We start from the raw sequence: 56,596 nt of genomic DNA, 5'->3' as shown, positions 1-56,596 counted from the left end.
GCGTCACGGCAATGTCCTGATTGCGCTTCTGATCACGATTTTATGGGCGCTCGGTGCCTTCACCGTGTTCACCTATTTCGCGGTCCCGTTGCGCGGCCTTGGCTTCGACGCTTCACAAATCAGCCTCGCCTTGCTGGTGTTCGGCGCCGCCGCCGCGATCGGCAACATGCTCGGCGGCCTTTTGGCCGACAGGCTGGGCACCATCGCCACGGCGGCGCTGGGCCTGACCGGCATGGCCAGCGCGCTTTTCCTGCATTCGCTGGTGCTGAAGTTTCTCCCCGACCAGGCACATTATGCGATCCTGGGCCCGATCTTCCTTCAAGGCATCGCGGGCTGGGCGTTCTATCCGGCCCAGGTCGCGAGCATCATCCGGATCGACCCGCAGGCCTCGATGGTTGCGCTCTCCATCAATGCCTCGGCCATGTATCTCGGCTTTGCCATCGGTGGCGCCTTGGGCGGCGCCGTGCTTGCGGGCTGGAGCCCGGCAGATCTCGGCTGGGTCGGCGGCTTGAGCGTTTCGGCAGCCCTTCTGCTGCACCTCGCCCGTGGCTGGCAGGCCCGGCCAAAACCGGTCAAAATTGCCGGTTGATGGGTGTGTTTCGGGGTTTCGCCGCTCCAAAAACTGGTCTAAGACCCACCCGCGCGCAAGGGAGACCACCGCGCTCTCGGCCAAAGGGACGCGCAGCAGCGCGCCCTTTTTTTGTGCCCAAATTCCAGTCCGGCGAGAGTTGATGCCCAAACGTACAGACATCACCACCATCCTGATCATCGGCGCCGGTCCCATCGTGATCGGCCAGGCCTGCGAGTTCGATTATTCGGGCACCCAGGCGGTGAAGACGCTGAAGGAAGAGGGCTATCGCATCGTCCTCGTCAATTCCAACCCGGCCACCATCATGACCGACCCGGAATTGGCCGATGCGACCTATATCGAGCCGATCACGCCCGAGATCGTCGCCAAGATCATCGAGAAGGAACGTCACGTCATTCCCGGTGGCTTCGCGCTGCTGCCGACGATGGGCGGGCAGACCGCGCTGAACTGCGCGCTGTCGCTGCGCCTGCAGGGCACGCTCGACAAGTTTGACGTCGAGATGATCGGCGCCACCGCGGACGCGATCGACAAGGCGGAGGACCGCCAGCTGTTCCGCGAGGCCATGACCAAGATCGGGCTTGAGACGCCGAAGTCGCGGCTCGCCAACGCCTCCGCCCTGAAGAAGGCCTTCCGCGACAAACGCCAGGCCGAACGCGAGAAGCTCTCGGGTGCGGCCCTCGAAGAACACGACCGGCAGTGGACGCTGGGCGAGAGCGACCGCCGCAAGCGCTATCAGGAATACGCTCTCGGCCAGGCGCTGATGGCGCTGTCCGAGATCGGCCTGCCCGCGATCATCCGCCCCTCCTTCACGATGGGCGGCACCGGCGGCGGCATCGCCTACAACAAGGAAGAGTTCCTCGACATCATCGAGCGCGGCCTCGATGCGTCTCCGACCAACGAAGTGCTGATCGAAGAATCGGTGCTCGGCTGGAAGGAGTACGAGATGGAGGTGGTGCGCGACAAGAACGACAATTGCATCATCGTCTGCTCGATCGAGAACCTCGATCCGATGGGGGTGCATACCGGCGATTCCATCACCGTGGCGCCGGCGCTGACGCTGACTGACAAGGAATATCAGATCATGCGCGACGCCTCGCTGGCGGTGCTGCGCGAGATCGGGGTGGAGACCGGCGGCTCCAACGTGCAGTTCGGCGTCAACCCGGAGGACGGCCGCATGGTCGTCATCGAGATGAATCCGCGCGTGTCGCGTTCCTCCGCGCTGGCGTCCAAGGCCACCGGCTTTCCGATCGCCAAGGTCGCCGCCAAGCTCGCGGTCGGCTACACCCTGGACGAGATCGCCAACGACATCACCGGCGGCGCCACGCCGGCCTCGTTCGAGCCGACGATCGACTACGTCGTCACCAAGGTGCCGCGCTTCGCCTTCGAGAAATTCCCGGGCGCCTCGACCACGCTGACGACCTCGATGAAGTCGGTCGGCGAAGTCATGGCGATCGGCCGCACCTTCCAGGAGAGCCTGCAGAAGGCGCTGCGCGGACTCGAGACCGGACTGACCGGCCTCGACGAGATCGAGATCGAGGGCCTCGGCCGCGACGACGACAAGAACGCGATCCGTGCCGCGCTCGGCACGCCGACGCCGAACCGGCTGCTCCAGGTCGCCCAGGCCATGCGGCTCGGCTGGTCGAACGAGGACATCTTCAACTCCTGCAAGATCGACCCCTGGTTCCTCGGCGAGATGCGCGGCATCGTCGACATGGAGGAGAAGGTCAGGAAGAACGGCCTGCCCGGCAACGCCTTCGGCATGCGCACGCTCAAGGCCATGGGCTTCTCCGATGCACGGCTCGCGGTGCTTGCCCAGACGACGGAGGCCGAAGTGACGGCGAAGCGCCACGCACTCGGCGTTCGCCCGGTGTACAAGCGCATCGACACCTGCGCGGCCGAGTTCGCCTCGCCGACCGCCTACATGTACTCGACCTACGAGTCGCTGTTTGCGGGCGCACCGGCGGACGAGAGCAGCCCGTCCGACAAGAAGAAGGTCATCATTCTCGGCGGCGGGCCCAATCGTATCGGCCAGGGCATCGAGTTCGACTATTGCTGCTGCCACGCCTGCTTCGCGCTGCACGACGCCGGCTACGAATCCATCATGGTCAACTGCAATCCGGAGACGGTGTCGACCGACTACGACACTGCCGACCGGCTCTATTTCGAGCCGCTCACCGGCGAGGACGTGCTGGAGATCATCGCCAAGGAACGCAGCAAGGGCACGCTGCACGGCGTGATCGTGCAGTTCGGCGGCCAGACTCCGCTGAAGCTGGCACGGGCGCTGGAGGCTGCCGAAGTGCCGATCCTCGGCACCTCGCCCGATGCCATCGACCTTGCCGAGGATCGCGACCGCTTCAAGCGCGTGCTCGACAAGCTGCGGCTGAAGCAGCCGAAGAACGGCATCGCCTATTCGGTCGAGCAGGCGCGCCTGGTCGCGACCGATCTCGGCCTGCCGCTGGTGGTGCGCCCCTCCTACGTGCTCGGCGGCCGCGCGATGCAGATCATCCGCGAGGAGAACCAGCTCAGCGATTATCTACTCGGCACGCTGCCGGAGCTGGTGCCGGCGGACGTCAAGGCGCGCTACCCGAACGACAAGACCGGGCAGATCAACACCGTGCTCGGCAAGAACCCGCTGCTGTTCGACCGTTATCTGTCTGATGCCACCGAGATCGACGTCGACTGCCTCTGCGACGGCAAGGACACCTTCATCGTCGGCATCATGGAGCACATCGAGGAAGCCGGCATCCATTCCGGCGATAGCGCCTGCTCACTGCCGCCGCACTCGCTTGAGCCTGAGATGATCGGGGAGCTGGAGCGGCAGACCCGCGAGCTCGCGCTCGGCCTCGACGTGGTCGGCCTGATGAACGTGCAATATGCCATCAAGGACGGCGAGATCTACGTGCTCGAGGTCAATCCGCGCGCCTCGCGCACGGTACCCTTCGTCGCCAAGGTGGTCGGCACGCCGGTCGCGAAGATCGCCGCGCGCGTCATGGCCGGCGAGAAGCTCGCCGACTTCAAATTGATGAAGGCGGAGCTCAAGCACGTCGGCGTCAAGGAATCGGTCTTCCCGTTCGCGCGCTTCCCCGGCGTCGACACGGTGCTCGGCCCCGAGATGCGCTCGACCGGCGAGGTCATGGGCATAGACCGCTCGTTCGCGGTGGCGTTTGCCAAGAGCCAGCTCGGTGGCGGCACGCGGGTGCCGCGCAAGGGCACAGTGTTCGTCTCGGTGCGCGAAAGCGACAAGACGCGTATCGCCGAAGCAGTTCGCGAACTGCATGCGCTCGGCTTCAAGGTGCTGGCGACGTCGGGCACCCAGCGCTTCCTGACCGATCAGGGCATCCCGACCGAGAAGGTGAACAAGGTGCTGGAGGGCCGGCCGCACATCGTCGACGCCATCACCAATGGCGACGTCCAGCTTGTCTTCAACACCACCGAAGGCCCGCAGGCGCTGGCCGACAGCCGATCGCTGCGGCGCGCGGCCCTCTTGCATAAAGTGCCATATTACACCACTCTTTCCGGGGCCGTGGCGGCCGCGCAGGGCATCCGCGCCTATTTGGGTGGGGACCTTGAGGTTCGTACCCTGCAGAGCTACTTTTCGGATACCTGATCGCTAGCGGCGGCGACGCTTCCGGTAAGTGATTGGCAATGAAGCCACAATGGCCGGAGGAACTGATCCGGCCAGGTGGTGGTTCTGTTCCGGCGCCAGACCCACATTAACATCCCGGTGGGCCCATGTTCAGCCCCGGGGACTACCGACGAATCAAGGTTGTTGCGCCCTCCGTCTTGGTGGGGCGCGCAGCTGAAGGACGAGAGAAGAGATGGAAAAGGTTCCGATGACCCAAGCCGGCTTTGTCGCGCTCGGGGAAGAATTGAAGAAGCGCCAGTCGGAAGATCGTCCGCGGATCATCGAGCATATCGCCGAGGCGCGCTCGCACGGAGACCTGTCGGAGAACGCGGAATATCATGCCGCGAAGGAAGAGCAGTCCCACAATGAAGGCCGCATCGCCGAGCTCGAGGACAAGCTCGCGCGCGCCGACATCATCGACATCTCGAAACTGTCCGGCGACACCATCAAGTTCGGCGCCACCGTGACCTTGGTCGACGAGGACACTGAGAAGAAGACGGTGTGGCAGATCGTCGGCGAGGTCGAGGCCGACGCCAAGAAGGGCCGCATCTCCATCACCTCGCCGCTCGCCCGCGCGCTGATCGGCAAGAAGAAGGGCTCGACCGTCGAGGTCAATGCACCCGGCGGCGCCAAGGCCTATGAGATCACCAAGGTGGAGTGGCGGTAAGGATTTGCTACTGCACGCACTGACGTTGAAAGGCCGCGCAACGCGCGGCCTTTCTGTTTTTGGGTGTTGCTCGGTGCCCAGAATGAATCGCACTCTCACCACTCGCAAATGCGGAGTTGATGCCGCGAGCACCCGCGCAGTCTCGTGTCCCGGACGCTGCAACGCGGGGCGCTGCGCAGCATCCGAGCACGAGAGAGCGAATCTACCGCCGCCCCTTCACATCCAGCGGCACGGCGGCTTCATACTTCGAGTTATGCAGCACCAGCGATGTCCGCACGTTGCGCACATGGGGCGCGGCGGTGAGGTGGGTGACGAAATCCTGGAAGGTCGCCATATCGGGGGCGACGCATTTGAGGATGAAATCGACCTCGCCCGAGAGCATCCAGCATTCCCGCACCAAAGGCTCGGCGCGGACGAACTCCTCGAACGCGCGTAAATCCGCCTCGGCCTGGCTGGACAGGTGCACCGCGGCGAACACGGTGACGTCGAAGCCGAGCTTGCGCGCGTCCAACAGACCCCGATAGCCATGGATGTAGCCCTCTTCCTCCAGCGCCCGAACGCGGCGCAGGCAGGGCGGCGGCGAGATGCCGACGCGCTTGGCCAGCTCGACATTCGTGATTCGACCGTCGGCCTGGATCTCGGTGAGAATTTTCAGGTCGATCTCGTCTAGGTTCCGCGACACGTGATTGGAACTCCTGGCCTTTGCGGCGGTATTGGTTGGGCTTTCGCAATGCTCATAGCCAGTCCGCAACGTTAGCGCAATTTTATTGCGCGCACCGCAACCAAGTTTTGTTCCCTGTTGGAAAATCCGCCGAGAGGGAATGCAATTCTTGCATAGCTCACCAGAAGGCTTAGATTGGCTCTGATATTTCAGCGCCTGCGCGAGGCCTCCCGGCACGTTCCGCGCCCGCGCTGCAGATCCCCCGTGAAAGGCGTCCGTCGAAATGTCCGCTCCTGTTCATGCAAAGGTCGTCATTGTCGGCTCCGGCCCGGCCGGCTACACCGCGGCGATCTACGCCGCGCGGGCCATGTTGGAGCCGATCCTGATCCAGGGCATCCAGGCCGGCGGCCAGCTCACCATCACCACCGACGTCGAGAACTATCCGGGCTTCGCCGACGTGATCCAGGGCCCCTGGCTGATGGAGCAGATGGAGAAGCAGGCGGTCCATGTCGGCACCAAGATCGTCTCCGACCTCGTCACCAAACTGGAGACTTCGCAGCGGCCGTTCCGCCTCACCTGCGACTCCGGCGATGTCTATCTCGCCGACACCGTGATCCTCGCGACTGGCGCGCAAGCGCGCTGGCTCGGGTTGCCGTCCGAGGCGAAGTTCCAGGGCGGCGGCGTGTCGGCCTGCGCCACCTGCGACGGCTTCTTTTACCGCAACAAGGAGGTCGTTGTGGTCGGCGGCGGCAATACCGCGGTCGAGGAAGCCTTGTACCTCACCAACCATGCCTCGCAGGTCACCATCGTGCATCGCCGCGATCACTTGCGCGCCGAGCGCATCCTGCAGGAGCGGCTGTTCAAGCACCCGAAGATCAAGGTGATCTGGGACTCGGCGGTCGACGAGATCTGCGGCACCGAGAACCCGAACAAGGTCACCCATATCCGCCTTAAGAACGTCAAGACCGGCGCACTTACGGACGTGAAGACCGACGGCGTCTTCATCGCCATCGGCCATGCGCCGGCGACCGAACTCGTCAAAGACCAGATCAAGCTGAAACCCTCGGGCTATGTCGAGGTCGCCCCGAACTCGACCGCCACCTCGGTGCCCGGCCTGTTTGCCGCCGGCGACGTCGCCGACGAGATCTATCGCCAGGCCGTGACGGCCGCAGGCCTCGGCTGCATGGCAGCGCTCGAGGCCGAACGTTTCTTGGCCCTGCGCGCCAGCGAGCGCGCGGCAGCGGAATAAAGATCATGCCTCGAACACGCGACGGATTCACGGATATGGACTGGGACAAGCTGAAGGTGTTTCACGCAGCGGCGGAAGCTGGCAGCTTCACGCATGCGGGCGAGCAGCTCGGCCTGTCGCAATCGGCGGTATCGCGCCAGGTCTCGGCGCTGGAGCAGGAGCTTTCGGTCTCGCTGTTCCACCGCCACGCCCGCGGCCTGATCCTCACCGAACAGGGCGACCTGTTGTTCCGCACCGCGCATGATGTGTTCATGCAGCTCCAGGCGGCGCGCGCGAAACTCACCGACAGCCGCGAGCGGCCGAGCGGCGACCTCAAGATCACCACCACGCCCGGCGTCGGCATCAACTGGCTGATCCCGCGGCTCGGCGAGTTCACCGCGCTCTATCCGGAGATCCGCATCTCGCTGATCGTCACCGACGAGGAGCTCGATCTGTCGATGCGCGAGGCGGACGTCGCGATCCGCACCCGCAAGCCGACGCAGCCGGATCTCATCCAGCGCAAGCTGTTCGCGATGGGATTCCACGCCTATTGCTCGCCGGAATACATCAAGCGCTTCGGCACGCCTCGCACGCTGGAGGAGCTCGACTCCCATCGCATCATCACGCTCGCCGACGGCAACTTCGCGCCGCATCTGCAGAACCGCAACTGGCTGGTGGAAGCCGGGCGCAACGGCTCCGGTCCGCGCGAAGCCTATTTCAGGGTGAACAACATCCTCGGTCTCGTGCGCGCCTGTCAGCAGGGCCTCGGCATCGCCGCGCTGCCCGACTACCTCGTCGAGGAACAAAGCAAACTCGTGCAGTTGTTCGGCGAGTCGGATTCGATCCAGCTCGATACGTATTTTGTCTATCCCGAGGAGTTGAAGACGGTCGCGCGCGTGCAGGTGTTCCGCGACTTCGTCGTCAGCAAGGCGCAGCGCTGGCCGTCCTGATTTCCGCATGACTGACATGCGGCCTCGGCGGTTGCTGCAAGACGCTGGTCAAGCTCATACTGATTGCACGCTGAGCCTTCGCGTTGCGCATTTGTCCCCCTCCTCCAGTGGCGCGGGAGTTCAGTAATCCCTCTTGGAAGGTGATTGTGTCGGCCTCACGTGGCCAATACCTTAAGCCGGGCTCTTTGGGCCCGGCTTTTTTTTGGTTCAGATCGCCCCTCGCCTTCCGCGTGTATTGACAGTTTCAGGCCTACCCGGCATCATTTGCAAATGATCACGAAGTCGTGCGCAATCTCGTTCGAGGCCATCGCCTCGAAAAAAGGCTCCGATCCCGGGGCCTCGGATTTTTGCGCGCGCTAGCTAAGTTTCGCCATCGCTGCAAATCCCGAAAACCCCGCCGCCTGGACGGGGTTTTTTCATGTGCCCTCCGTCTCAGGTTTTTCCCGAGGAGATGGAAAACATGACCGGACTGCGAGAACAACTGCACGGGCTTTGGCTGCCGCTGGTGACGCCGTTTCAGGGCGGCGCGCTCGACGAGAGGTCGCTACGGCGGCTGACGCGGCACTACAGCGCGCAAGGCATCGACGGCTTCATCCTGGGGGCAACCTCCGGCGAAGGCATGACGCTGCGCGAGGCCGAACTCGAACGCCTCGTCGCCATCGTGCGCGACGAGATGGCGGCCGGCCGCCGCAATGTTCCGGTCTGCCTCGGGCTGTCGGGCGCCGACACCTCTCGGCTGAAGGAACGTCTCGACGAGACCGCGGACTGGCCGATTGATGGTTATCTGATCGCGAGCCCTTATTATGTTCGGCCCTCTCAGCGCGGGCTGCTGGCGCATTTCGAGACGCTCGCCGATCACGCCGCCTGGCCGCTCGCGCTCTACAACATTCCCTATCGCAGCGCGGTGAACATCACCAACCAGACCATGCTGCGGCTGGCCGAGCACAAGAACATCGTCGGCTTGAAGGATTGCGGCGCGAGCCGCGAGCAATCGATCGCGCTGCTGCGCGACAGGCCGAGGGAATTTCGCGTGCTCACCGGCGAGGACGCGAACTATTTCGAGGCGCTCAGTGACGGCGCCGACGGCGGCATCGTGCTGTCCGCCCATGTCGAGACCGCAATTTTTGCGGCCGTGTATGCGGAAGCCAAGCGCGGCAACCACGACGCGGCGCTGGCGCGCTGGCACGAGGTCGCGGATCTGACGCGGCTGTTGTTCACCGAGCCGAGCCCGGCGCCGGCGAAGTACTGGCTGTGGCGATGCGGCCTGATCGATAGCCCCGAAGTACGCCTGCCGATGGTGGAAGTCAGCAGCGAGCTCGCGGCCACGATCGATCGCGAGATCGAGCGACGGACGAAGGTGGCGGCGTAGCGGCGCTCGTCACTCCACCCGCATGTCATTCCGGGGCGCGACGAAGTCGCGAGCCCGGAATGACAGTGATGGAGTTGGTCCTTGGTTAACCGCACCCCAACGGCCTTCGCTGCCGCCGCATTCCGCATCCACGCCTCGTTTACGCTCTGATGCCTATCGTTGCCCTTGAAAGCCTTTCAAAGGGGGAATGACCATGGGGCATCGCACCCGGCCTACGGCCGCGAGCCAGTTCGCGCCGACCGATCTCTTGCAGGAATTATCGTCATATCGTCGTTCGGGTTCTGGGCAGTGATGCTCGGCCTGATGCCGGTGCTGCTGTTTCGGGTCTGGCTCGCCTGAGGCGGCTCTTTCGCGCGGATGGTTAAGCGGGGATCACAAATGCGCTCAAAATGCGAGCGGGATTGCAAGCCGGAATTTTAAAACATCCCGCGTATCGTTCAGCCCATAAGCGAAGAAATCGCGGGGGCGTTTGTGAATAGTCATAATGAAATGGTGTCGCATTTCGGCGCCGGACACGAGAAGCTGTCCACCGAACAGAGCTTTACCACCGAGGACATTCTCTGGGCCGTCGGCATCTGGTCGGTGATCCTGACCTTGTCGCCGGTCATCGTGTTCTACATGCTGATGGTGGCGTAACTCATTTCGTCATTCCGGAGCGCCCGAGGGGCGAATCCGGAATCTCCGGGTTCTCGCTTCGCGAGGCCCCGGAATGACGCACGAAGGCCACAAACGCAAAACGCGCGGACATCCGCGCGTTTTTCGTCCGGGGAATGATTTAAAAAATTAAGCAGCCTGTTTGTGCATTGCGCCGGACGCCGACGCCGTGCCGCGAATAGCCTTCACTGAACGCTCGATCGCCGCCCATAGCCTTGCGATTTCCTGAGCCGCCCGGCTCTCGGCCTGGTACTCCCGCGCGCCTTCGCCATGGCTCAGCGCCATCAGCAGATCCGAACGGTTGGTGATCTGGCCGCCCCACACCGGAGCACGGAATTTGGCCAGCGCTTCGCGGGCAATGGTCACGATCGGGCTTTCGGACTCGTCACGGCGCGCCGGCGCACCGTTGAGCACGACCGCGTAGGGCTTGCGCGCCGCGCGGCACATCTGGATCGTCTCCTGCACCGCGTTGACGTCGAACACGCCGGGGCGCGCGGGAATCACGACCATGGTGGCGTTGCGGATCGCGTCGTCGACGACGGCTGAGAGGTTCGGCGGCGTGTCGATCAACACCCATTCATAACCGTCGCGCTTGGCAGCGGAGACGATGCCGCTGACGGAGTTCACGGCCGCCTTGATCGGCGGTTCGTTGGTGCCACGCAGCTTATGCCACAGCGTGAGCGAGCCTTGCGGGTCCGCGTCCACGAGCATGACCTGCTTGCTCGCCTTAATCTGCGCGGCGAGATGTGCGGCTAGGGTACTCTTGCCCGAGCCGCCCTTACGCGATGCAAAAACAATAACGTTCATACCTTCCGCCTCCAGATTGACCCCAGGCCGCGAAAATGAATCACCGCGCTGATTCGTGAAAGATAAATTTATCGAGAGTTGTGCTGCGGTCACGAAATAACAAGGCGTGCTGGCTTTTGAGTCACACTGCGATGTCCGAGTTGCGACAACAACTGCGATGAAACGCCGTGTGCGCGAGCGTGCGTGCGTTTTTGGCGCAGTCCTTCGGGACAAAGCGGAACGCAACCTCGCCGCGCAATCCCCTGTCCGACTCTTTTCCGTCGAGCTTGCCTGGCGTTCGTCGCAAGCGTCACGTCAACTGCGCGAACAAAAGGAGTCCGTTACCTTACCAGGTTGCGCAGGGGAACGCATGTAGCCGGCGCTCAGCTGCCGCTGGTCTTTTTCTTCTTGGCCGCCGGCCTGGTGCTCTTCTTCGCGGTTTTGGGCGCGATGTTGGTCGGCCTGCCGGCACGGGCCTCGCCCGGCTCCGGTCCGCGGCGGAAGAACGCCGCGCATTGTGGCGAGAGCTGCGCCTTCTTCTTGATCATGCAGACGGTGATGGCATCGACATTCGGCACGAACTCGCCGCACAGCCGCATCGCATCCGGCGTGCAGGCCTGCTGCTCTTCCGGGGTGTAGGCGAAGCCGGCGCCGGGCTGGATCAGCACGGCCAGGGCCATCCCGAGGGTGGCAGCAGCCAAGGATGTCTTGAAGCGAAGCGCCGGCATCTAATCCCCCACATGTCGAACAGGAGGGAATAGTGGGTGAACGGCGGTTGGTTGGCAACCGAGGGGTATGCGAAAGCCGGGAGCTGTGCGGTCTCGGCAACAGGGCGGGCGGGCCTCGTCCTGGCTGTCCACGACGTCATGGCCGGGCTTGTCCCGGCCATCCACGCCTTGCCACGCAGCACTAAGAACGTGGGACAAGCCCGGGCATGACGACCGCATGGGATCGCGGGGGATGACAGCTGTGAGCGGGCAAAGAGTGCAGCCAAACCTTTCTCGTTTGCCAGCCAACAAAACTGCGAAAACAACCCCATGCACAGTAGCCAAGCCATGGCAATCGCTCAGTATTTCATTCCTTAGGATTTGGCGAAACCGGGTTTGACTTGTCGGGCAAAACAGGGGCATCATGGCATCATCAAAAAGATGCGCGTGGGTGGTCGGCTTGTCTCCTGCGCTGGTCGAAAAGCGCACGGAGGACGGTCGCATGGACGGGAATGAGGCGGAGCTGCCGCTGTCGGGCGTCACGGTGGTCTCGCTGGAGCAGGCGATCGCAGCGCCGCTGGCCAGCCGGCACCTGGCGGACTGGGGCGCGCGGGTCATCAAGATCGAGCGGCCGGGCACTGGGGATTTCTGCCGGGACTACGACCATGTGATGAACGGGATGTCGAGCCAGTTCGTCTGGACCAACCGCTCCAAGGAAAGTCTCGCCATCGACATCAAGAGCGAGGGCGGCCGCAAGGTGCTCGACGCCCTGCTGCCGCACGCCGACGTGTTCATCCAGAATCTCGCGCCGGGCGCTGCGGAGCGGCTCGGCCTCGATGCCGCATCTCTCTTGCGCAAATATCCTGGCATCATCGCCTGCGACGTCTCGGGCTATGGCGACGGCGGCCCCTACAGCAGCAAGAAAGCCTATGATCTGCTGGTCCAGTGCGAGGCCGGCGTTCTCGCCGTCAACGGCACCGAGGCGGAACCGGCCAAGGTCGGGCTGTCCGTGGTCGATATCGCCACCGGCATGTACATCCTCAACGGCGTGCTGATGGCGCTGTACCGCCGGGAGCGGACCGGCAAGGGCACCGCCTTCCAGGCCTCGCTGTTCGATTCCATCACGGACTGGATGAGCTATCCCGCCTTCTACACTGAGAGTACCGGCCGGCCGCTGCCGCGAACCGGCGCCAAGCACGCGACGATCGCGCCCTACGGCCCGTTCCGGGTCGGCGACGGCAACACCATCTTCTTCGGCGTCCAGAACGACCGGGAATGGCGATCGCTGTGCAGCATTGTCCTTGGCGATGCCGGCTTCGCCGACGACCTGCGCTTCCGCACCAATCCGCTGCGCATGCAGAACCGCGACGAGTTGCAGGCGCATATCGAGCAGCGCTTTGCCTCCATGACCAGCGAGGAGGCCTTGCGGCTGCTCGACGAGGCCTCGATCGCCAACGCGCATCTGAATTCGGTCGAGGCTTTCCTGGCGCATGAGCAACTCCGCGCGCGCTCGCGCGTGCAGAGCGTCGGCTCGCCGTGCGGGCCGGTGATGAGCTTCCTGCCCGCGCTGACCATTCCCGGCCTGACGCCGCGGATGGACCCGGTGCCCGAATTGGGGCAGCACAATCAGGCCATCCTCAGCGAACTCGGTCTTTCGAAGGAGCCGTGACGATGGCACAGCTGCGGCCAACGCGGGCTTATCTGGCCGTCCCCGCCCATCGCGCCCGCCTCGTCGCCAAGGCCGCGGCCTCGGCTGCCGATGCGGTGTTCATGGATCTCGAGGACGCGGTGCCGCCGTCCGAGAAGGGCCTTGCACTGAACGAGGCCGTCCAATCCCTCTCCGCGCTCGACTGGGGCAACAAGCGCGTCACGGTGAGGATCAATGCCGTCGACAGCCCCTTCATCCCGCAGGAGATCCGCGCGCTGGCGGCGCTTCCGAGACTGGATGCGGTGATGGTGCCGAAGGCCGAGCGCCCCAGCGATATCGCTCGCATAGCCGAGCAGCTGCGGGCCGCCGACCCCGATCGCCCCACGCCGGTCGCCCTGGAATTGCTGATCGAGACGGCGCTCGGCCTCGTCAATGTCGACGCGCTCGCCGCGTGTCACGACAGCGTCGCCGCGCTTCATCTCGGCGTCGGCGATTTCGCGGCCTCGATCGGCGCCCGCTCCTCCGACATCGGCGTGTCGCCGGACGGCTACCGCCACGTCGGATCGGCGCAAACCGGCTATGCCTCCGCGCCGCTCGACCTGTTCGCCTATCCGATGATGCGCCTGCTCGTGGCCGCGCGCGCATTTGGCCTCCGCGCCATCGACGGCCCCTGCGGCGCGTTCCGCGATGCCATGCTGACCGAAAGCAGCGCGCAGAAGGCCGCCGCGATGGGCTTTGACGGCAAGCAGGTCATTCATCCCGACCAGATCGAACCGACGCTGCGCGCGTTCGCGCCGTCAACCGAAGAGCTGGCCCAGGCGCGGCGGATCGTCGAGGCCATGGAGCAGGCTGAGGCGAAAGGACAGGGCGCGGTAACGCTGGACGGCAAGATGATCGATTATGCCAATGTGCGGATGGCACGCAGGATCATCGAGCTGGGATCGTAGGCGCGCATGGCCACGTTGCTGATCGTCGCGCCGGTGTTTGCGCTGATCGCGGCCGGCTATGCCGCGGTGCTGTTTCGCTTCGTTTCGGAGAGCGCGCACAAGGGCATCAGCGAATTCGCCTTCAGCATCGCGATTCCTGCCCTCCTGTTCCGCACCATCGTCGTCTCGGAATTCCCAGATGTCAGCCCTTTCAGAATGTGGGGCGCCTATTACGGCGCGCTCGCCATCGTCTGGATCGCGGCGCTGGCGATCTCGGCGCTGCTGCGCGCGCGGCGCGAGGACCGCGAGGACGGCGTCGTGTTCGCGATCGGCTCTGTCTACGGCAACATCGTGATGCTCGGCATTCCGCTCGTGCTGTCAGCGCTCGGCAACGAGGCCGCCGGACCAATGGCGCTGATCCTGTCGGTGAACACGCCACTGCTCTGGCTCTGCGGCATCCTGCAGATGGAGCTGGTCAGCCGCAAGCGGACCGGCTCGGCGCTGTCGGTGATCTGGCCCGTGCTGACGGATCTCGCCCGCAACCCGCTGATGCTGGCGATCGGTTTTGGCGTGATCTGGCGTTTCACCGGCCTCGGCCTCACGCCCGTCATCGACCGCACCATCGAGCTGCTGGCGCAGGCGGGATCGCCGACGGCGCTGATAGCACTCGGTATCAACCTGTTCCGCTTCGAGGTGAAGGGCGAGAAGCTGAGCATCCTGGTGATGTGCGCGCTCAAGCTTGCGGCAATGCCGGCGGCAGCGTTCGCGCTGGCAAAGCTGCTCGGCCTGCCGCCGCTGGCTGCCAGCGTGATCGTGCTGTTCGCGGCGATGCCGACCGGCGCCAACGCCTATATCTTTGCAGTGCAATATCAGCGGCTGGTGAACCCGGTGTCGGGCGCGGTGGCGCTGGGGACGCTGCTGGCGGCGGTGACGTTGCCGCTGGTGGTGTGGATGGTGAAGGGGTGAGGCGTCAGAGGCTTGGAGAGTGCGCCGCACCACCTCCCCAATATCCAATCAGCGCAGGCCCAGGAACGACAGCACCACACCAATCACGACGACGAGTCCGACCAGATAGATAATTCCGTTCATGTCTCAGCTCCTCAGCGCTATCAGTCCTGCCGCAACTCAAACACCGCAGGTCATGAAAAGGTTCGGCGTTGCCCGCGCCGTTTTCTCCTGAAGTCGGGGAACGAAAGCGAACGATCCTGCTTCGGGTCGGGCTGAGCCCCCCGTCAGCTCGATGATTTTGCATCTGCACGCAAAGGTGGCTAGTCTGTCCTGATACGTCCTGCAGGGAGGGTGACATGGGGCAGCGTGAAGAGATGCTGGCATTAATCAGAAGCGCTTACGCCGCACGCGACGGCGGTGATGCCGAGAGCTTGGTGACAGCTTTTCATCCCGAGGGCGCGTTCACCTTGATGGGTGACAAAAGCGCGCTCGAACTGACAGGGACTATGCAGGGACACGCGACCCTGCGTGGAGCCTTCAGTAAATTGATCGATGAATTCGGCTTCGAAGGTCGCGAAATCCTGGCTGAGCTGGTCGACGGAGATCGCGTTGCTGTCCATTCCCGCGTCGACGTTCGATACCGTCCGACCGGACAGGCATCCAGCACGGAGATCCTGGACCTGTTCAGATTTCAGGACGGCAAGATCGTCGAGCTCATTGAGTTCGCGGACACTGCGCAGATCAAGGCGATGATCTCCTGACGCGCGATGAGGTTCTGTCAGTGTCGCCTGACGTTGGTGAGTTTGGCGCACTGTCACAGTAATTCGTAATTGTATGACCTTCAGGTCATGAACCTGACTGCCGAAAGGGCTATTGTACGCGCTGGCCCTCGCGCCAAGCCATCTCCCAGAAGTCCGCCTCGAGTCGGGTGGCTTCCTTGAAGATCGCAATCAGCTCTGCCTCGCGGGCCGGCGTGGCGTAGAGATCGGCGAGATGCTCCATGTGCGCCCGCGCTTTGGCAGCGACCTCCTGGTACGGCGCGCCAGCGTACTCGGCGATCCAAACGCGGTAGGCGTTCGTCGTAGCGTCCGCGAGGGGGAGCGAGGCGAGCCGCGTTGCGATCTCCGCGTACCCGATCACGCAGGGGGCAAGCGCCACCTTGAGGGCCAGCAGGTCGCCGCGCATTCCCGCGTCGAGCACGTAGCGTGTATAGGCCAGGATCTCGGCCGCCGGAGGGGCCTGTTCAAGGTCGGCCGGGGACAGACCCCAATCGGCACAGAGCTTCACATGCAGGTTCATCTCGACATCGAGGATGGCCGACAGGCCGGCCGCCGCTTCACGCATGTCGGCAAGTCTGGGCGACTTGTAGACCGCGAGCGCGTAGGCGCGAGCAAACTCGATGAGAAACAAATAGTCCTGAACGAGGTAATGACGAAACGCCGCTTCGGGGAGCGAGCCGTCTGCCAGTCCGTTCGTGAAGGGATGCTCGGTGTAGGCCCGCCACTCAACGGATGCTGCTGTCTTGAGACGCTCTAAGAAACTCACGATGTTTTTTGCCTGGGTTGCTTGTCCATGAACGTGTTTGGCTCGGTATCGATAGCGCATTGCGAACCTAGGAGCTACGGCGACCGCGGACAAAACTGGCTTTGAGCAGCGTTGCGGACAGGGCACTCTCCGCCTTGAGAGTTTTGTGCACTGTCACCGTAACCCCCGCGTTCGTGCTCGCAACCTGTTGGACCTGCCGCCGGTCGCGGCCGGCGTGATCGTGCTGTTCGCGGCAATGCCGACCGGTGCGAACGCGTGTATCTTTGCGGTTCAGTATCAGCGGCTGGTGAACCCGGTGTCGGGCGCGGTGGCGCTGGGGACGCTGCTGGCGGCGGTGACGTTGCCGGTGGTGGTTGGGTGGTGGCGGGAGGGAGGTAGCGCTGGCCTTTTCTTGCTACGCTGGGAGCGTTAATGTTCGCCCGGGCTGAGGGGCCGACATGAAGCGACGAGATTTCCTGGCCGGGGCGGCGTCGCTTGCCGCCGCAACGCGTGTGACGGCAGCCTCTGGTGCTGGCGGCTCGCGCCTTGCCATTGCCAACATATCTACCCCGACGGCGATGATGCGTGAAGACAGCCCTAACTATTACCCGGCGTTTTTCGGCGAGCTGCGGCGGCTGGGGCGGATCGAAGGACAGAACCTGACGATCGAGCGCTATGGAAAGGAGCAGTACCGCGGCGACAGAGCCGAGCTGGCTGAAGAGATCGTCCGCGGCAATCCGGATGTGATTCTCGTCTTCGATCCCCCGGCCATCATCTTCAAGCAGAAGACCACGACCATCCCGATCGTCACGATTTCGTACGATCCTGTGGCGATCGGCCTGGCGCAGACGCTCGCCCGTCCCGGCGGAAATGTCACCGGCGTCGTCGTCAATCCCGGCCCAACAATCCACGGCAAGCGCATCGCGCTGCTGCGCGAGATGTTTCCGGCGATGTCGCGATTGGGTTGCATCACGCCGGCCGGGGCCTGGGAAAGCTCGGTGGGCGAACCGGTGCGCGTCGCTGCGCAAGCAGCGGGAATTGCGGTCGCCAACTTTACCATCGACCTTCCCGGCAACCCGACGACCTATCGCAACGCGATCCTGCAGGCCGCGCGCGAAGGATCGGACGCGATCATGATGATCGACAGCCCGGACGCATTTGCCAATCGCGTCGCGATCACCGAAGCCATTGCAGAGGTCCGCATCCCCGCCATCCACTGCTTCACCGAAGCCGTCGAGCTCGGCTGCCTGATGGCGTACGCCTTCGACTTGAAGGAGTTGATCAAGCGGATGGCCGGCAACGTCGATGCGATCTGGCGCGGCGCCAATCCTGCCGAAATCCCGTTTTACCAGGTCTCGAAGTTCGATCTGTCGATCAACCTCAATGCGGCCAGGTCTCTCGGACTCAAGGTGCCACCGACGCTGCTGGCGACGGCGGCCAAGGTGGTGGAGTGAAGCTGACGGCTCCAATCATTTTTGCCTTTGCACGCAAAGGTCGCTAAGTTGCCCTGATACACATTAAAGTAGGGGCACATGGCGAATCGCGAAGACATGCTCGCGTGATCAGGGGCAGCTACGCCGCGCGCGACGGCGGTGACACCGAGGGCCTCGTGACGGCTTTTCATCCCGAGGGCGCGTTCACCTTGATGGGCAACAAGGGCGCGCTGGGATTGACAGGAACAATGCAGGGCCACCCGACGCTGCGCGAAGCTTTCGGCCAATTCATCGCCGGCTTCGGCTTCGAAGGCCGCGAAATCCTGGCTGAGTTGGTTGACGGAGATCGCATTGCTGTCCATTCCCGCGTCGACGTTCGATACCGTCCGACCGGGCACGCCTCCAGTACCGAGATCCTGGACCTGTTCAGATTTCGGGATGGCAAGATCGTCGAGCTGATCGAATTTGCGGACACTGCGCAGATCAAGGCCATGATTGCGTGACGCGCGATGATGGGTTGAAGCGTCCTTGCGCCTAAGGGGGCGAGAACTCCATCCGACTAAGGACGGCGCACCTCGAAATACGTCTTGCCGCCCCGAAGAAAGCCCGCCCCTTCATAGAAGCGGAGGGTCGTCTCCCGTTTCGAACCTGTCGCCAACAGAACCTTGTAGCAGTCGGCCTGCCAGGCAAGATCGAGCGCGTGCGCGAGAACCCGCCGGCCAAGGCCGCGCCTGCGGTAGTCCGCATGGGTGACGACATTCTCAATCACCCCGTATGATCGAGCGCCGCGAGACAGATTGGGTACGATCGCGAGCGTGCACGAAGATACGAGCGCTTCGGCTGCCTGCGCCACGATCACGTTCATGAAACTGGAGGACAGCAAGGTCGCCCAGACGCGCTCGGCAGCAGCGGTCTCCAGCGGAGGATCGTGCGGGTGAAGGTGCCGGTAAAGGTTCAACACGTCGAGCAGGTCGCGATCCGTCGCGGAGCGGACAACGGCTTCGGTCATGGGCGGACACCCGGGGTCATAGCCTTCTCTGTGGCAGGCTATCAGATGCCGCGACTGGATACACTCAGACGCCCGTCCTTTGCCCGAACAGCCTGAGGTCATGGGGATAGCGCGCGACATGCGCGACGCGGATGCGCGATGCGTCCTCGTGCCTGGGGTTGATGAGGTAGTTTTGCGCGAATGGCACGATAACCGACGGCACCGAGACCACAGCTGTGTGTGCCTCGTCGAACCAGGGCCGCAACAAACCACGTGTCGCCCTGGGATCATCGGCCCAATCCCGCGATGTCTTTTCGATGTCGGCGACACTCACGGTTTCAACGGCGAGGTCATCGGGAACGTCGATGCCAAGCAGCTGGTAGCTCGTCGGCAGGTCCTCGACATCGATTTCCAGGTGCACCATTACTTCAAGCAGCGCCGAAGCCGGATGATCCGCAGCGTAGACGGCATGCCGGCCGCGATCATGCCAGCGGCCAGCGGCCTTCAGGCCGCCAATGCCCGACAGATCGTCGAAATTGGAGATCCGCCAGATCCTCACGCCGAGCCCTTAGGCAAGGATGCCGTGGTCGATCCGGTGCAACATCTCCTCAACAACGCGCGCGCCCGCCTCCGTCGCGAGGTATGCGAGCGGCGTCTCGCCGCTCAGCGCCTTCTTGGGCTTGCGCAGCCAGCGGTGCGCCTTGACGGCATTGCCGAACACGGTTGCAGCCAGCCGGTCGATGCGCGCCAGCCGCACGGCCTTGTCGGTCTCCTCGACGGTCAACGGTTCACCCTCCGACAGCCGCCGCGCCAGAGTGCGCTTGGGCACGATCAGCGCGTGGATTTCGTCGTCGCTGTAGTTCACAAGGCGCTTGAGCGCCGCGGGCTCGATGCGAAACAGGCTGTTGGCATCGATAACGACATTGAACAACTCGGTTGAGGCGAACAATTCATCCGCCACACTCTTCCCAAGCCCGAGAGTGGGCGCATCTGTGACGGTGGAGAGACCGGTGACCGCATCGAAATGTCCCTGGACAACGATAGCGCCGGGTTGCGGGTGATAGGCCTGGTCGGGCTCGGCGGCGGCCGCGCGTTCATTTGTTGTCCCGCGCAATGCTTCGGGTGGAGATTTGTGCGTCGACTTCGACGGGGGCGTGCGGGCAGGACGCTGCGTCAGGGCTTCCGCCGCGGTCGTCTTGGTCTGCTTCCCGGTCAACGGGCCGGATGCGCGAAGCCCGCGCGAAGCGGCTGAACCAACGCCTTTGCCGGTCCGCTCATTCTTTGCCATGGGGTCCGCCGTGTGCCAAATGCCTCAGAAGCTCCGCCAACTGGCATCTAAGCACACGGGCTGGCGGATTCAAGCGCAGTGCGCGACGACGCTCATCGTCAAGGAATGCCCATGCCTCAAGGCGCTCGCAACACGAGTCGGCCAAGCAGCGCCGCGAGTTCGCTTTGCCTGGATATGCCGAGCTTCTGAAATACGCGCTTCAGCACGTTGCGCGCGGTGTCTTCGGCGATCCCGAGCCGGCCCGCAGCTTGTTTCGGCGGAACGCCCGAGCCCACCAGGGAGGCGATCCTGGCCTCCCCGAGCGTCAACCCCAGGATGTCCCGCACGATGGCGGGATCCGGCGGCTCGGCGGATTTCTGCTCGATCGCGAGCACGATTGCTCGCGTGCGGGTCAGAAAATGGTCGTCTGAAAGTGCGCCGGCGGTGATCGGGAGCAGGTAGATGACGAAACGCCGGCCTGTTGCACTCGACTCCACGAGGATGGGTCTCGGCTCGGCCAGCAGGTCGCGCGCCTCGGCGCGAAGCATGTGCGTCATTGCGGTCTCGAATGAAGCCCGGCTCGCCACCATGCGAACCCGCAGACGATCGTTCGCGAGGTCGAACACCTCGCCGACCAGACTCTTGCCGACCGGATTGGCGAACAGCAACCGCGCCGACGAGTCCAGCGCGAACACGCCGATGCCGATCCGCGCGAGGGCGTCGCCAAGGCCGAGATTGGCCAGCTCGGTATCGAGCAGCCTGATCGACAGGCGCAGCGATTTCTCTGCGTGGCGCCCGAGCGTCGCGATGAGACCCAGTTCGGCGTCGGAGAATTGGGGCTTGGCGAAAGCGCGCTGCACGCTGGGCGCCACCAGGATCCGCGGGTCGGGTGACACTCCGATCGATCCGAACCAGCCGAGGCCGTGTCTTGCAAGGAAGTCCCTGCTGAAGGGATGGTTGAGGTAGGCGTCGTCGATCGGGCCGATGTGCCGGTCGGTGAAGGGCTCGCCGCTGACGTAAAGGCCGGCCGAGATGCAACGCTCAGCCTTGAAATCGTGCTGCGCCCAACGCTCTCCGTAGTCGCCGAGCGCCGGTGCGAGGCTTTCGGAGGCGATGGCTCCGAACGCCCCGTCGTCCCTCCGCCATTGCAGGATCGCGCCGGCGTCTTCGAAGCAGTCGGCGATCTTGCCAAGTGCGGATGGCCACAATGACGGGCTCGCCGCCGTATCGTAGACCGCTTCGACGGCGGCGAGGAGACGCTCGGTGACTGCGGGCATGGGGTCCGATCGATCAGAGAACTCGTTCAGGTTACACGAGATTCCCTTCCAGCAAGCCGGGCCGCGCTCGTTTTACCGGGGCTTCTGCCCCCGCATTTCTACGGATAGCCGGCTGTGGAGGTTGGTTGCGGCAGGAGCGAAGCGGCCGGGCGCGGCCCGGGATTTCGGGGCGGACGCCGCCAACCAGACCCGTTTGGGTCATGCGGCCGGTCCGGCGAGGTCTATTGGATAAAAGCCCGTTGGCTGGAAGACCTTTCATGACATCGCTGTTCGTATTGCCTCATGCCGTGATCTGGTCGCCAGGCAGAGGCGGACAGGCTGTGTCCAGCCTGCACTCGGCCGCGCCATGACAAACGACCGAGAAAAAGACGTGCGGTGCTTCTGCTGCGGGGAGACATCGGAGCAGTCGGCGCTTCCGCCCACCAGCCGGAGCCGCGCCGGGGATCTCGACCAGCGTCCCGGAAGGATGCCCTCCACCATCGGCAGCTCGCTGCAGGAATGTCCGCACTGCGGCTACGTGGCGGCCGACCTGGCCGAAGGAGACGAGCGCGACCGCCTGTTTGCTCAGTCGGAGCGGTATGCGGCGCTATGCGAGCTTCCGCAGTTCTCGCGGCGATCGTCCCGCTTCCTGCTCCGCGCCGCGATCGAACTCGCGCGCGGGGATTTCGAGCGAGCATTCGACTCCACGCTGTGCGCAGCGGCGGATGCGGATGACTGCGATCTTTCGGATATTGCGCGCGGGTTGCGGACGATTGCGGGCCGCTATCTTGCCGGCCGTGCCCTGACCGTCGACTTGCGCCTGCGCTTGCTGGACGTGCTCCGCCGCGCCTCCGATTGGACCGCTGCAACCGTGCTCGCGGGGAAGATGATGGCGGAGAACCTGGCGCATCCGCATGCCGCAATCATCCGCTTTCAGCTCGGCAGGATCGAAGCACGGGATGACCGCTGCTACACGCTCAGCCAGGCCTTGCGTTCGGATCACGATCCGGAGGCTTCCAACGATGACGCCGAACATCTGGACCACGTCGTGCACGTGTTGGGCCGGCTGAAGCGTCGATGATCGTCAGTGATCTAACCAGAGGTGGTACAGTTGGGTGGGCTCGAACCACCGACCTCCTGTTCCACAGACAGGCGCTCTAACCAACTGAGCTACAACTGCATCCTTGCGAGCCGCGCCTCTGGGCGCCCTGAAAGGGCCGATACCTAAGGGGGGCTGGACGGGGCGGAAACTAGGTGCAACGGGCGTTTTTGGCAAGGCCGCAAGACGCCCAAATCGCTCCCCGATCAACGTTATTTCCATAACAAAACCCGGGCCTTTCAGCCCGGGTTTCTGATCGACAACCGGCCGGCCAGATCAGGCGGCGGGCGTGTAGAGCTTCGCGGCGCTGGCCTTGATCGGCTCGGCGGTCGCGGCGGCGACGCGCTGGGTCAGCTCGACCAGCTCCTTGGCCTGGGACTGGAAGGTCTCGAGCTGGGTGCGGGCGTGGCCGGTCCACAGCTGCATGGCTTCCGTCGGCGACTTGAGGCTGAACAGCTGCTGGGCGAAGTCGAGCTGGGCGTTGCTGTTGGCCTTCATGAACTCGACCAGCTTGGCGGTGTACTCGCTCGCGCCCTTGCTGGCAGAGGTGAACACGGCCTCGACGGTGCCGTTGTGGGTTTCGGCCGCGTCCTTAAACTTGGCGTAGCTTTCGCGGGCCTGCGCCGCGCCCTTTTCGGCGAACGCACGCATCTGCTCGGGAACCTCGAACGGAATGATCGAGGCAGAAAACGGATCAGTCGTACCTGTCATGGGTATCCCTCACACTAAATGAAAAAACGGAGTGAGCCGTCAGGCCGCGCCCGCCGGCCAACCGGGTGGCGGGAGCAAAGACTGGAAACACAAAACGAATGATGGCTCGCCCAGCGCCCAGACCATGCCTGCCTAAAATGTCAACATTGTGCAACGCAACGGGTTGGGAGGGTGCATTGCGAAAATAATCTCGGGGAGGATGAGGTTCCCATGGTGGGGAACCGGTGGTTGAGGTGTTTGGGTGCGCCGAGCACCACTCTTTCCGTTCCTCCCCCTTACGGGGGAGGGTCACGGAGGGGGGTGCCACACGGGGATTCTGTCCGTCGCGCTCCGCCCCTCGTGCAACGAACCGACACCTTTGCTGGGCTACCCTCTCCCTAGCCCTCCCCCGCAAGGGGGGAGGGAACGCACCGCGGACTCGGCGCGAGTTCAGTTGCGTGAGAGGCACGATCGCCTCCGCGCGAATCCTGCGGATGCGACCGGGCTGCGGCTTGCGGGGTCGGCACCATTAGGGTTATCGCGGCTTAGGCCTTCGCCCGTAGGCTGGGGCCGTGGACCTGCCTGCGGCTGCGGGCGATACTAACTCTTTCTTAAGGCTGCCATTCCGGCAGTCCTGGTGCTGACAAACGGGACGCGAAGCCGGTCGGATGACGAGTTCGGATTTCCAGTTGCGAGGTGTGGGCGATCCCCGGCTGGCCGTGCATGCGACCTCTCAGCTGCCCGCCTGGCTGTGGTCGATCGACGGCGCCCGCGTGCTGTGGGCCAATCCGGTCGGCGCAAAACTGTTCGGCGCGGCAAACAGCGCGGCGCTCGCGGACAGGATTTTTGGCCCGGCGGACAGCCATCGCCGCCAGGTCGCCCGCCTCGCCCGGCAACTGCCGGCGAACGGCTCCATGCGGCTCGAACGTCTGCGCGGCTTCGGCGCCCGGCTCGGCGCGCTGATGACCTGCGCCTGCGCCCGGCTGGACTTTGCCGATGGCGGTCATGGCGTGCTGGTCACCGCGATGGACCCGAGCTTGCGCTCCATGCCGCTGATCGAGCGGCTGCTTCGTCTGGTCGACGGCGCAAAGGTGCCGATGGCGGCGTTCGCGCCCGACGGCCTGTTCGTGGGCGCCAGCGAGGCTGCGCGCCACCTGCTCGGCTTCCGCGATCTCGGCGAGGCCGGCCTCGACCGGGCGCGCAGCGATGCGCTGCGCGAAGGCCGCGCCGAGACCCCGATCGGGATCGGCCAGATGGTGCTGCAACGGGTCGGCACGGGCGCCGATGTCGGCCTGGTCGCGCTGATCGAGCCGGCCGCTGCGCAAGGTGCGCCTGCCGAGCACGTGCCCCCCGCGTCCGTGCTCGCGCGTGCACCAAGCGAGGCGCCGGTCGGCTTCGCACAAGCCACCGAGACGACGCCGAGCGAGCCGCCGTCATCGCACGAGGTGCCTGAAGGCATCGCCATGTTCGACGCCTTCGCGGAGCCGGTGGAGGCGCCCGCGAGCAGTGCGACGATCGCGAGCGAACCGCCGCAAGCTGCAACGGTTCGGGATGCAGCCGAAGAGACCGTTCGAGAGCCGGCGCAAGAGGCGGCCGACCAGACGGACGAAGCCGCGGCCAAAACTCCGGTTGAAAACCCGCCAGCAGCCATTGTGTCGCCGCAGGCTGCGCCGATCACTACCGGCATGGTCGAGCCGCCGTCGGGCCAAGAGTCGTTTGGCCGGGAGTCGTCGGGCCAAGAGCCGCCCGCACCGCGTCAGCATCCGCTGCGCTTCCTCTGGCAGATGGATGCAGACGGCCGCTTTGCGCTTCTCTCCGACGAATTCATCCGCCTGATCGGCGCGCGCACCGCCTCAGGCTTCGGCCGCCCCTGGCGCGAGATCGCCGAAACATTCTCGCTCGATCCTGAGGGGCGCGTCGCACAGGCGCTGGCGAGCCACGACACCTGGGCCGGGATCACGGTGAACTGGCCGACTGACAGCGGCGCAGCTCTTCCGGTCGAGCTCGCGGGCCTGCCGGTCTACGATCACGAGCGTAACTTTGCCGGCTTCAAAGGCTTTGGCGTCTGCCGCGACCTCGACGCCCTGAATCGGCTCGATTCGCTCAGGCGTTTCGAGCTGCTGGCCAAAGCGCCGGCGCAGCACGGCCCGTCCACCGATGTGGCCGTGCCGGACACGGAGCCTGATGCCGAGCCGGTGGCCGAAGCGCCGCCCGCGCCGATCGAGCCGCCCGAGTTCGAGCCCGAGCCTGAGCCTGAGCCTGAGCCAATAGCCGAACCCGAACTGCCCGAACCCACAAGCGACGCGAATTCACATCCAACCGATCCGGACACGCCAGTGGAAACGCCCGTTGAGACTCCCTTGGAAACGCCTCCCAATGTCGTGCCGTTCCGCCCGCACGGCGACGTCAGGTCACAAGGTGACCAGAGAGCGCCGAGCCTGACCCCGGTCGAGAACAGCGCGTTCAACGAGCTCGCGCGGCAATTGTCCGAACGGCTCGAACGCGAGCGCGAGACGATCGCGGCAGATGCGGCAGAGCCCGCAGCGGAGATCCCTGCCGAACCAGCGGCGCCGGAGCCCGAGCCGCCGCACACGCCGGCGCAATGGCTGACCGAGCCCGCGCCGCCGCCACGCGGCGCCAGTGCGCGCGACCGCACGCTGCTCGACCTCTTGCCGACCGGCATCCTGATCTACCGGCTCGACCGCCTGCTCTACGCCAACACGGCGTTTCTCGCGCGCATGGGCTATGCCGACATCCATGCGCTGGAGGATGCCGGCGGGCTGGATGCGCTCTATGTCGAGCCGGGCGTCTCCGCGGCCAGCAGCACCTCGCAAGCCGGCACGCCTGTCACGATCAGCGCGAGCGTTGCGAACGGCGAAGCGCCGCTTGCGGCCACCGAAGCGCATCTGCACGCGATCGACTGGGATGGCGAGAGCGCGCATGCGCTGATCTGCGCGCTGCCCAATCCTGCACCTGTTGCGGCTGCACCTGTCGTCACCGGGCCCGGCATTGCCGAGCCTGTCATCCCCGAGGCGGTTGTCGCGGAGACAATGGTCCCGGAATCCTTCCCTTTCGACATCGAGCCGGCGGCCGGCGAGGCCGAAGCCGAAGATCTCGCCGCCATCCTCGACACCACGGCCGAGGGCATCGTCATGTTCGATGCCGAAGGCAACATCCACGCCTGCAACCGCAGCGCCGAGGCGCTGTTCGGCTATGACGGCACGGCGCTGCTGGAGCAAAATCTGGTGACGCTGTTCGCGCCCGAGAGCCAGCAGATCGTCGCCGACTATTTCGAAAGCCTGAAGAGCCAGGACATTGCGAGCCTGCTCGACCACGGCCGCGAAGTGCTGGGACGCGAGAAGAAGGGCGGCGTCATTCCGCTCGCGATGATCATGGGCCGCACGCGGCCCGACGGCCCGAATTTCTTCGCCGTGTTCCGCGACCTCAGCCAGAGCAAGCAGGGCGAGAGCGAGCTGACGCAGGCCCGCCGTCTCGTCCACAGTGCGGCCAATGCGAAAGCCGACATGCTGGCGCGGATCAGCCACGAGATCCGCACGCCGCTCAACGCCATCATCGGCTTTGCCGAGGTGATGATCTCCGAACGCTTCGGCACGCTCGGCAACGAGCGCTACGGCGAATACATGAAGGACATCCGCGCCTCCGGCGAGCGCGTCATCGCCATCATCGACGATTTGCTGGAGCTGTCGCGGATCGAGACCGGCAAGCTCGACCTCAACTTCGCCAACCTCAACCTCAACGAACTCGTCGAAGCCTGCGTCACCGTGATGCAGCCGCAGGCCAATCGCGAGCGCATCATCATCCGCACCTCGCTCGCCCATGCGCTGCCGCAGGTCAGCGTGGACGCGCGCGCGATGCGGCAGATCACCATGAATTTGATCTCGAACTCGATCAGGCTCGCCAGCGCCGGCGGCCAGGTCATCGTCTCGACCGCGCTGTCCGACCGCGGCGAGATTGCGCTTCGCATCCGCGACACCGGCCACGGCCTGTCCGAGCGCGAAGTCGCCGCCGCGATGGAGCCGTTCCACACTCCGCCGCCGGGCGATGCCGCGGACAGCGCGGCGCTGAGCCTGTCGCTGACCAAGGCCCTGGTCGAAGCCAACCGCGCCCGCTTCAACATCAAGAGCGCCGGCCACGGCACGCTGATCGAAGTGGTGTTCGCGCCGGCACTGGCGGGGGCGTAGGGAGCATGGCCGTTTGCAGAAGCGCCCGGCGCTGCGGGGCGGAAGAGCGCCGCGAGTAGTCGCGCGACGTGTTGCAGCTTATTCCCGACCGGAACCGAATGCAGCTTCGTGGCTTGACCCCGGAGCGTTTCCTGTCGCCTCCAAGCCAATTGCAACACTGATTATTACGCCGCCGTGTGATCGCAAATGTCCGACCGACTGAAATCCGGCGCATCGAAGAAGCCCGCTGTTAAGCGGAGCGATGCCGTTTCAAGGACCGCTGAGCGGAAGGCGCTGCCCTCGGGCGCTTCTGCCCGCATGAACGCTCGGGTCGTCCTGGCGCTCGTGCTGGTCGCACTCGCTTTGTGGACTGCGGCCGGGTTTCTGACGGCGCTGATCTGGGCCGCAATTCTCGCAACCGCGCTTTGGCCGCTCTACATCAGTTTCGCCACACGCCTTGCCTCGGGTCCGTCCAACCTCACCGCTCTCGCTTTCACGCTCATGGTCGCACTCATCCTGGTGGCTCCCATGTCACTCGCGGTCTACCAGCTCGCCCAGCAGGGCGACGTGCTGGTCAGCTGGTTGAAGCGGGCCGGAGAGAGCGGGGTCGACGTCCCGGATTGGCTTTCGCGCCTGCCTGTTGCCGCGGAAAGCATCCAGCAATGGTGGCGCGCCAACCTCTCCGATCCCAAGGCGGCGAGCGCATGGTTGAAATCAATCAATGCGGACAACGCATCCGATCTGTTTCGAACGTTCGGCGGACAGCTGCTCCATCGGTTGTTCATGCTGTTGTTTTCGCTACTGGCTCTGTTCGTCCTGCTCCGCAATGGCCGGTTGATCGCGAACCGCTTTCTGGAAACGTCCGATCGGCTTTTTGGCGAGGCCGGCGAGGGTCTCGTCGAGAGGATGGTCGCCGCCACCCGCGGGACCGTGAACGGCACGGTGCTGGTCGCCTTGGGCGAGGGCCTATTGATCGGCGTCGGGTATCTGATCGCGGGCGTGCCGAATGCCATCGTATTTACGATCCTCACGGCGGCGTTTGCGATGCTTCCCTTCGGCGCCTGGCTGGCATTTAGCGCCGCGGCGCTGATCCTCGCCAGCGGCGGGGGCAGCGGGCTTGCAGCCGCCGGCGTATTCTGCTGGGGCGCGGTCGTGATGTTTGCCGGCGATCATTTCGTGTGGCCGACCCTTGTGGGTGACTCGGCGCGGCTTCCGTTCCTGCTGGCATTCGTCGGAATCTTCGGCGGCCTTGCTGCCTTCGGTCTGCTCGGCCTGTTTCTCGGCCCTGTGATCATGGCGGCCTTGCTGGCGGTTTGGCGCGAATGGATCTTCCGACCTGCGCTCCAGGAGAAGGCAGGCTGAGACATCGCGTCATGGCCGCAGACCGTAAGCCTACCGAGCGAACAGGTTCCGGAAAACGAACACGGCGCCTTTCGGCGCCGTGCTTGCAGTATTGAAGTCCGTTTGGGGATCGGCTCAGCTGTAGATCTCGAACAGCCCGGCGCCGCCCTGGCCACCGCCAATGCACATCGTCACCACGCCCCACTTGGCCTTGCGGCGCGCGCCTTCCTGCAGCAGATGGCCGGTGAGACGGGCGCCCGTCATGCCGAAGGGATGGCCGATCGCGATCGAGCCGCCGTTGACATTGTACTTGGCGGGATCGATGCCGAGCTGGTCGCGGCAGTACAGGCATTGGCTGGCGAAGGCTTCGTTGAGCTCCCACAGATCGATGTCATCGACCTTGAGGCCGGTGCGCTTGAGCAGCTTCGGAATCGCGAACACCGGGCCGATGCCCATCTCGTCCGGCTCGCAGCCGGCGGTCGCCCAGGCGACGAAACGGCCGAGCGGCTTGAGGCCGCGCTTCTCGGCGTCCTTGGCCTCCATCAGCACCACCGCCGCGGCGCCGTCCGAGAGCTGACTGGCATTGCCGGCCGTGACCGACTTGCCGGGGCCCTTCACCGGCTCGAGCTTGGCAAGGCCCTCCATCGTGGTCTCGGGCCGGTTGCACTCGTCGCGGTCGACGACGTAGTCGACGATGCTCTCGGCCTTGGTCTGCTTGTCGACCACCTTCATCTTGGTCTTCATCGGGACGATCTCGTCCTTGTACTTGCCCGCCTGCTGCGATGCCGCCATGCGGCGCTGCGATTCCAGCGAGAACTCGTCCTGATATTCGCGGCTGAGCTTGTAGCGCTCGGCGACGATGTCGGCGGTATCGATCATCGCCATGAAGATATCAGGGGCGACCTTGAGCAATTCAGGATCAATCGATTCCTTCGGCGTGCCGCCGCCCGGCATCGAGATGCTCTCGACCCCGCCGGCGACGATGCAGTCGGCGCCGTCCGAGCGGATCGAGTTGGCGGCCATCGCGATGGTCTGCAGCCCCGAGGAGCAGAAGCGGTTCACCGAGACGCCGGCCGTGGTCTTCGGCAGGCCGGCGAGCAGCGCGGCCTGACGGCCGATGTTCGGCGCGCCATGGGCGCAATTGCCGAGATAGCAATCCTCGACATAGTCCTTCTCGACGCCGGCGCGGTCGACCGCGTGATGAATGGCATGGGCCGCAAGCGACATCGGCGGCGTGATATTGAACCCGCCGCGGCCTGATTTTGCGAGGCCCGTGCGTGCGTAGGAAACGATGACGGCTTCACGCATTGTTTTCTCCCTTTTTGAACGATTTTGACCGGAGCGTCGGTCTAGGTCTTCTCGGCGCCATTGGTACACAATGTTTGGAGGCCGCGGGGAAAATATGGCGTCGCGCGAGGGCCAAACAAAACGCCGCCCTCGCGAGAGGGCGGCGTTGTTCCGCGGGTCGGAATATCAATGCGAGCATTACTCTATCCACTCGTCATGCCCGGGCTTGTCCCGGGCATCCACGTTCTTTCTCCGACCGGGCAAGACGTGGATGGCCGGGTCAAGCCCGGTCATGACGACGGTAAGAGTTTGATCAGAACGTCAGCGCCTTGACCTGCTTGACCTGCGGCAGGGCCTGCACCTTGGCGAGCAGATCGGCCGGCACCGCGCCGTCGACCTCGATCAGCGCGATGGCATCGCTGCCGGGCGCGACGCGGCCGAGGTGGAAGGTCGCGATGTTGATCTTGGCATCGCCGAGCAGGCTCGCGAACTTGCCGATGAAGCCCGGCTTGTCCTCGTTGGTGACGTAGATCATCGACTTGCCGAACTCGGCGTCGACCCGGATGCCCTTGATGTCGACGAGGCGCGGCTTGCCGTCGGCGTAGACGGTGCCCGAGACCGACCGCTCCTGCCGCTCCGTGGTGACGGTGACCGTGATCAGACTCTCATAGTCGCTCTGGGCGGCGCGGACGATCTCGTCGACCACCATGCCGCGCTCCTTGGCGACGACGGGCGCCGACACCACGTTGACCTCGCCCAGCATCGGGCGCAGCAGGCCCGACAGCACGGCGGAGGTGATCGCCTTGATCTTCATCTCGGCGACGTGGCCCTCATAGGTGATCTCGACCTTGAGGATGCCGCTCTCGGTGAGCTGGCCGGCAAACGAGCCGAGCTTCTCGGCGAGCGAGATGAACGGCTTCAGCTTCGGCGCCTCTTCCGCCGTGATCGAGGGGAAATTGACCGCGTTCGAGATCGCGCCGGTGAGCAAATAATCCGACATCTGCTCGGCGACCTGGAGTGCGACGTTCTCCTGCGCTTCCGTGGTGGAGGCGCCGAGATGCGGCGTGCAGATCACGTTGGGATGACCGAACAGCACGTTCTTGGTCGCGGGCTCCTCGACGAAGACGTCGAAGGCGGCGCCGGCGATGTGCTTGGCGTTGAGCGCATCGAGCACCGCCTGCTCGTCGACGAGACCGCCGCGGGCGCAGTTGATCAGGCGCACGCCCTTCTTCATCTTGGCGATGGCGGCCGCATCGATAATGTTTTTGGTTTTCTCGGTCAGCGGCGTGTGCAACGTGATGAAGTCGGCGCGCTTGAGCAAATCGTCGAGCTCGACCTTCTCGACGCCGATGTCCCTGGCGCGCTCCGGCGACAGGAACGGATCGAACGCGATCACCTTCATGCGCAGGCCGAGCGCGCGGTCGGCGACGATCGAGCCGATGTTGCCGCAGCCGACGACGCCGAGCACCTTGCCGGTGATCTCGACGCCCATGAAGCGGTTCTTCTCCCACTTGCCGGCCTGGGTCGAGGCGTCGGCCTGCGGGATCTCGCGGGCGAGCGCCAGCATCAGGGTGATCGCGTGCTCGGCGGTCGTGATCGAATTGCCGAACGGCGTGTTCATCACGATGATGCCCTTGGCCGTGGCGGCGGGGATCTCGACATTGTCGACGCCGATGCCGGCTCGGCCGATCACCTTGAGGTTGGTCGCCTTGTCGAGGATTTTTGCGGTCGCCTTGGTCGCGGAGCGGATCGCAAGGCCGTCGTAATTGCCGATGATCTCGGCGAGCTTGTCCTTGTCCTTGCCGAGATTGGGCTGGAAGTCGACCTCGACGCCGCGGTCTTTGAAGATCTGCACGGCGGCGGGCGAGAGCGCGTCGGAAATGAGTACTTTGGGTTTGGTCATGAGGATGTGTCCTTCACCGTCCCTAAGGGAAGATCGGCCCGCGGGCCGGAAATGCGTGAGTGGCTCGGAAGCTTTGTGTTCTCCCTCTCCCCGTTCTCAAGGGGAGAGGATTGGGGTGATGGGCAGCCACAGGCAAAGTGCTCGTGGAGAGAGCGCCCCTCACCCGGATCGCTGCGCGACCCGGCCTCTCCCGTAAGAACGGGGAGAGGCGAAGAAAGAAAACTTACGCCGCCTTGGCGAGCGCGGCCCTGGTCTCGGCGAAAGCCCAATCGATCCACTGCGTCAGCAACTCGACGTCCTTGGCCTCGACGGTGGCGCCGCACCAGATGCGCAGGCCGGCCGGCGCGTCACGGTAATAGGCGAAGTCGTAGCCGGCGCCTTCCTTCTCGACCAGCGCGACCAGCTTCTTGCTGAACTCGGCCTGCGCGTCCTCGGACAGCGAGGTGATGGCGGGATCGGTGAACTTGAGGCACACCGAAGTGTTGGAGCGGATCGCGGCATCCTTGGCCAGGAAGTCGATCCACGGCGTCTTCGCCTTCCAGTCGGCGAGCACCTTGGTGTTGGCGTCGGCACGCGCGATCAGCGCCTTCAAGCCGCCGATCGACTTCGCCCAGTTCAGCGCGTCGAGGTAATCCTCGACGCAGAGCATCGACGGCGTGTTGATGGTCTCGCCGACGAAGATGCCTTCGTTGATCTTGCCGCCCTTGGTCATGCGGAAGATTTTCGGCAGCGGCCAGGCCGGCTTGTAGGTCTCGAGACGCTCGACGGCGCGGGGCGACAGGATCAGCATGCCGTGCGCAGCCTCGCCGCCGAGGGCCTTCTGCCAGGAGAAGGTGACCACGTCGAGCTTCGCCCAGTCGAGCGGCTGCGCGAACGCGGCCGACGTCGCGTCGCAAATCGTCAGGCCGGCGCGATCCGCCTTGATCCAATCGGCGTTCGGCACGCGCACGCCCGACGTGGTGCCGTTCCAGGTGAAGACGACGTCGCTCGCGGGATCGACCTTCGAGAGGTCGGGGATCTCACCATAGGCTGCGTTCAGCTTGGTGACGTCCTTGAGCTTCAATTCCTTGACGATGTCGCTGACCCAGCCTTCGCCGAAGGATTCCCAGGCGAGCGTGGTGACGGGGCGCGCACCCAGCAGCGACCACAGCGCCATCTCGACCGCGCCGGTATCGGAGGCCGGCACGATGCCGATGCGATAATCGGCAGGCACCTCGAGCACTTCGCGCGTCAGATCGATCGCGAGCTTGAGCTTGGTCTTGCCGACCTTCGCGCGATGCGAGCGGCCGAGCGCTGCGTCCTTGAGATTTTGGGCGTTCCAGCCGGGGCGCTTGGCGCAGGGGCCGGAGGAAAAATGCGGCACGTCCGGCCGCGAAGCGGGCTTCGCTACAGTCATAATATCTACCCTTCCAGATAGTCAGCCTCCCGTTGGGGGGAGGTGTCCCGCCGCGGCTGATACGGGAAACGGAAAGAGTCGTCAAGGAAGTTCCGGCGCCTCACGGCGGAGTGATGGTGTTTCGGCTGCGATACCAGGGGATTCAACGACCGCGAGCGCATTCAGCAAGTCCGTGGCCTCGCTGATCAATTGCGCCGCCCGGCGGCGGCTGCCGACTTTCAAAATGCATTTGTCATTGGCCTGCACGACATAGTCGTTGCCGACCTTGATCATCGAATAATTTGTCATCGAAATCCCCGAACCGAGCGAGCCCGGTGTCAGACGCCGCCGTAGCACCGATCGTTCCATCATCAACGTGAACGACCGACGGGTAGTTTACCGCCTCTTAACATGAACGAATGCGCGATCTGAATTTGCTGATTGCGCAAGGCCCGCAAAGCAGCTGGCTCAAAAGCGGACAGTCATGCCGACGTGACTCGCTGTGAATCCGAGCCGCTTGTAGAAGCGCTGCGCATCGACGCGCGTCTGATGCGTCAGCAGTTCGACCAGATTGCAGCCGCGCGCCTTTGCTTCCGCGATCGCCCACTGCACCAATCGCTCGCCGATACCGCGGCTGCGGCAATCAGCGGCAACGCGCACGTCTTCGAGCAGACCGCGTACGCCGCCTTGCGAGCTGATGCCCGGCAGAACAGCAAGTTGCAGGCAGCCGACCACCTTGCCCTCGATCTCGGCCACCACGAGCGTCAGATTCGGATCGCGCTCGACCCGCGCGAATGCATCGTAATAGGCGGCGGGCAACGGATCCTCGACGCGCTCGCGCGCGCGGCCGAGATGATCGTCGGCGAGCATCGCCACGATCGCGGGAACGTCGCCCAGGCGGGCGCGGCGAATGGAGACGGATTCGGCGCTCATGTGGAAACTCCGGGCTCAATGCGCCGGCGGAAGGCCGAGAAACGCTTCGACTTCGCCGATCCAGCGCCGGACGGAAGCATAGCGGCCGAGGTCGAAGCCGCCTTCATGCGCCACGCGGGTATAGGCGAGCAGCGAGACGTCGGCGAGCGAAACTTCCCCACCGGCAAAGAAGCGGCTTGCCGCCAGATGCTGCTCCATGCGGTCGAGCGCCGCATAACCGCGCTTGACTTTTTCAGGATCGAGCTCGGAGGCGTCCTTGCCGAGATAGACGAGCAGGAAGCGGCACACCGCGATGTAGGGCTCGTGGCTGTATTGTTCCCAGAACAACCATTCGTCCATCTTTGCCGCAGCGAAGGCATCGCGCGGAACGAGCGCGCTGTCGCGGGCGAGGTAGCGGATGATGGCGTTGGACTGAGCCAGCGTGCGGCCGTCGTCGAAGGCGACGGTGGGCACCTGGCCGGCGCCGTTCATCCCAAGGAATTGCGGCGTGCGAGTCTCGCCCTTTCGGGTGTCGATCTCGACCCACTGATAGGGCAATGCGAGCTTGTCGCAGACCCACTTCACCTTGAGGCAATTGCCGGAATTGCTGTCGCCGTAGACCTTCATCGCTGCCGCCCCGCTTTGGAGCGACAGAGCATCAGGACGCCGCCGCTCTGTCAACCGGCTGCGTGCGGCAGTCTAGAACTTGTAGCCGGCGCCGACACGGAAGTTGTTCAGGCCAACGGTGATGTTCTTCACATCCGAGAAGCCGATATGCTCCCATTCGCCGCGAATGAGGAAGTTGTTGTAGATGGCGTATTCGACACCGATGCCGGCCGTCCATCCGTACATGAAGGCGTTTGTGCGTTGCTCGGTCTTGTTCAGCGTGCCCGAACCGGCCGGCACATGCCGATGAACGGTCGTGGTCACGCCGCCAACGACCACGGACTCGTCGTAGTCGTCCCACTTCTGATAAGAAACGGTCGCAAATCGCGAAACCTCGGCGCGCCCGACAGCCACGCCTGCGAAGGCATAGGGCATAAACTCGCCGCCGTCCCAGCCGATCCGGCCGCGGAAGGTGGCGTAATCCTTTAACTTCAGTGAAGCGCCACCGCCCAGGGTGGTGTCATAGGTATAGGTATGGCCAGTTGGACCCGTCTCGCCGTCCAGAAGGCGCGTCATGGAATCGCTGGCAGAACTCGAGATGTTGTTCATGTAGCTGTAATTGGCTTCGACGCCCATCACGGCATCGTAGATCTGCCAGTTCTTGCCCACATAGGCGCCGAACCCGGTCGACTGCACGTGGTTCTTCGGCAGCAGCGACCAGCCACCGACCGGCGCCTGCAGGATGCTGTTGCGAAGCATGAAGTCGGTCATTGACTTCGGGGCGTGACTGAAATCGATGTCGGTCGTGGCGAAGCCGAACTGGCCGCCGACATAGAAGCCGTCCCAATTGACGGAGGACTTCGACAGGCCATCGGTGAAGCTGCCGCGCAGGATCGGCAGGTCCGGCAAATCGGCCGCGCGCGCGGCAGACACCGTCCCAAATATCGCTGCCGCCAACATCAGCCTACGCATCGCAACGCTCCATCGGACTCGAACTGTTGCGATGATCATCGCCTGTTAACCTTAACCAATGGTTGCGCCAGGCGCTTTCGTCGCGATCGAGCCATGAAAATCCGCAAAGCAAAACGGCGCGGGTTGATCCCGCGCCGTTAAGAAATCCTAACCGATCGAAGTGTCGATCAGCCCTTGGTGATCAGCGGCGGCGGCATATAGGCCGGCGGGCTGCTGAGGTCCCAACGCACGCCGAGCTTGATGTCGTGCGAGGTGATGTCTCTGACCTTGATCGACGTCGGGCCTGAAGCGCTGTTGTCGAACAAACGGTAGTTGCCAGGCGCGCCGTCGCCGAGGTTCATGTAGCTGTAGGCGAGTTCGACGGTGAACCCGGGATTGACCTTGTAAGCGAGACCTGCGTGAGCGGCCCAGGCAAGATTCCACTTTCCGTTGTCGGCGAAGTAGGCGACGCTGTTGTTGAGCAGCGGGTTGTAGGACACGCCGTCGTCGCGGAAGCCGCTGATCTTGTTGTAGGAGCCGCCGACACCGGCGCCGATGAACGGGGTGATGCACCACCATGTGCCGAGATCGACATAGGCGTTGGCCATCACGACCCACTCGGACTTGCTGCCGCTGTAATTGTTGACGCCGACGAAGCCGGGTCCGAAAACGTTGTCACTGCCGTGCAGATTGGATTTACCACGGTACTGGCCGATCACGTCGGCGCGGAACCAGTTGTTGAAGCGATAGCCGACGCCGAGATCGAACAGCCCGGCCGAGTCGAAGCCGAGGCCTTCGGTCGACTTCGAATAACCAGCCGGAAGGGCGCTCTCGATGCGCTTGGCGCTCTGGTTGGTCATGCCGACATCACCACGCAGATACCAGCCGCCGAAATCGGCGGGCGGAGCGGGCGGCGCGTACATGGGAGGGGGCGCCGCGATCGGCATGTCGGCGGCAAACGCCATCGACGAGATCAGGGTTGCCGCACCCGCGGCAAGGAGAGACTTAACGCTACGCATTGGCTTCGTCCTTTTGGCCGGTGAGGCAAACACGCAGGCCTCACGTTCTGGAAACTCACGAAGCGGACGATGCCAGCAAATGTTTAAGCGCCACTTAACCCTAATTTTTAAGGTTGATTTTTTCTCTACCCTCGCGCGGATGCGGCTGGAGCGTTGCAAAAATGCGGCGGTAGCGCGCCGCAATTGCTAACGATTGATGAAGCCGCAATGCAGCGAAACAAGCTTTGTTAACGCCTGTGCTGGGGCAGCCTGGGCAGGAACACCGCAAGCAGGCCGATCGCCGGCAGATAGGCGCAGACCTGGTAAACGAACTCGATCGAGGTGTGGTCGGCAAGCTTGCCGAGCACGGCGGCCCCGAGGCCCCCGATGCCGAAGGCGACGCCGAAGAACACGCCGGAGATCATGCCGAATCTGTGCGGCACCAGTTCCTGCGCGAACACGATGATCGATGACGTCGTCGAAGAGATGATCAGGCCGATGATGACTGACAGCACCGCACTCGCATAGAGCCCGGCATAAGGCAGCGCCAGCGTGAACGGCAGCGCACCCAGGATCGAAATCCAGATCACGATCTTGCGGCCGAAGCGATCGCCCAAGGGACCGCCCAGAAACGCGCCGACCGCGTTCGCCGCGAGGAAGATGAAGAGATACATCTGCGCTGCCTGCGTCGACACGCCGAAGCGGTCGATCAGGTAGAAGATGTAGTAGCTCGACAGGCTCGAGACGTAGAGCTGCTTTGAGAACAGCAGTGCGACCAGCACGAGCAGCGCGACGGCGACCCGGCGCGAGTTCGGCGCGTCGGGATGGGACTGAACCGCCGCGGTCTTCTTCGCCGTGATCTGCGGCGCATACCAGCGGCCGATGCGCCAGAGGATGAGGATCGCGAGGAACGCGATCGAGGAGAACCAGGCGATGCTGCCCTGCCCGAACGGCACCACGATCAGCGCCGCCAGCACCGGCCCCATCGAGGTGCCGAAGCTGCCGCCGAGCTGAAATACCGATTGCGCAAAGCCGTAGCGGCCGCCGGAAGCAAGCCGCGCGATGCGCGCGGACTCCGGATGAAACACCGCCGAGCCGAGACCGACCAGCGCGGCGGCGACGAGAATGACGAGATATTGCTGCGCGGCACTGAGCAGCAGCAGGCCGAAGAAGGTCGAGGCCATGCCGATCGCCAGCGAATAGGGCTGGGCCTTCTTGTCGGTGTAGTGCCCGACCACCGGCTGCAGCAGCGAGGCCGTGAACTGGAAGGCCAGCGTGATCATGCCGATCTGCGCGAAGTCGAGCGCGTAGGTGTCCTTCAGGATCGGATACACCGAGGCGATCAGCGACTGCATGGTGTCGTTGAGGAAGTGCGAGAAGCTGATGCCCGCAAGCACGACATAGGCCGGCCCTGCGGCCGCGGTCGACTTGGCGGCGGGCGTCACGTCGCTGACGACGATGGGCTCAGTCAGCGTTTCCTCTGAGACGACGACAGGCTTATTCAATGGTACATCCCGGCAGGCGCGGCAGATTGCCGCGACCCGCTAGTTACGATGCGTGCGGCGGCCGATCCACCGCCAATCGCCCATGGCTGGGATGCGGCTAGGCCGCCGCTGCCTGTCCGAGCGCCGAGACGATGGTATCGACGACGTCCTCGACCAGACTGCGGTCCTCACCTTCGCCCATGACCCGGATCACCGGCTCGGTGCCGGAGGAGCGGATCAGGAGGCGGCCGTGGCCGTTGAGACGCTGCTCGCCGTCGGAAATCGCCGATTTGACGTCGGAATTGTCCAGCGGCTTGCCGCCCTTGTGGCGGACGTTCTTGAGGATCTGCGGCAGCGGATCGAAGCGGTGGCAGACTTCCGACACCGGCCGGCGCAGCTTCTGCACCACCGCCAGCACCTGCAATGCGGCAACGAAGCCGTCGCCGGTGGTGGCGTAGTCGGACAGGATGATGTGGCCGGACTGCTCGCCGCCCAGATTGTAGCCGCCGTTCAGCATCTGCTCGAGCACGTAGCGGTCACCGACCGGCGTGCGCACGAGATCGAGCCCCTGCCCATTCAGGAAGCGCTCGAGGCCGAGATTGGACATCACGGTGGCGACGATGCCCGGACGCGACAGCCGGCCGTCTTCCTTCCAGCTCTGCGCGATCACCGCCAGCAACTGGTCGCCGTCGACGACATGGCCGCGCTCGTCGACCAGGATGACGCGGTCGGCGTCGCCATCGAGCGCAATGCCGATGTCGGCGCGCATCTCGCGCACCTTCTTCGACAGCGCTTCCGGCGACGTCGAGCCGCAGTCCTTGTTGATGTTGAAGCCGTCGGGCTCGACGCCGATCGGCACCACGTCGGCGCCCAGCTCCCACAGCGCTTCCGGCACCACCCTGTAGGCGGCGCCGTTGGCGCAATCGATCACGACGCGCAGGCCCTCGAGCGAGAGATCGCGCGGCAAGGTGCGCTTGGCGAATTCGATGTAGCGGTCATGCACGCCGTCGATGCGGCGGGCGCGCCCCAGGCTCGCGCTCTGTGCGAGCCGCTTGTCGATGGGCTCGTCGAGCAGCTGCTCGATCTGCCGCTCGACATCGTCGGAGAGCTTGAAGCCCTGCGGGCCGAACAGCTTGATGCCGTTGTCCTCGAACAGATTGTGAGAGGCCGAGATCATCACGCCGAGATCGGCGCGCATCGACTTGGTCAGCATCGCGACCGCCGGCGTCGGCATCGGGCCGACCAGCAGCACGTCCATGCCGACAGAGGTGAAGCCCGCGACCATCGCGTATTCGATCATGTAGCCGGACAGGCGGGTGTCCTTGCCGATCACGACCCGATGGCGATGATCACCGCGCTGAAACGCAAGGCCGGCGGCCTGGCCAACCTTGAGCGCGAGCTCCGGCGTGATCAGTCCGTTGGCGCGGCCCCGAATCCCGTCGGTCCCGAAATATTTGCGGCTCATATCGTCCCCCGAGCAACAACCAGGGATCCCCCCGACAACCACGGGGTGCCCGAACGGGCCCCGCATCCCTGATTTGCCGGGTTCTTATAATGCCTGTGCGGCTAACTTGGCTTCAAAAAATATGATGAATCATTACGGAACCGGCACTACCGCTCCGTTAACGTCTTGTTAGCATTATACTTCCTGCCGGTGGCGCCGGAACAGCGCGGAACCGCTTAGTCGCTGCGCTTCACATGGCTATCCCCGCGGCTCGGCGCCGGCTGGGTGACGTTGACGGGATCGGAGCCCGGAAAGGTCTCCTCCAGCCCCTCTTCCAGCGCCTCCTCGAGATCACGCTTCTCCTTGATCTCTTCCGGCGAAGGTCCAGCGTGCGGCCTCGTCATGACGCTCTCCTGCAAAACGTTCTGCAAACGATTTGGCTGTGCATCCAACCATGCTAGATGACCTCGAAATCTTCCGATGCAAGAGTGAGACGGGCCGGGGAAACGAGCATGAAGCATATTACCTGTATCGACGATCTTCGCGCCCTCCATAAGCGCCGCGTGCCGAAGGCGTTCTTCGACTATTGCGACCGGGGCTCTTATGCCGAGGAAACGCTGCGCGCCAATCGCGACGACATGCAGGCGATCAAGTTCCGCCAGCGCATTCTGGTCGACGTCTCCAAGCGCGACACCTCGACCACGATCCTCGGCGAGCCCTCGGCCATGCCGCTGATGCTCGCGCCCGTCGGCCTGCTCGGCATGCAGCATGGCGACGGCGAGATCCACGCCTGCCGCGCCGCGCAAGCCGCCGGTATCCCGTTCACGCAATCGACCATGTCGATCTGCTCGATCGAGGACATCGCCGCCAATGTCGAGAAGCCGTTCTGGTTCCAGCTCTACGTCATGAAGGACCGCGGCTTCATCAACGAATTGATCGAGCGCGCGATCGCGGCCAAGTGCAGCGCGCTCGTGCTCACCGTGGACCTCCAGGTGATTGGCCAGCGCCATGCCGACATCAAGAACGGCATGACGGTGCCCCCCGAATGGTCGCTGTCGAAGCTGCTGGATTTCGCCAGCAAACCCGCCTGGGTCTCCGGCGTGCTGCAAGGCAAGCGCCGCACCTTCGGCAACATCGCAGGTCACGTGAAGAACACCGAGGATCTCAACCGCCTTGCCGAATGGACGGCGTCGCAGTTCGACACCTCGCTGAGCTGGAAGGACGTCGAGTGGGTCCGCAGCATCTGGCCGGGCAAGCTCGTCATCAAGGGCATCCTCGACGTCGAGGACGCCGAGGAAGCCGCCAAGACCGGCGCGCAGGCCCTCGTCGTCTCCAACCATGGCGGCCGTCAGCTCGACGGCGCGCCGTCATCGATCGAGGTGCTGCCCGAGATCGCGGACGCGGTCGGCGACAAGATGGAGATCATGTTCGACGGCGGCATCCGCTCCGGCCAGGACGTGATGCGCGCGCTCGCGCTCGGCGCAAAATCCTGCATGATCGGCCGCGCCTACGCTTATGGCTTAGGGGCCGGCGGCCAGGCCGGCGTCGCCAAGGCGATCGACATCATCCAGAAGGAGCTGCTCACCACCATGGGCCTGTGCGGCGTCAACCGGATCGACGAGATCGACGACCATATCATTGCAGCCGCGCCTTAGAGCGTAGGGTGGGCAAAGGCGCACTTGCGCCGTGCCCACCACTTTCCAGCGTCTCGCAAAGGTGGTGGGCACGGTTCGCTTTGCCCAGCCTACGAGTTCAGCGTTCAACCTCTCACATCGGCGGCGTGATTCCGTCCCGCCCGACATTCACCCTGTTGGCCTCCAGCGAGCCGTCATCCTTCTTCGCCGCGCCGAAGATGATCAGCTTGGCGCCGGGCTTGAGCTCCGTTTTGTCGCTGGCGATGAAGGTGACGATCGGGGTGTCCGGCGGCACCACCACCTTCTTCTCGCCGTCCTTGTACTTGACCGTGATGTTCTGGCCATCGGTGCCCTTCACCGTCTGCGCAACAGTTGCGTTGGTCATGGTCGAGTTGGCACGGGCATCCCAGGGACGGAAACCTTCGGCCGCGCCGCGCTGGTTTTCGGGGAAAATGTGCACCGCGATCGCCTTCTGCGTGCCGTCGGGCTCGGGCAGGCCGGTCACACCGATGTAAGAGCCGTCCTTGATCTCCGACAACGACGTCTTGACCACGGCAAAGACGGCGACATTGTCGGTCATGCGCACCTTCACGTCGCTGCCTTCGCGCGTCCTGACGCCGAGCGTGTTGCCGTCGATGCTCTCGATCGTGCCGCGGATGCGGACCGTCGGCGTCTGCTGCGCGAAAGCGTGAATGGTCGAGACGGCCACCATCGCGACGGCGATGAGCGGACGTGTGAAAGTCGCACGTTGAACAGTCATGATGGTCTCCGCTTGCCCCTATTGTCCCTACGGACATAGAACTCCGGAGATTACGCGCTATTCTCTCAAGTCTTTGTGAGATCGGCCTCGACCAATGCGCGCAGCTCGGCCGTGACCTCCGGCCGCCGGCCGAACCACAGCTCGAAGCCGCGCACCGCCTGATGCAGCAGCATGCCGAGTCCATCGGCGGTCCTCAGGCCACGCGCCGCTGCGGCCGCGAGCAACGGCGTCACCAGCGGGACATAGACGAGGTCGGCGACGACCGCCGCCCGCGGCAGGCGTGCGAGATCAACATCGAGTGAAGGCTGGCCGTGCATGCCGAGCGAGGTCGTGTTCACAAGAAGTTTTGCGCGGGGCATGACGTCGTTGATGCCGTCCCACGTCACAGGATGCACGCTTGGCCCGAACTCCCTTGCCAGCGCCTCGGCCCGCCCGACGGTGCGGTTGGCAAGATGCACGCGCTTGATGCCGCGTTCGAGCAGCCCGAACACGGCCGCACGCGAGGAACCGCCGGCGCCCAGCACCAGCGCCTCATCGGCAGCGTCCCAGCCGCGCGCGCTGGCGTCGAGATTGTTGATGAAGCCTTCGACGTCGGTGTTGGTGGAGCGCAGCTCGCCGTCGGCAAACCACAGCGTGTTGGCCGCGCCGACGGCCTTTGCGCGGGCATCGGGCGTCGACAGCGCCAGCACGCCTTCCTTGTGCGGGATGGTGACGTTGGCGCCGACGAAGCCGCGCAACGACAGCCGCAGCACGAAATCTCTGAGATCCTCCGGCGGCACCGCCTCGATGAGGTAGCCGCCTTCAATGCCCAGCGTGCGCAGCCAGTAATGATGGATCAGCGGCGAGCGCGAATGCGCGGCCGGCCATCCGATCAGACAGGCTGCAGGAGCTTTGGGCGCGGTCATCTTTCCCTCGGGGTCATGTCCGAGGCGATCCATTTCGCGTCGCGCCCGCTCTGTCAAGCGCGGGCGTCCCAGCGTCGGCCAGGCCGGCCGGCGCGCCGTCAGCTCACCGCCGCCTCCTCGCCCGCGCCGCCCTTGATGTCGGCAATCGCGCGCTCGAGGCTCTGGCGATAGCGCGCGCGCGGCGGCGTCACGCCATGGGTGAGCAGCGCGCGGCGGACCGCGGGTGAAGCCCCCGTGATGAACAGCCGGATTCCCTGGCGGTACGCCTTGGCGGCGACGCGGCCGAGCACGTTGGCGGCGGTCGAATCCAGGAACGGCACCGCGGCGAAATCGACGACGAAGGCCTTGCGCTTGTCGGCGACCCCGTCGAGCACGCCCCCGATGGCGGAGGCGGCGCCGAAGAAGAACGCGCCGGTGATGCGATAGACCAGCACGTCGCGATCGAGCGCAAGCGCAGGATCGTAGGGAATGCGATCGCCATTGCCCTCGTCGGGGCGATCACCGGCGACCAGCGGCGAGCGTTCCTCGATCCCCGTCATCTCCGCCATGCGATGGATGAACAGCACCGCGCCGAGCGCGAAGCCGACCAGGATGCCTTCGGTGAGATCGCGGAAGATGGTCAGCAGGAAGGTCGCGAGCAGCACGATTGCATCACCCCATGACGAGCGCAGCAGCGTCCCGAATTCGTGCTTCTCCGCCATGGTCCAGGCCACCACGACCAGCACCGAAGCGAGCGCGGCCAGCGGGATGTAGCTTGCCAGCGGCGCTGCGATCAGCATGAACAGCAGCAGGAAGACCGAATGCAACATGCCCGCAAGCGGCCCGCGGGCGCCGGCGCGGATGTTGGTCGCGGTGCGCGCGATCAGTCCGGTGACGCAGATGCCTCCGAACAGCGCCGAGCCGATATTGGCGGCGCCTTGCGCCACCAGCTCGCAATTGGAGCGGTGACGACGCCCGGTCATGCCGTCGGCGACCACCGCAGACAGCAGCGATTCGATCGCGGCCAGCAGCGCGAACGCGATCGCATCCGGCAGCACGGCGCTCGCCTTCGCAAGCGAGAACGCGGGGAGCGCTGGCGATGGCAATTCGCGCGGAATGCCGCCAAAGCGCGAGCCGATGGTCTCGACCGGGAGCGAGAACACGGCGCACACGACCGCCGCGAGCACGACCGCGATCAGGATGCCGGGCCAGGACGGCCGCCAGCGGCGCAAGGCGGCGATAATGGCGATGCTGACAATGGCGAGCGCGACGGCGGACGGATTGACGGTATGAAGGCCGCCGGCGAGCGCAACGAGCTTTGGCACGAACTCGCTGGGCTCTTTCCCGGCGAGCGAGATGCCTGAGAGATCGCGGAGCTGGCTGGCGAAGATGATCACGGCGATGCCGGCGGTGAAGCCGACCGTCACCGGATAGGGAATGAATTTGATGTAGGTGCCGACCCGCAGCAGGCCCGCGGCGATCAGGAACAGGCCCGCCATCATGGTGGCGAGAATGACGCCGTCGACGCCGTGACGTTCCGCGGTCGCCGCGACCAATACGATGAACGCGCCGGCCGGTCCGCCGATCTGGAAGCGGCTGCCGCCGAGCAGCGAGGCGATGAAGCCGCCGACGACGGCGGTGTAGAGGCCGCGGTCCGGCGTCACCCCTGAGGCGATCGCGATCGCCATCGACAGTGGCAGTGCCACGATCGCAACCGTCAGGCCCGCGAAGACGTCGGCGCGGAAATCCGTTAGCCCGTAGCCTTCGCGCCATATGGTGACGAGCTTTGGCAGATAGAGTTCGGTAAAGGTCGGCCGACGAAGCTGGCGCAGCTTGCCTGGGTGTTCGCCCGTGATGCTCATTTCAGCAAATTGCTCCGCTGCCCACAACGCTCCGATGCATCGTGCGGCCGCGTATCGGGCGCGACGGTGCGTTAGTTGAGTCTGCTCCCGGGCATGATCATTGCGGGATCACGCTCCCAACCCTACGCGGCGGCCCCGGCTCCTTCAGCCGAACGCCACGTCCGCCGCCTTCGCTGCGCGCCTGTTCGCCGATCAGTTCGACCCCGGCCCGATCAAAGGCTTCGACCACCTTCATCAAGGTCTCGACCACGCCACGAACGTTGCCGGTGCTCGCCTCCATCCGCTGAATGGTCGGCAGCGAAACGCCTGCGAGCTCCGCCAAGGCCCTCTGGTCAATGCCGAGCAACGCGCGCGCTGCCCGCATCTGGAAAGACGTGATCACCTTCGCCTCACGTGTGAAAGATTATAAATGATGTTCTGAACATACACAATGATGTAAAATACATCACTGAGAGCCGAACGCAAGGGGTGGACCACCTCTCGCCTCCCTCCATTGCGACGAGCTCTTGCCCGAAGCAATCCAGACTGGCCCCCGCAGAGACAGTCTGGATTGCTTCGCTGCGCTCGCAATGACGGAGGTTTGGGCGCGGGTTCGGTCAAATGAAACACGGTGCTCGCGGAGACAGCCCGCTCGCTCCCTCTCCTCGTAGCAACGGGAGAGGGAGCGAGCGGTGCATCTCTTACTGCGAGAGTCAGCTCACGCCGCGTGTTGATGCGCGGCGATGATCTGGTCGGCGGCGCGGCCGGTGACTTCGGCCATATGGTCGAACGTGCGGGTGAAGCTGCCGGCCCCTGCCGTGGCCGAGCGCAGCTCCACGATCAGCTCGCCGATCTCGGCTTCCGGCATCATGGCGCGGACGCAGTCCCAGCCGCTCCAGCCGTCGCGGGTGTCGAAGCCGAGGATCTGGCCGCGCCGCGCCGACAGGATCGCGTTGATCTTGGCGGTGGCGTCAGTGGGGCAAACGATCTCGACCACGTGGATCGGCTCCAGCAGCACCGGCTGGCATTGCGGCAGGCCTTCATTGAGTCCGATCCGCGCCGCCGTGCGGAAGGCGAGGTCGGACGAGTCGACACTGTGATAGGAGCCGTCCGTCAGCGTCACCTGCAAATCGGTGACGGGGAAGCCGAGCGGACCGCGCGCCAATCCGTCGACGACGCCTTCCTCCACCGCGCCGATGTAGTTGCGCGGCACGGCGCCGCCCACGACCTTCTCGGCGAACTTAAAGCCCTCGCCGCGCGGCATCGGCCTGATGTCGAGCACGACGTCGCCGAACTGACCGTGGCCGCCGGACTGCTTCTTGTGGCGGCCGCGCTGGGTGATCGGCTTGCGGATGGTCTCCTGATAGCCGATCGCGGGCGGATGCGAGGTGAGCTTGATGCCGAAGCGGTCGCGGAGCCGCTCGCTGGCCACACGCAAGTGCATCTCGCCCTGCCCCCACAGCACGGTGTCGTGAGTCTGGGCGTTCTGCACGACGACGAGCGAGGGATCCTCCTCGTGCAGCCGGGCCAGCGCCTGGCCGAGCTTGACGTCGTCCTTGCGGTCGGTGGCCGCGATCGAGATCGCGAGCACCGGCGGCGTCGGCTCGGCGACGGCCAGCGCGGCCGGCTGGGTCTTGCCGTCCGAGACAGTGTCGCCAGTCTTGACGGGATCGAGTTTGGCGAGCGCCACGGTGTCGCCGGCCTCCGCCGCCGCACGCTTGGTGTCGTAGGCGCCGTTGACGGCGAGGATGCCGGAGATGCGCCCGGATCCGCCGGAAGCCGATTGCAACGTGGCACCGTCGTCGAGATGGCCGGCAAGCAGCCGCGTCAGCGATAGCTTTCCGCCATGCTGCGAATGCAGCGTCTTGAAGACATAGCCAAGCGCATCCTTGGTCTCGGGCACGCCGAGACGTTTTGCCGTCTCCGCGATACCGGGCGCCTCGTGACGCAGCGCCTTCATCAGGCGCAGCACGCCGTTCTCGCGCGCGGCAGCGCCCAGCAGCACCGGGCAGATCAGACCCTCGCGCAACTCGCGGGCGAGATCGTCGAACACGGCATCGCGCGGCGGCTGGATGTCCTCGAGCAGTTGCTCCATCAGCGCATCATCGTGATCGGCGAGCTTCTCCAGCATCGAGAAGCGGGCTTCCTTCTCGCGATCGAGATTGCCGCCTTCGAGCGCGACCACCTCGGAGGCCTTGTGCTCGCGATAGACGAAGGCGCGTTCCAGCGCGAGATCGACGAAGCCCTCGATCAGTTCGTCCTTCCAGATCGGGATTTGGCGCAGCACCAGCGGCACGCGCGAGGCGGGCTGCAGCATTGCGAGCGTCTCGCGGATGCGCTGGCTCGCACGGTCGATCTTGTTGAGGAACAGGAAACGCGGGATCTTCAGCTCCTCCAGCTCGCGCAGGATGATCTGAAGCTGTGGCAGCTTCTTCTCGTCGGCCTCGCAGACCACGATCGCGGCATCGACCGCGGGCAGCGCGGCCCGCATGTCGTGGGCAAACTCGACGGAACCGGGACAATCGAGGAAGGTATAACTATCGCCCATGAAACTCGTGGTGGCGGCAGTCAGCCCGACGGTCATCTTGTGATGACGGGCCTCTGGGGTAGCGTCGCCGACGGAGGTTCCGGCGTCGACGCTGCCGGCGCGCGGGATTGCGCCCGTTCGCGCCAGTATTGCTTCGAGAAGTGTGGTTTTACCGCTTTGGAAAGGGCCCACCAGCGCGATGCACCGTGGACCTCGGGGACTTCTGACGTCTTGTCCCATTCGCCGCCTCCTTGGTGTGGAGCTCGGCCCATGATTGGGTCGGCAAACGCAGATGCTCTGCCCGTCCCCGAGATTTGGCAAGCGTCAAACGTCGCTGCGGTGCGTCGTTGGCGTTCCCACCTCTCCCCGGCGGGGAGAGGTCGAATTGCGCAGCAATCCGGGTGAGGGGCCCGCAGCATTCGGTAAGACTTGAACCCCTCACCCGGATCGCATCTTCGATGCGATCCAACCTCTCCCTTCGGGAGAGGTGAAGCAGCACCATGGTTGGAGCTTAACGGCCCGGCCGGAGTTCCAGGCTCTCGAGGCCGGCGGCGACGCTCAGGCCGACCTGCCCCTGCACGCTGAGCGGCTGGAGCGCGATCGAATTGCTGGAGCCGCCAACCAGCACGTTGCCGCCGAGGCCGACACCGATGGAGGCGCTGCCCTGCGCACCGGCGTAGTTGCCGGCGAGGTCACCCGGTCCGAGCCGGTTCACCGGCGCGAACACACCCCAGGCGAGTGCCGTTTCCTGGGTGATGCCGATGTCGAGGCCCACCTTGCGGACCGTCGCGACGTAGCGGTCGTCGGGCAAGCCGTCGACGCGCAGCACGCAGCCGAGATGGGTCACCGAGCCCACGATGAAGCCGACGCTGGCGCCGCCCCGGCATTCGAGCACGCCCACCTGCACCATTCGCGACTGCGCGCTGGCGCCCGCAACGAAGGCAACAAGGCTCGCAACGGTGAGCCCGGCGAGGAGGAGTGAACGGCGCATGAATGTCTCCGGCGATGAATGTGATGCGAGCATGGAGGCGCGGCACACGCCGCGACGGTCTATGCCACAACAGCTCCGGTGGCGCCAGATCGCGCAGAGCTGAAAGAAAAAGGGCCCGCATTGCGCGGGCCGTTTGATGTCACATCATTTCTGCCAGTTCAGCGCAGATTGCCGCAGAAGCGCTGGATGCGCTTGCAGGCGTCTTCGAGATCCGAGGTCTTGGTCGCGTAGGAGATGCGGAACGCGGGGCCGAGGCCGAAGGCCGAACCCTGCACCACGGCGACGCCTTCGGTCTCCAGCAGTTCGGTGACGAAGGTCTCGTCATTGTCGATCACCTTGCCCGACGGCGCGGTCTTGCCGATCGTGCCGGCGCAGGACGGATAGACGTAGAAGGCGCCCTCGGGACGCGGGCATTCGATCCCCTTGGCCTGGTTGAGCATGGAGACGACGAGGTCGCGCCGCTCCTTGAACACCTTGTTGTTGGCGGGGATGAAGTCCTGCGGACCGTTCAGAGCTTCCACCGCGGCCCATTGCGCGATCGAGGACGGGTTCGAGGTCGACTGCGATTGGATCGTCGACATCGCCTTGATCAGTTGCGCGGGGCCACCGGCATAGCCGATGCGCCAGCCGGTCATGCAATAGGCTTTCGATACTCCATTCACGGTCAGCGTGCGATCGTAGAGCTTCGGCTCGACCTGCGCGACCGTGGTGAACTGGAAGTCGTCATAGACAAGATGCTCGTACATGTCGTCGGTCATCACCCACACGTGGGGATGCTTCACCAGCACGTCGGTGAGCGCCTTCAGTTCCGAGCGCGTATAGGCGGCTCCCGTCGGGTTCGACGGCGAGCACAGGATCACCCATTTGGTCTTCGGCGTGATCGCGCGCTCGAGCGCCTCGGCCTGGAGCTTGAAACCGGTCGCGGCGGTGCAGACCACCGGCACCGGCTCGCCGCCGGCGAGCGCCACCATTTCGGGGTAGCTGACCCAGTACGGCGCGGGGATGATCACCTCGTCGCCCGGATTGATGGTGGCCATCAGCGCGTTGTACAGCACCTGCTTGCCGCCGGTGCCGACGATGATCTGGTTCGGCTTGTAGGCGACGCCGTTCTCGCGCTGAAACTTGGCGATGATCGCCTCCTTCAGCTCGGGAATGCCGTCGACCGCGGTGTACTTGGTCTTGCCGGCCTCGATGGCGTGGATCGCCGCCAGCTTGATGTTGGCGGGCGTGTCGAAGTCGGGCTCGCCGGCGCCAAGGCCGATGACGTTGCGGCCCGCCGCTTTCAGCGCGCGTGCTTTATCCGTGACCGCGATGGTCGCGGACGGCTTCACACGGTCGAGCGCAGCGGCAAGGAAGGACATCGTCATCTCCTGACAAGCGTCGTGAAGCTTTTCGCTTCACGACTCCGATTGTGGGAATGCAGTCACCCTAAAACGGGAGCCGCTGCACCGCAAGAAACTTCGGGCCGATCCCGGAAATACTTACGGACGGCACGCATTTCGAGCGGGATTTCCCGCAATTTTCCGCAACTTTGTCTCCGGATTTGCTCATATCCGGCAAGACGTGTCCTCGGAGCAATTTTGCGTGTTGGGCGGCGACGCTTCTGCGCCACCATCGGCGGGCTTGTCGTGCCTGTCCTGGCTTGTCGAAGCAAAGCCAAGACGCGCTGACGCAAGCGTGATCTGAATTGCAGCGTCGCGCGAAAATGATCTTCTGCACCGTTGCAGTGCGGTAGGGTTTTCGAGTTTTTCTATGGCCCGGCCCTTGCGGCGGATTCGCATCGGCATCATTGTTTAGCCGCGTCGCGGGGTAACGAGCGTCGCGTCTTCCCGTCCTCGGATTCGAACCTCCCAGAATGTACAAGCTCTATTCGATGCAACGCTCGGGCAACAGCTACAAGGTCCGCCTTGCGCTGGCGCTGCTCAACCTGCCTTACGAAGCGGTCGAGGTGGACATTCTGCGTGGCGAGAGCCGCACGCCGGACTTTCTGACCAAGAACCCGTCGGGACAGGTGCCGCTGCTCGAGGTCGGCGGCGACCGCTATCTCGCCGAGTCCAACGCCATCCTATGGTACGTCGCCGTCGGCACCCCGCTTGCGCCCGAGAACCGCATCGACCGTGCCGAGGCGCTGCAATGGATGTTCTTCGAGCAGCACGCGCTCGAACCGAATATCGGCGCCGCCTATTTCTGGCTGTCGCTGGTCAAGGGCGGCCGCGACCTCCAGACCCATTCGCTGGAAGATTGGATGGAGCGCGGCTATGGCGCGCTCCAGGTGATGGAGAACCACCTCAAGACCAACGCCTATTTCGCCGCGCGCCAGCTCACGGTCGCCGACATCGCGCTGTACGGCTACACTCACCTGGCCGACCGCTGCGACTTCGACCTCGAGGCCTTCCCTGCGATCCGGGACTGGCTGAAGCGGGTGGAAGCCGCTCCCGGCTTCGTGCCGATGGACTGGCGCCCGGCCGATGTCGACGATCCCGCCAGCATCGCCGCCAGCGCCTGACGGCACCCGCCCCCTCTCTGGGGAATAGCGGGCATAAGGGGAATATTTGCCGCAATCTGGCCATTTTCACCGCGATAGCCGCCGCAATGTTGCCGGTTGCCACTGGGAAATTGCGGAATGTCGCGGGTGATTCGCTCGCGCGTTGAGGGATTTAGACCATGATACGGGCGTCCGGCACGGCAGGCTTTCACGGCCATCCCGCTACCGTCGCGTCTTCCCGGCTGACCAATGCGGTCGCGGCCTCGCTCGCCGTCGCCGCTCTCTCGCTGTGCCTGATCGTCACCCTGACGGTGCTGTCGACCAAGGCGACCATGGCGATGGGCCTGCCGGTCTGAGTCCCGGTTTCATCCTGGGCCGGCCTTCAAGGCGCTGCATGCCCGCGCTGACCGGCATCGCGATGGGACGTCGATGAAATCACCTGTGATCGTCGTTGCAATCACACTGACCGCGGCCATCCTGGTCGCGGCATCGCTGTTGATTGTGGTCGGCACCCGCAAGGGCCCGGGGACGTCGACGCTGAATGCGCCGGCGCTGCAACAACCCGTCCAGCACGCGTACTTGGTTTAAAATCGTCCGAAAGCCTTACGCTTTCGAGCAAGCGTGCCTTAGGTACATCGCACGAAAAGACATCGCAGGGCGCAACGATCAGTCAGAGTTGCGGTCTTACCTCGTTCGGGAGGAGCAAGACTGGTCCATGCGGTTCGGATGGCGTGCGATCTCCGGTCCGGTGCTGACGGCAGCAACCCTGCTGCTGGCGATGCTCCTCGATCGCTTTGTCCCCAGTCCCTCGCCCGCACCGTTTCTCGTCGGCATCGTGGCGCTTGCCGGCGCGCTCTCAGGTCTCGCCTCCGCCATCACCAGCGCAGCCGTCGCGGTGATCGGCGTTGCGCTGTTCTTCCTGAGCCGTCACGGCATGTCCGCCTCTGCCGCCGATCTGGTCCGGCTCGGCCTGCTGGCGATCACGGCTGCCGGCACCGCCGGCATCACCGGTCTGATGCGCGAGCGACTACTCGGCACGTTCGCGGCCGAGCGCCGAAGCCACGCCACCGCCGCGCGGCTGTCAGCCGCGCTCGACCAGGTCGATATCGGCATCGTGCTGCTCGATGCCGAGACGCGCGCCGAGTTCGTCAGCCGCGCGTTCCGCGAGTACTTTGCGGTGCCGGACGAGATCGCCGACGGCAAGCCGCCCTTCATCGCGCTGATGTATCACGGCCGCGACACCGGCGCGTTCGAACTGCCCGAGGATGAACTCGGCATTTTCATCGCGCAGCGCATGGAGATGGTGCGGACCGGCGATGCCACGCCTATCAACATTGCCTTGCGGACCGGCGAAGTGCTGCGCTTCGCCTGCGCCGCGCTGCCCGACGGCGGACGCATGCTCAGCTACACGCCGGTAACCGACCTCGTGCGTCACACCGACGCGCCGGCGCGCGCCGACTACTACCGCTCCCTGCGCGATCCCGCCGGCCGCAGGCTGACCCGCTACCTGCGCGTCGCGGAGTGATGCAACGGCGCGATTGATCGGCAATGCGATCATCACGTATGAAGGACATCACTTCGTCGCACCCCCGAGATCCCGGAAATCCAAATGTCGCTCACCATTCGCTCCGTCACCAGGCAGGACTACGATCAATGGCTGCCATTGTGGGACGGCTACAACGCCTTTTACGGCCGCTCCGGTCCGACCGCGCTCGCTCCCGACATCACCAAGGTGACCTGGCAGCGCTTCTTCGACACCTATGAGCCGGTGCACGGGCTGGTCGCCGAGAGCGACGGCAAGTTGCTCGGCATGACGAACTATCTCTTTCATCGCAGCACCACCGCGATCGAACCGTCCTGCTATTTGCAGGATCTGTTCACGTCGGAGAGTGCGCGCGGCAAGGGCGTTGGCTCGGCGCTGATCCACGGGGTCTATGAACGCGCAAGGCTCGCAGGAGCGCCGCGCGTCTATTGGCAGACGCACGAGACCAATCTCACGGCGCAGCGCCTGTACGACAAGGTCGCGGAGCGGTCCGGCTTCATCGTCTATCGCAAGCTGTTCTGATTCCCCGCGCGCACCCTGTGGATAACTCCCGCTGTCACCAGCGCGTAACATAGCGCGGCTAGGCTGCACCCGCGTCTGATCAGGTCCCCCGTCACCGATCAAGCGCCCCAGCGGTCCCCGTCAGTCGCCGCGTCTGACAGGGGCCGCATTTTTTTGTCCGCCCTGTCGGCATGGCAGCAGCGCGGCGAGCGCCTTGCTGTCGCACCGCACGATGGTCACAATGAGCGGCTGTTCATCTTCCGACAGGGATCTCCCATGGAAATTCGCAATCTCGGCGCCTCCGGGCTTCGCGTGTCTGCGGTCGGGCTCGGCTGCAACAATTTCGGCCAGCGCACGGATCTGGAGACCTCGCGCAAGGTGATCCATCGCGCACTCGATCTCGGCATCACGCTGTTCGACACCGCCGACATCTATTCGAATATGGGCGGCTCGGAAGTCGTGCTCGGCACCGTCCTGGGCGATCGCCGCAAGGACATCGTGCTGGCGACCAAATATTCCAAGCCGATGGCGGAGGACGGCACCAGGCAGGGCGCCTCGCGCCGCTATATCATGGCGGCGGTCGAGGCCAGCCTGAAGCGGCTGAAGACCGATTACATCGATCTCTACCAGCAGCACGATTATGACCCGCTGACACCGATCGAAGAGAGCCTGCGCGCCCTCGACGATCTCGTCCGCCAAGGCAAGGTTCGCTATATCGGCAATTCGAACTTTCCGGCCTGGCGCGTCGCTGAAGCCGAGCATGTCGCGCGCGCGATGAATGTCAGCCGCTTCGTCTCCTGCCAGGACGAATACTCACTCATCATGCGCGATATCGAGAAGGACCTGCTGCCGGCTGCAACGGAATACAAGCTGGGCCTGTTACCGTTCTTCCCGCTCGCCAGCGGACTTCTGACCGGCAAGTACCGGAAGGGCGAGGCCGCGCCCGATGATACCCGCTTCGGCAAGGTGCCGCGGCTGCGCGACCGCTACGTCACGCCGCGCAACGAGGACATCGTCGAGAAGCTTCAGGCCTTTGCCAGGACGAGGGGCCATTCGATGCTGGAGCTCGCCTTCTCCTGGCTCGCCGCGCGCCCGCAGGTGTCCAGTGTGATCGCCGGCGCCACCCGCGTCGAGCAGATCGAAGAGAACGTCAAGGCGATCTCCTGGAAGCTCAGCGCCGAGGAGATGGCGGAGATCGACAAGATCACTCAGGTCTGACGCGCGAGGCAGGACGCTACTTCGCGCCGCGTCCGACGGTCTGCATCACCTCAAAGCCTTCGAACTGGGGATGGCCGAGATAGAGCGGCTTGTTGTCGCCGGCCCGGTGATGCGCCGCCCGAAATGCTTCCGACTTGGTCCAGGCCTCGAACGCCGCGTGGTTCGCCCACACCGTATGCGAGGCGTACAGCGTGTGGTCCTCGAGCTCGGGGCCGCGCAGCAGATGGAATTCGACGAAGCCCGGCACCTTGTCCAGATGGGTGTCGCGCGAAAGCCAGACTTGCTCGAAGGCGGCCTCGGAGCCCTTGGCGACACGGAAGCGGTTCATGGCGATGTACATGAGTGATGGTCTCCTGATGCTTGGCCAATTATCTCGTCATTCCGGGACGCGCCGCAAGGCGCCGACCCAGAATGACGAGGGATAGGTCTCAGCTCACCAACCCCTTCATCGGTTTCGCGCTCGCGCTGTCCGGGAACACTGTCTCGGCCAGCACGCGATCCGACAGTCCGAACTGATCCTGCAGCACGCCCTTGATCACCGAGCGCAGATCGGTCGTTGGCTTGAGGTCGCGGCCTTCATGAAGGTTGGCGAGCTTGAGGCCGGGCCAGTCGGAGATGACGCGGCCGCCCTTCACCGCGCCGCCGGCGAGCAGCGCGATCGTGCCGGTGCCGTGATCGGTGCCGTCGGTGCCGTTGATGCGCGCGGTGCGGCCGAATTCGGTGGCGACGACCACGACGGTGTCGCGCCAGCGATCGCCCAAGCCGCTTTCGAATTCGGCGAGTGCGCCGTCGAGCCCGCCGAGCAGGAAGGCGAGACGACCGACCGGGCCGCCTTCATTGGCATGGGTGTCCCAGCCGTCGAAAGCGAGTGCGGCAATGCGCGGGCCGTCGTCCGCCGCCATCAGCTTGGCCGCGCCACGCGCCACCTGGCGCATCTGCGCCACCGCATTGCCGGGCTTGCGCTTCATGTCGTCGCCGCTGGCGGCCTTGTCGAGCTGGAGGCCTTGCGACAGCGCCATGGCCAATGCGGGATCGCGGTGACGGTAGAGATCGACGAGGCGCATCGCGGTGTCGTCGTCGGCCTGGGGCAGCGCGACCGGCGCCCAGCCGACCGTTGGCGCATTGCCGCGCAACACCAGCGGCGTGGTGGGCCCGACCGCAAGGCCGCTCGATACGCGCTCGCCGCGCGGCAGCGCCTCCAGCGCGCGGTTGAGCCAGCCGGATTGCACGCGGCCCGGGCCGGCATAGCCGCTTTCGAGCACGTCCTGACCGTCGAAATGCGAGCGATCGCGATAGGGCGTCGCCACCGCGTGGATCACCGTGGCGCGTTTGTCGCGGTACATGCGCGAAAATTCCGGCATCGCCGGATGCAGCGCAAAAAAGGAATCCAGCATGATCGCGGGATGGGCACCATCCGCCGCGAGCGCGATCGAACCGTGCAGGCCGGCATAGTCGGGGTCGCCGAGCGGCGCGACGGTGGAAAGCCCGTCGAGCGCGCCGCGCAGGATCACCACGATCAGCCGGGGATCGCGCCCCTCAGCCGCGCGCGCGAATTTCGGCAGGTAAGCCCAGGCCGCGAAAGATGCGCCGCCGAGCAGGAGACTGCGGCGCGAGGTGAGGAGCCGGTTCTCGACGCAATCGATCATCGTCATCTCCGCTGCATTTCCGGCGACATCAACAGCAGCGCCAGCGCCTGCTGGCGCGACTCTGCGCGCTCGACGGTCCGCCGCGTTTCGATGGAGGCCGCATCGGCCGCCGCGAATTCCAGGAGATCGAGCGGATCGATGTTGTTGCCAAGCCGCGCACCCATCTGCGCGGCGATATCGAGCCTGAGCTTTATCCCTTCGGGCGCCGCCCAGGCAGCGCTGGTATCCGGGAAACCGTTCGGCCCCGCCGGCGACCACAGCGGCTGGCCCAACAGATTGAGATTGTTCAGATAAGCGCCGGGATCTTCGGGCACGCGCGCGAGCAGCCGGCCGCTCGCGACGAGGAAATCGTAAGGGCTGCGCATCTTGGTCAGCGGCGCTTTCCATGCTTCATCGGAATCGACCAGCGCCATGGCAAGCGCCTTGAGGTCGCCATCAGTCTTGACGAAGACGTCGCGCAGGCGCGCGACCAGCGCCGGCGGCGGATCGTCGGCGACGAAGTGGCGGACGAATTTGGTGGCGATGAAGTTCGCGGTCGAGGGATGCCGCGCGATGTCGGCGAGCGCGGCCTCGCCCTGCGCGAGGCCCGTCGGCTCATAGGTCTTGCCGAGCAGCCTTTGCGCACCGGGCTGGTGCGCATTGGTGTTGAACACGAAGGAGCCGGGCGGCCCGAGTTGCCCTTGCCGGCCCGCAAAGGTCCAGCCGGTGATGATGCGCGCGAGCGAGGTGACGTCGTCCTGCGTGTAGCCGCCGCCGACGCCGAGCGTATGCAGCTCCATGATCTCGCGCGCGAGATTCTCATTGAGCCCGCGCTTGCGGTTCTGGCCTGCGCGGGAATCCGGGCCGAGCGATTGCTGGTTGTCCAGGAAGAACAGCATCGCCGGATGCTGCTCGACGGCCTTGAGCATGTCGGCAAAGCGCCCGAGCACGTGCGGCCTGATTGCCTCGCGCTCGAACGCGCCGGCCCATATCCGCGCCAGTTCGCCCTTGCTCGCGGAGATGCAGAAATGGTTGGACCAGAACGCGACCAGACGCTCGGTGAAGCCGCACGCGGCCAAGGTCGCGCGCT

The 56,596-nt window shown here is 64.7% G+C and carries 54 protein-coding genes and 1 tRNA gene (2 of these 55 cut by a window edge); 24 read left to right on the top strand and 31 right to left on the bottom strand.

What is annotated here, in order from left to right:
• From IVB28_RS28375 to greA, 3 genes are all read left to right on the top strand, one after another.
• Positions 1-589, top strand: partial view of an MFS transporter gene (locus tag IVB28_RS28375; protein ID WP_247530699.1) — the 3' portion only. Its footprint begins 581 nt before the window's first position; only the last 589 of its 1,170 coding nucleotides appear in the window; its start codon lies beyond the left edge, outside the window; its stop codon occupies positions 587-589.
• 142 nt (positions 590-731) lie between these two features.
• Complete coding sequence (gene carB / locus IVB28_RS28370; protein WP_247530697.1) at positions 732-4,196, top strand: carbamoyl-phosphate synthase large subunit; 3,465 nt, start codon at positions 732-734, stop codon at positions 4,194-4,196.
• 211 nt (positions 4,197-4,407) lie between these two features.
• Positions 4,408-4,881, top strand: coding sequence for a transcription elongation factor GreA (greA, locus tag IVB28_RS28365; RefSeq protein WP_018643807.1), 474 nt, complete (start codon positions 4,408-4,410; stop codon positions 4,879-4,881).
• Between the two features lie 202 nt (positions 4,882-5,083).
• On the opposite strand, the gene IVB28_RS28360 is transcribed toward greA, so the two are convergent.
• Entirely contained in the window at positions 5,084-5,563 is a 480-nt protein-coding gene (locus IVB28_RS28360; RefSeq protein WP_027547667.1) for an Lrp/AsnC family transcriptional regulator, read from the bottom strand.
• Between the two features lie 262 nt (positions 5,564-5,825).
• Here IVB28_RS28360 and trxB point away from each other — a divergent pair, with 262 nt between their 5' ends.
• The 4 genes from trxB to IVB28_RS28340 all read left to right on the top strand — a co-directional run bounded on the left by trxB (position 5,826) and on the right by IVB28_RS28340 (position 9,725).
• Complete coding sequence (gene trxB, locus IVB28_RS28355) at positions 5,826-6,791, top strand: thioredoxin-disulfide reductase (protein ID WP_247530695.1); 966 nt, start codon at positions 5,826-5,828, stop codon at positions 6,789-6,791.
• 5 nt (positions 6,792-6,796) lie between these two features.
• The gene (locus tag IVB28_RS28350; RefSeq protein WP_063197141.1) at positions 6,797-7,720 is read left to right on the top strand and encodes a LysR family transcriptional regulator; all 924 of its coding nucleotides are present in this window, start codon (positions 6,797-6,799) and stop codon (positions 7,718-7,720) included.
• Between the two features lie 460 nt (positions 7,721-8,180).
• The gene (locus IVB28_RS28345; RefSeq protein ID WP_247530693.1) at positions 8,181-9,089 is read left to right on the top strand and encodes a 4-hydroxy-tetrahydrodipicolinate synthase; all 909 of its coding nucleotides are present in this window, start codon (positions 8,181-8,183) and stop codon (positions 9,087-9,089) included.
• A gap of 471 nt (positions 9,090-9,560) precedes the next feature.
• Positions 9,561-9,725, top strand: coding sequence for a hypothetical protein (locus tag IVB28_RS28340; RefSeq protein WP_247530691.1), 165 nt, complete (start codon positions 9,561-9,563; stop codon positions 9,723-9,725).
• Between the two features lie 147 nt (positions 9,726-9,872).
• On the opposite strand, the gene IVB28_RS28335 is transcribed toward IVB28_RS28340, so the two are convergent.
• Positions 9,873-10,550, bottom strand: a complete 678-nt coding sequence (locus IVB28_RS28335) for a ParA family protein (RefSeq protein WP_151644041.1) — start codon at positions 10,548-10,550, stop codon at positions 9,873-9,875.
• A gap of 362 nt (positions 10,551-10,912) precedes the next feature.
• On the bottom strand, positions 10,913-11,257 hold the full coding sequence (locus IVB28_RS28330; RefSeq protein ID WP_247530688.1) for a hypothetical protein: 345 nt from the start codon (positions 11,255-11,257) through the stop codon (positions 10,913-10,915).
• A gap of 481 nt (positions 11,258-11,738) precedes the next feature.
• Here IVB28_RS28330 and IVB28_RS28325 point away from each other — a divergent pair, with 481 nt between their 5' ends.
• From IVB28_RS28325 to IVB28_RS28310, 4 genes are all read left to right on the top strand, one after another.
• Positions 11,739-12,905: a CaiB/BaiF CoA-transferase family protein gene (locus tag IVB28_RS28325; RefSeq protein WP_247530687.1), complete on the top strand. Its 1,167-nt coding sequence runs from the start codon at positions 11,739-11,741 to the stop codon at positions 12,903-12,905.
• A 2-nt stretch (positions 12,906-12,907) separates the two neighbouring features.
• Entirely contained in the window at positions 12,908-13,831 is a 924-nt protein-coding gene (locus IVB28_RS28320; protein ID WP_247530684.1) for a CoA ester lyase, read from the top strand.
• A 6-nt stretch (positions 13,832-13,837) separates the two neighbouring features.
• Positions 13,838-14,776, top strand: coding sequence for an AEC family transporter (locus IVB28_RS28315; protein ID WP_247530682.1), 939 nt, complete (start codon positions 13,838-13,840; stop codon positions 14,774-14,776).
• A gap of 338 nt (positions 14,777-15,114) precedes the next feature.
• The gene (locus IVB28_RS28310) at positions 15,115-15,519 is read left to right on the top strand and encodes a nuclear transport factor 2 family protein (RefSeq protein ID WP_247530680.1); all 405 of its coding nucleotides are present in this window, start codon (positions 15,115-15,117) and stop codon (positions 15,517-15,519) included.
• Between the two features lie 109 nt (positions 15,520-15,628).
• Here IVB28_RS28310 and tenA read toward each other — a convergent pair whose 3' ends face one another.
• Positions 15,629-16,303, bottom strand: a complete 675-nt coding sequence (gene tenA, locus IVB28_RS28305) for a thiaminase II (RefSeq protein ID WP_247530920.1) — start codon at positions 16,301-16,303, stop codon at positions 15,629-15,631.
• A 187-nt stretch (positions 16,304-16,490) separates the two neighbouring features.
• Here tenA and IVB28_RS28300 point away from each other — a divergent pair, with 187 nt between their 5' ends.
• The 3 genes from IVB28_RS28300 to IVB28_RS28290 all read left to right on the top strand — a co-directional run bounded on the left by IVB28_RS28300 (position 16,491) and on the right by IVB28_RS28290 (position 18,218).
• Positions 16,491-16,715: a hypothetical protein gene (locus tag IVB28_RS28300; RefSeq protein WP_247530678.1), complete on the top strand. Its 225-nt coding sequence runs from the start codon at positions 16,491-16,493 to the stop codon at positions 16,713-16,715.
• Positions 16,716-16,740: 25 nt separating this feature from the next.
• Entirely contained in the window at positions 16,741-17,736 is a 996-nt protein-coding gene (locus IVB28_RS28295; RefSeq protein WP_247530677.1) for an ABC transporter substrate-binding protein, read from the top strand.
• Between the two features lie 155 nt (positions 17,737-17,891).
• Positions 17,892-18,218, top strand: coding sequence for a nuclear transport factor 2 family protein (locus tag IVB28_RS28290; protein ID WP_247530675.1), 327 nt, complete (start codon positions 17,892-17,894; stop codon positions 18,216-18,218).
• Positions 18,219-18,274: 56 nt separating this feature from the next.
• Here IVB28_RS28290 and IVB28_RS28285 read toward each other — a convergent pair whose 3' ends face one another.
• The 4 genes from IVB28_RS28285 to IVB28_RS28270 all read right to left on the bottom strand — a co-directional run bounded on the left by IVB28_RS28285 (position 18,275) and on the right by IVB28_RS28270 (position 21,247).
• Positions 18,275-18,724, bottom strand: a complete 450-nt coding sequence (locus IVB28_RS28285) for a GNAT family N-acetyltransferase (RefSeq protein WP_247530673.1) — start codon at positions 18,722-18,724, stop codon at positions 18,275-18,277.
• Positions 18,725-18,788: 64 nt separating this feature from the next.
• The gene (locus tag IVB28_RS28280; RefSeq protein ID WP_247530671.1) at positions 18,789-19,262 is read right to left on the bottom strand and encodes an RES family NAD+ phosphorylase; all 474 of its coding nucleotides are present in this window, start codon (positions 19,260-19,262) and stop codon (positions 18,789-18,791) included.
• A gap of 9 nt (positions 19,263-19,271) precedes the next feature.
• Positions 19,272-19,991: an antitoxin Xre/MbcA/ParS toxin-binding domain-containing protein gene (locus IVB28_RS28275; RefSeq protein ID WP_247530669.1), complete on the bottom strand. Its 720-nt coding sequence runs from the start codon at positions 19,989-19,991 to the stop codon at positions 19,272-19,274.
• A 116-nt stretch (positions 19,992-20,107) separates the two neighbouring features.
• Entirely contained in the window at positions 20,108-21,247 is a 1,140-nt protein-coding gene (locus tag IVB28_RS28270; RefSeq protein ID WP_247530667.1) for a helix-turn-helix transcriptional regulator, read from the bottom strand.
• Positions 21,248-21,713: 466 nt separating this feature from the next.
• On the opposite strand from IVB28_RS28270, the gene IVB28_RS28265 reads away from it, so the two are divergent.
• Positions 21,714-22,307: a hypothetical protein gene (locus IVB28_RS28265; protein ID WP_247530665.1), complete on the top strand. Its 594-nt coding sequence runs from the start codon at positions 21,714-21,716 to the stop codon at positions 22,305-22,307.
• Between the two features lie 22 nt (positions 22,308-22,329).
• Here IVB28_RS28265 and IVB28_RS28260 read toward each other — a convergent pair.
• Both IVB28_RS28260 and IVB28_RS28255 read right to left on the bottom strand, forming a co-directional pair.
• Positions 22,330-22,406: transfer RNA gene (locus IVB28_RS28260), tRNA-His, on the bottom strand.
• 195 nt (positions 22,407-22,601) lie between these two features.
• On the bottom strand, positions 22,602-23,036 hold the full coding sequence (locus IVB28_RS28255; RefSeq protein ID WP_247530663.1) for a phasin: 435 nt from the start codon (positions 23,034-23,036) through the stop codon (positions 22,602-22,604).
• A gap of 647 nt (positions 23,037-23,683) precedes the next feature.
• On the opposite strand from IVB28_RS28255, the gene IVB28_RS28250 reads away from it, so the two are divergent.
• The gene (locus IVB28_RS28250; protein WP_247530661.1) at positions 23,684-27,217 is read left to right on the top strand and encodes a PAS domain-containing sensor histidine kinase; all 3,534 of its coding nucleotides are present in this window, start codon (positions 23,684-23,686) and stop codon (positions 27,215-27,217) included.
• Between the two features lie 297 nt (positions 27,218-27,514).
• Positions 27,515-28,558: an AI-2E family transporter gene (locus IVB28_RS28245; RefSeq protein ID WP_247530658.1), complete on the top strand. Its 1,044-nt coding sequence runs from the start codon at positions 27,515-27,517 to the stop codon at positions 28,556-28,558.
• Between the two features lie 114 nt (positions 28,559-28,672).
• Here the strand turns inward: IVB28_RS28245 and IVB28_RS28240 are convergent, their stop codons facing one another.
• From IVB28_RS28240 to IVB28_RS28190, 11 genes are all read right to left on the bottom strand, one after another.
• Entirely contained in the window at positions 28,673-29,845 is a 1,173-nt protein-coding gene (locus tag IVB28_RS28240) for a thiolase family protein (RefSeq protein WP_247530656.1), read from the bottom strand.
• 292 nt (positions 29,846-30,137) lie between these two features.
• On the bottom strand, positions 30,138-31,727 hold the full coding sequence (serA, locus tag IVB28_RS28235; RefSeq protein ID WP_247530654.1) for a phosphoglycerate dehydrogenase: 1,590 nt from the start codon (positions 31,725-31,727) through the stop codon (positions 30,138-30,140).
• Positions 31,728-31,950: 223 nt separating this feature from the next.
• On the bottom strand, positions 31,951-33,123 hold the full coding sequence (locus IVB28_RS28230) for a phosphoserine transaminase (protein ID WP_247530653.1): 1,173 nt from the start codon (positions 33,121-33,123) through the stop codon (positions 31,951-31,953).
• Positions 33,124-33,204: 81 nt separating this feature from the next.
• Positions 33,205-33,411, bottom strand: coding sequence for a hypothetical protein (locus tag IVB28_RS28225; RefSeq protein ID WP_247530651.1), 207 nt, complete (start codon positions 33,409-33,411; stop codon positions 33,205-33,207).
• Between the two features lie 159 nt (positions 33,412-33,570).
• Complete coding sequence (locus IVB28_RS28220; protein WP_247530649.1) at positions 33,571-34,035, bottom strand: GNAT family N-acetyltransferase; 465 nt, start codon at positions 34,033-34,035, stop codon at positions 33,571-33,573.
• Between the two features lie 15 nt (positions 34,036-34,050).
• Positions 34,051-34,641, bottom strand: coding sequence for a glutathione S-transferase family protein (locus tag IVB28_RS28215; protein WP_247530647.1), 591 nt, complete (start codon positions 34,639-34,641; stop codon positions 34,051-34,053).
• Positions 34,642-34,713: 72 nt separating this feature from the next.
• Positions 34,714-35,592 carry an outer membrane beta-barrel protein gene (locus tag IVB28_RS28210; protein ID WP_247530645.1) on the bottom strand — a complete coding sequence of 293 codons (879 nt, stop codon included), beginning with the start codon at positions 35,590-35,592 and terminating at the stop codon, positions 34,714-34,716.
• 167 nt (positions 35,593-35,759) lie between these two features.
• Positions 35,760-36,590, bottom strand: a complete 831-nt coding sequence (locus IVB28_RS28205; RefSeq protein ID WP_247530643.1) for an outer membrane beta-barrel protein — start codon at positions 36,588-36,590, stop codon at positions 35,760-35,762.
• Positions 36,591-36,817: 227 nt separating this feature from the next.
• Positions 36,818-38,074, bottom strand: a complete 1,257-nt coding sequence (locus IVB28_RS28200) for an MFS transporter (RefSeq protein WP_276576219.1) — start codon at positions 38,072-38,074, stop codon at positions 36,818-36,820.
• A gap of 97 nt (positions 38,075-38,171) precedes the next feature.
• Positions 38,172-39,518 carry a phosphoglucosamine mutase gene (gene glmM / locus IVB28_RS28195; RefSeq protein ID WP_247530641.1) on the bottom strand — a complete coding sequence of 449 codons (1,347 nt, stop codon included), beginning with the start codon at positions 39,516-39,518 and terminating at the stop codon, positions 38,172-38,174.
• Positions 39,519-39,733: 215 nt separating this feature from the next.
• Positions 39,734-39,901, bottom strand: coding sequence for a hypothetical protein (locus IVB28_RS28190; protein WP_247530640.1), 168 nt, complete (start codon positions 39,899-39,901; stop codon positions 39,734-39,736).
• Positions 39,902-40,009: 108 nt separating this feature from the next.
• Between IVB28_RS28190 and IVB28_RS28185 the strand changes: the two genes are divergently transcribed.
• Positions 40,010-41,152, top strand: coding sequence for an alpha-hydroxy acid oxidase (locus IVB28_RS28185; protein WP_247530638.1), 1,143 nt, complete (start codon positions 40,010-40,012; stop codon positions 41,150-41,152).
• A 112-nt stretch (positions 41,153-41,264) separates the two neighbouring features.
• Here IVB28_RS28185 and IVB28_RS28180 read toward each other — a convergent pair whose 3' ends face one another.
• From IVB28_RS28180 to IVB28_RS28150, 7 genes are all read right to left on the bottom strand, one after another.
• Complete coding sequence (locus IVB28_RS28180) at positions 41,265-41,843, bottom strand: hypothetical protein (RefSeq protein ID WP_247530916.1); 579 nt, start codon at positions 41,841-41,843, stop codon at positions 41,265-41,267.
• Positions 41,844-41,956: 113 nt separating this feature from the next.
• On the bottom strand, positions 41,957-42,796 hold the full coding sequence (locus tag IVB28_RS28175) for a shikimate dehydrogenase (RefSeq protein ID WP_247530635.1): 840 nt from the start codon (positions 42,794-42,796) through the stop codon (positions 41,957-41,959).
• A 98-nt stretch (positions 42,797-42,894) separates the two neighbouring features.
• Complete coding sequence (locus IVB28_RS28170) at positions 42,895-44,637, bottom strand: SulP family inorganic anion transporter (protein WP_247530633.1); 1,743 nt, start codon at positions 44,635-44,637, stop codon at positions 42,895-42,897.
• Between the two features lie 97 nt (positions 44,638-44,734).
• A complete protein-coding gene (locus tag IVB28_RS28165; RefSeq protein ID WP_247530631.1) occupies positions 44,735-45,019 on the bottom strand; it encodes a helix-turn-helix transcriptional regulator in 285 nt (94 codons plus the stop codon).
• A 315-nt stretch (positions 45,020-45,334) separates the two neighbouring features.
• The gene (locus IVB28_RS28160; protein ID WP_247530629.1) at positions 45,335-47,383 is read right to left on the bottom strand and encodes an elongation factor G; all 2,049 of its coding nucleotides are present in this window, start codon (positions 47,381-47,383) and stop codon (positions 45,335-45,337) included.
• A 271-nt stretch (positions 47,384-47,654) separates the two neighbouring features.
• On the bottom strand, positions 47,655-48,134 hold the full coding sequence (locus IVB28_RS28155) for a DUF992 domain-containing protein (protein WP_247530627.1): 480 nt from the start codon (positions 48,132-48,134) through the stop codon (positions 47,655-47,657).
• A gap of 158 nt (positions 48,135-48,292) precedes the next feature.
• The gene (locus tag IVB28_RS28150; RefSeq protein ID WP_247530625.1) at positions 48,293-49,495 is read right to left on the bottom strand and encodes a pyridoxal phosphate-dependent aminotransferase; all 1,203 of its coding nucleotides are present in this window, start codon (positions 49,493-49,495) and stop codon (positions 48,293-48,295) included.
• Between the two features lie 494 nt (positions 49,496-49,989).
• Between IVB28_RS28150 and IVB28_RS28145 the strand changes: the two genes are divergently transcribed.
• The 6 genes from IVB28_RS28145 to IVB28_RS28120 all read left to right on the top strand — a co-directional run bounded on the left by IVB28_RS28145 (position 49,990) and on the right by IVB28_RS28120 (position 53,881).
• Positions 49,990-50,640, top strand: a complete 651-nt coding sequence (locus IVB28_RS28145) for a glutathione S-transferase family protein (protein ID WP_247530624.1) — start codon at positions 49,990-49,992, stop codon at positions 50,638-50,640.
• 158 nt (positions 50,641-50,798) lie between these two features.
• Positions 50,799-50,975 (top strand): hypothetical protein, encoded by a 177-nt coding sequence (locus IVB28_RS28140; protein WP_247530622.1) that lies wholly within the window; start codon positions 50,799-50,801, stop codon positions 50,973-50,975.
• Between the two features lie 73 nt (positions 50,976-51,048).
• Entirely contained in the window at positions 51,049-51,207 is a 159-nt protein-coding gene (locus IVB28_RS28135; protein WP_247530620.1) for a hypothetical protein, read from the top strand.
• Positions 51,208-51,334: 127 nt separating this feature from the next.
• Positions 51,335-52,144: a PAS-domain containing protein gene (locus tag IVB28_RS28130; protein WP_247530618.1), complete on the top strand. Its 810-nt coding sequence runs from the start codon at positions 51,335-51,337 to the stop codon at positions 52,142-52,144.
• 84 nt (positions 52,145-52,228) lie between these two features.
• The gene (locus IVB28_RS28125; protein WP_247530617.1) at positions 52,229-52,684 is read left to right on the top strand and encodes a GNAT family N-acetyltransferase; all 456 of its coding nucleotides are present in this window, start codon (positions 52,229-52,231) and stop codon (positions 52,682-52,684) included.
• Positions 52,685-52,939: 255 nt separating this feature from the next.
• Positions 52,940-53,881, top strand: a complete 942-nt coding sequence (locus IVB28_RS28120) for an aldo/keto reductase (protein ID WP_247530615.1) — start codon at positions 52,940-52,942, stop codon at positions 53,879-53,881.
• Positions 53,882-53,897: 16 nt separating this feature from the next.
• On the opposite strand, the gene IVB28_RS28115 is transcribed toward IVB28_RS28120, so the two are convergent.
• The 3 genes from IVB28_RS28115 to IVB28_RS28105 form a co-directional block, all read right to left on the bottom strand.
• Positions 53,898-54,221 carry an antibiotic biosynthesis monooxygenase gene (locus IVB28_RS28115; RefSeq protein WP_212080358.1) on the bottom strand — a complete coding sequence of 108 codons (324 nt, stop codon included), beginning with the start codon at positions 54,219-54,221 and terminating at the stop codon, positions 53,898-53,900.
• 88 nt (positions 54,222-54,309) lie between these two features.
• Complete coding sequence (locus tag IVB28_RS28110) at positions 54,310-55,533, bottom strand: DUF1501 domain-containing protein (protein WP_247530613.1); 1,224 nt, start codon at positions 55,531-55,533, stop codon at positions 54,310-54,312.
• Positions 55,530-56,596, bottom strand: the 3' portion of a protein-coding gene (locus tag IVB28_RS28105) for a DUF1800 family protein (protein ID WP_247530612.1). The gene runs 523 nt beyond the window's last position; 1,067 of the gene's 1,590 nt are visible here — the last part of the coding sequence; its start codon lies off the right edge, out of view; the stop codon is at positions 55,530-55,532. The genes IVB28_RS28110 and IVB28_RS28105 overlap by 4 nt, the downstream gene beginning before the upstream one ends.

The organism is Bradyrhizobium sp. 199, assembly GCF_023073355.1.
Lineage (GTDB): Bacteria > Pseudomonadota > Alphaproteobacteria > Rhizobiales > Xanthobacteraceae > Bradyrhizobium.
Note: the sequence above shows the minus strand (reverse complement) of the source record. Positions and strands in the feature narration are given on the sequence as shown.

Bases quoted from the DNA above. Each gene is read 5' to 3' on its own strand.
- IVB28_RS28160 (WP_247530629.1), bottom strand. From the start codon at position 47,383: ATGGGACAAGACGTCAGAAGTCCCCGAGGTCCACGGTGCATCGCGCTG.
- IVB28_RS28125 (WP_247530617.1), top strand. From the start codon at position 52,229: ATGTCGCTCACCATTCGCTCCGTCACCAGGCAGGACTACGATCAATGG.
- IVB28_RS28135 (WP_247530620.1), top strand. From the start codon at position 51,049: ATGAAATCACCTGTGATCGTCGTTGCAATCACACTGACCGCGGCCATC.
- IVB28_RS28345 (WP_247530693.1), top strand. From the start codon at position 8,181: ATGACCGGACTGCGAGAACAACTGCACGGGCTTTGGCTGCCGCTGGTG.
- IVB28_RS28250 (WP_247530661.1), top strand. From the start codon at position 23,684: ATGACGAGTTCGGATTTCCAGTTGCGAGGTGTGGGCGATCCCCGGCTG.
- IVB28_RS28150 (WP_247530625.1), bottom strand. From the start codon at position 49,495: ATGTCCTTCCTTGCCGCTGCGCTCGACCGTGTGAAGCCGTCCGCGACC.
- IVB28_RS28145 (WP_247530624.1), top strand. From the start codon at position 49,990: ATGTACAAGCTCTATTCGATGCAACGCTCGGGCAACAGCTACAAGGTC.
- greA (WP_018643807.1), top strand. From the start codon at position 4,408: ATGGAAAAGGTTCCGATGACCCAAGCCGGCTTTGTCGCGCTCGGGGAA.
- trxB (WP_247530695.1), top strand. From the start codon at position 5,826: ATGTCCGCTCCTGTTCATGCAAAGGTCGTCATTGTCGGCTCCGGCCCG.
- IVB28_RS28270 (WP_247530667.1), bottom strand. From the start codon at position 21,247: ATGCCCGCAGTCACCGAGCGTCTCCTCGCCGCCGTCGAAGCGGTCTAC.
- IVB28_RS28205 (WP_247530643.1), bottom strand. From the start codon at position 36,590: ATGCGTAGCGTTAAGTCTCTCCTTGCCGCGGGTGCGGCAACCCTGATC.
- IVB28_RS28190 (WP_247530640.1), bottom strand. From the start codon at position 39,901: ATGACGAGGCCGCACGCTGGACCTTCGCCGGAAGAGATCAAGGAGAAG.
- IVB28_RS28240 (WP_247530656.1), bottom strand. From the start codon at position 29,845: ATGCGTGAAGCCGTCATCGTTTCCTACGCACGCACGGGCCTCGCAAAA.
- IVB28_RS28185 (WP_247530638.1), top strand. From the start codon at position 40,010: ATGAAGCATATTACCTGTATCGACGATCTTCGCGCCCTCCATAAGCGC.
- IVB28_RS28320 (WP_247530684.1), top strand. From the start codon at position 12,908: ATGGCACAGCTGCGGCCAACGCGGGCTTATCTGGCCGTCCCCGCCCAT.
- IVB28_RS28115 (WP_212080358.1), bottom strand. From the start codon at position 54,221: ATGTACATCGCCATGAACCGCTTCCGTGTCGCCAAGGGCTCCGAGGCC.
- IVB28_RS28180 (WP_247530916.1), bottom strand. From the start codon at position 41,843: ATGGTGGCCGTCTCGACCATTCACGCTTTCGCGCAGCAGACGCCGACG.
- glmM (WP_247530641.1), bottom strand. From the start codon at position 39,518: ATGAGCCGCAAATATTTCGGGACCGACGGGATTCGGGGCCGCGCCAAC.
- IVB28_RS28335 (WP_151644041.1), bottom strand. From the start codon at position 10,550: ATGAACGTTATTGTTTTTGCATCGCGTAAGGGCGGCTCGGGCAAGAGT.
- IVB28_RS28220 (WP_247530649.1), bottom strand. From the start codon at position 34,035: ATGAGCGCCGAATCCGTCTCCATTCGCCGCGCCCGCCTGGGCGACGTT.
- carB (WP_247530697.1), top strand. From the start codon at position 732: ATGCCCAAACGTACAGACATCACCACCATCCTGATCATCGGCGCCGGT.
- IVB28_RS28245 (WP_247530658.1), top strand. From the start codon at position 27,515: ATGAACGCTCGGGTCGTCCTGGCGCTCGTGCTGGTCGCACTCGCTTTG.
- IVB28_RS28295 (WP_247530677.1), top strand. From the start codon at position 16,741: ATGAAGCGACGAGATTTCCTGGCCGGGGCGGCGTCGCTTGCCGCCGCA.
- IVB28_RS28275 (WP_247530669.1), bottom strand. From the start codon at position 19,991: ATGGCAAAGAATGAGCGGACCGGCAAAGGCGTTGGTTCAGCCGCTTCG.
- IVB28_RS28175 (WP_247530635.1), bottom strand. From the start codon at position 42,796: ATGACCGCGCCCAAAGCTCCTGCAGCCTGTCTGATCGGATGGCCGGCC.
- IVB28_RS28215 (WP_247530647.1), bottom strand. From the start codon at position 34,641: ATGAAGGTCTACGGCGACAGCAATTCCGGCAATTGCCTCAAGGTGAAG.
- IVB28_RS28210 (WP_247530645.1), bottom strand. From the start codon at position 35,592: ATGCGTAGGCTGATGTTGGCGGCAGCGATATTTGGGACGGTGTCTGCC.
- IVB28_RS28265 (WP_247530665.1), top strand. From the start codon at position 21,714: ATGCCCTCCACCATCGGCAGCTCGCTGCAGGAATGTCCGCACTGCGGC.
- IVB28_RS28330 (WP_247530688.1), bottom strand. From the start codon at position 11,257: ATGCCGGCGCTTCGCTTCAAGACATCCTTGGCTGCTGCCACCCTCGGG.
- IVB28_RS28120 (WP_247530615.1), top strand. From the start codon at position 52,940: ATGGAAATTCGCAATCTCGGCGCCTCCGGGCTTCGCGTGTCTGCGGTC.
- IVB28_RS28155 (WP_247530627.1), bottom strand. From the start codon at position 48,134: ATGCGCCGTTCACTCCTCCTCGCCGGGCTCACCGTTGCGAGCCTTGTT.
- IVB28_RS28285 (WP_247530673.1), bottom strand. From the start codon at position 18,724: ATGACCGAAGCCGTTGTCCGCTCCGCGACGGATCGCGACCTGCTCGAC.
- IVB28_RS28170 (WP_247530633.1), bottom strand. From the start codon at position 44,637: ATGAGCATCACGGGCGAACACCCAGGCAAGCTGCGCCAGCTTCGTCGG.
- IVB28_RS28350 (WP_063197141.1), top strand. From the start codon at position 6,797: ATGCCTCGAACACGCGACGGATTCACGGATATGGACTGGGACAAGCTG.
- IVB28_RS28140 (WP_247530622.1), top strand. From the start codon at position 50,799: ATGATACGGGCGTCCGGCACGGCAGGCTTTCACGGCCATCCCGCTACC.
- IVB28_RS28110 (WP_247530613.1), bottom strand. From the start codon at position 55,533: ATGACGATGATCGATTGCGTCGAGAACCGGCTCCTCACCTCGCGCCGC.
- IVB28_RS28225 (WP_247530651.1), bottom strand. From the start codon at position 33,411: ATGACAAATTATTCGATGATCAAGGTCGGCAACGACTATGTCGTGCAG.
- IVB28_RS28325 (WP_247530687.1), top strand. From the start codon at position 11,739: ATGGACGGGAATGAGGCGGAGCTGCCGCTGTCGGGCGTCACGGTGGTC.
- IVB28_RS28310 (WP_247530680.1), top strand. From the start codon at position 15,115: ATGGGGCAGCGTGAAGAGATGCTGGCATTAATCAGAAGCGCTTACGCC.
- IVB28_RS28130 (WP_247530618.1), top strand. From the start codon at position 51,335: ATGCGGTTCGGATGGCGTGCGATCTCCGGTCCGGTGCTGACGGCAGCA.
- IVB28_RS28255 (WP_247530663.1), bottom strand. From the start codon at position 23,036: ATGACAGGTACGACTGATCCGTTTTCTGCCTCGATCATTCCGTTCGAG.
- serA (WP_247530654.1), bottom strand. From the start codon at position 31,727: ATGACCAAACCCAAAGTACTCATTTCCGACGCGCTCTCGCCCGCCGCC.
- IVB28_RS28315 (WP_247530682.1), top strand. From the start codon at position 13,838: ATGGCCACGTTGCTGATCGTCGCGCCGGTGTTTGCGCTGATCGCGGCC.
- IVB28_RS28230 (WP_247530653.1), bottom strand. From the start codon at position 33,123: ATGACTGTAGCGAAGCCCGCTTCGCGGCCGGACGTGCCGCATTTTTCC.